This is a genomic window from Streptomyces sp. NPDC012825, assembly GCF_042900925.1.
GTDB lineage: Bacteria > Actinomycetota > Actinomycetes > Streptomycetales > Streptomycetaceae > Streptomyces.
The window spans coordinates 1-56,224 of sequence record NZ_JBIBBZ010000014.1 but is presented as its reverse complement, the minus strand read 5'-3'; the positions used below and the strand labels follow the sequence as shown (position 1 = coordinate 56,224).

Annotated in this window: 48 protein-coding genes; 20 read left to right on the top strand and 28 right to left on the bottom strand. The window is 73.8% G+C overall.

All coding sequences use genetic code 11. From position 1 onward, the window contains the following. Positions 1-153: 153 nt before the first annotated feature. From ACFY7E_RS24920 to ACFY7E_RS24900, 5 genes are all read right to left on the bottom strand, one after another. A complete protein-coding gene (locus ACFY7E_RS24920; protein WP_389488322.1) occupies positions 154-777 on the bottom strand; it encodes an isochorismatase family protein in 624 nt (207 codons plus the stop codon). A 134-nt stretch (positions 778-911) separates the two neighbouring features. Then, positions 912-1,304, bottom strand: coding sequence for an STAS domain-containing protein (locus tag ACFY7E_RS24915; RefSeq protein ID WP_389488320.1), 393 nt, complete (start codon positions 1,302-1,304; stop codon positions 912-914). Positions 1,305-1,519: 215 nt separating this feature from the next. Beyond that, positions 1,520-1,930: a nuclear transport factor 2 family protein gene (locus tag ACFY7E_RS24910; RefSeq protein ID WP_389488318.1), complete on the bottom strand. Its 411-nt coding sequence runs from the start codon at positions 1,928-1,930 to the stop codon at positions 1,520-1,522. 43 nt (positions 1,931-1,973) lie between these two features. Further along, positions 1,974-3,212, bottom strand: coding sequence for an exo-alpha-sialidase (locus ACFY7E_RS24905; RefSeq protein ID WP_389488316.1), 1,239 nt, complete (start codon positions 3,210-3,212; stop codon positions 1,974-1,976). 175 nt (positions 3,213-3,387) lie between these two features. Continuing rightward, positions 3,388-4,800 carry an aminopeptidase P family protein gene (locus tag ACFY7E_RS24900; protein WP_389488314.1) on the bottom strand — a complete coding sequence of 471 codons (1,413 nt, stop codon included), beginning with the start codon at positions 4,798-4,800 and terminating at the stop codon, positions 3,388-3,390. 148 nt (positions 4,801-4,948) lie between these two features. Between ACFY7E_RS24900 and ACFY7E_RS24895 the strand changes: the two genes are divergently transcribed. After that, positions 4,949-5,935, top strand: coding sequence for a LuxR family transcriptional regulator (locus ACFY7E_RS24895; protein ID WP_389488312.1), 987 nt, complete (start codon positions 4,949-4,951; stop codon positions 5,933-5,935). On the opposite strand, the gene ACFY7E_RS24890 is transcribed toward ACFY7E_RS24895, so the two are convergent. Next, complete coding sequence (locus tag ACFY7E_RS24890) at positions 5,883-7,967, bottom strand: prolyl oligopeptidase family protein (protein WP_389488310.1); 2,085 nt, start codon at positions 7,965-7,967, stop codon at positions 5,883-5,885. The genes ACFY7E_RS24895 and ACFY7E_RS24890 overlap by 53 nt on opposite strands. 178 nt (positions 7,968-8,145) lie before the next feature. Next, the gene (locus ACFY7E_RS24885; RefSeq protein ID WP_389488308.1) at positions 8,146-9,303 is read right to left on the bottom strand and encodes a helix-turn-helix domain-containing protein; all 1,158 of its coding nucleotides are present in this window, start codon (positions 9,301-9,303) and stop codon (positions 8,146-8,148) included. Between the two features lie 528 nt (positions 9,304-9,831). Here ACFY7E_RS24885 and ACFY7E_RS24880 point away from each other — a divergent pair. The 5 genes from ACFY7E_RS24880 to ACFY7E_RS24860 all read left to right on the top strand — a co-directional run bounded on the left by ACFY7E_RS24880 (position 9,832) and on the right by ACFY7E_RS24860 (position 15,030). Next, entirely contained in the window at positions 9,832-10,707 is an 876-nt protein-coding gene (locus ACFY7E_RS24880) for an ABC transporter permease (RefSeq protein WP_389488306.1), read from the top strand. Next, positions 10,680-11,411: an ABC transporter ATP-binding protein gene (locus ACFY7E_RS24875; RefSeq protein ID WP_389488304.1), complete on the top strand. Its 732-nt coding sequence runs from the start codon at positions 10,680-10,682 to the stop codon at positions 11,409-11,411. The genes ACFY7E_RS24880 and ACFY7E_RS24875 overlap by 28 nt, the downstream gene beginning before the upstream one ends. A 115-nt stretch (positions 11,412-11,526) precedes the next feature. Continuing rightward, positions 11,527-12,558 (top strand): ABC transporter substrate-binding protein, encoded by a 1,032-nt coding sequence (locus ACFY7E_RS24870; protein ID WP_389488302.1) that lies wholly within the window; start codon positions 11,527-11,529, stop codon positions 12,556-12,558. Then, complete coding sequence (locus tag ACFY7E_RS24865) at positions 12,558-13,769, top strand: LLM class flavin-dependent oxidoreductase (protein ID WP_383439729.1); 1,212 nt, start codon at positions 12,558-12,560, stop codon at positions 13,767-13,769. The genes ACFY7E_RS24870 and ACFY7E_RS24865 overlap by 1 nt, the downstream gene beginning before the upstream one ends. Positions 13,770-13,899: 130 nt before the next feature. Continuing rightward, complete coding sequence (locus tag ACFY7E_RS24860) at positions 13,900-15,030, top strand: NAD(P)-binding domain-containing protein (protein WP_389488300.1); 1,131 nt, start codon at positions 13,900-13,902, stop codon at positions 15,028-15,030. Between the two features lie 34 nt (positions 15,031-15,064). Here ACFY7E_RS24860 and mltG read toward each other — a convergent pair whose 3' ends face one another. Both mltG and ACFY7E_RS24850 read right to left on the bottom strand, forming a co-directional pair. Continuing rightward, positions 15,065-15,946, bottom strand: coding sequence for an endolytic transglycosylase MltG (gene mltG, locus ACFY7E_RS24855; protein ID WP_389488298.1), 882 nt, complete (start codon positions 15,944-15,946; stop codon positions 15,065-15,067). Between the two features lie 91 nt (positions 15,947-16,037). Beyond that, a complete protein-coding gene (locus ACFY7E_RS24850; RefSeq protein WP_389488296.1) occupies positions 16,038-17,888 on the bottom strand; it encodes an ABC transporter ATP-binding protein in 1,851 nt (616 codons plus the stop codon). Between the two features lie 89 nt (positions 17,889-17,977). Here ACFY7E_RS24850 and ACFY7E_RS24845 point away from each other — a divergent pair, with 89 nt between their 5' ends. The 3 genes from ACFY7E_RS24845 (at position 17,978) to ACFY7E_RS24835 (ending at position 23,003) form a co-directional block, all read left to right on the top strand. Further along, positions 17,978-18,511 carry a MarR family winged helix-turn-helix transcriptional regulator gene (locus ACFY7E_RS24845; RefSeq protein ID WP_389488294.1) on the top strand — a complete coding sequence of 178 codons (534 nt, stop codon included), beginning with the start codon at positions 17,978-17,980 and terminating at the stop codon, positions 18,509-18,511. A gap of 39 nt (positions 18,512-18,550) precedes the next feature. Next, positions 18,551-21,475 carry an FAD-binding and (Fe-S)-binding domain-containing protein gene (locus ACFY7E_RS24840; RefSeq protein WP_389488292.1) on the top strand — a complete coding sequence of 975 codons (2,925 nt, stop codon included), beginning with the start codon at positions 18,551-18,553 and terminating at the stop codon, positions 21,473-21,475. A gap of 136 nt (positions 21,476-21,611) precedes the next feature. Beyond that, complete coding sequence (locus tag ACFY7E_RS24835) at positions 21,612-23,003, top strand: Gfo/Idh/MocA family protein (RefSeq protein WP_389488291.1); 1,392 nt, start codon at positions 21,612-21,614, stop codon at positions 23,001-23,003. Positions 23,004-23,054: 51 nt separating this feature from the next. Here ACFY7E_RS24835 and ACFY7E_RS24830 read toward each other — a convergent pair whose 3' ends face one another. Then, complete coding sequence (locus ACFY7E_RS24830) at positions 23,055-24,671, bottom strand: peptide-N4-asparagine amidase (RefSeq protein WP_389488288.1); 1,617 nt, start codon at positions 24,669-24,671, stop codon at positions 23,055-23,057. A 188-nt stretch (positions 24,672-24,859) separates the two neighbouring features. On the opposite strand from ACFY7E_RS24830, the gene ACFY7E_RS24825 reads away from it, so the two are divergent. Together ACFY7E_RS24825 and ACFY7E_RS24820 are read left to right on the top strand one after the other, a co-directional pair. Then, the gene (locus ACFY7E_RS24825) at positions 24,860-26,674 is read left to right on the top strand and encodes an ABC transporter transmembrane domain-containing protein (RefSeq protein ID WP_389488286.1); all 1,815 of its coding nucleotides are present in this window, start codon (positions 24,860-24,862) and stop codon (positions 26,672-26,674) included. Beyond that, positions 26,671-28,452 carry an ABC transporter ATP-binding protein gene (locus ACFY7E_RS24820; protein ID WP_389488284.1) on the top strand — a complete coding sequence of 594 codons (1,782 nt, stop codon included), beginning with the start codon at positions 26,671-26,673 and terminating at the stop codon, positions 28,450-28,452. Before ACFY7E_RS24825 ends, ACFY7E_RS24820 begins: the two co-directional genes overlap by 4 nt. A gap of 210 nt (positions 28,453-28,662) precedes the next feature. Here the strand turns inward: ACFY7E_RS24820 and ACFY7E_RS24815 are convergent, their stop codons facing one another. Continuing rightward, entirely contained in the window at positions 28,663-29,016 is a 354-nt protein-coding gene (locus tag ACFY7E_RS24815; protein ID WP_389488282.1) for an STAS domain-containing protein, read from the bottom strand. Continuing rightward, entirely contained in the window at positions 29,013-30,284 is a 1,272-nt protein-coding gene (locus tag ACFY7E_RS24810) for a PP2C family protein-serine/threonine phosphatase (RefSeq protein ID WP_389488515.1), read from the bottom strand. The genes ACFY7E_RS24815 and ACFY7E_RS24810 overlap by 4 nt, the downstream gene beginning before the upstream one ends. A gap of 266 nt (positions 30,285-30,550) precedes the next feature. Here ACFY7E_RS24810 and ACFY7E_RS24805 point away from each other — a divergent pair, with 266 nt between their 5' ends. Then, positions 30,551-31,873, top strand: a complete 1,323-nt coding sequence (locus ACFY7E_RS24805) for a PP2C family protein-serine/threonine phosphatase (RefSeq protein WP_389488512.1) — start codon at positions 30,551-30,553, stop codon at positions 31,871-31,873. A gap of 37 nt (positions 31,874-31,910) precedes the next feature. On the opposite strand, the gene ACFY7E_RS24800 is transcribed toward ACFY7E_RS24805, so the two are convergent. Further along, a complete protein-coding gene (locus tag ACFY7E_RS24800; RefSeq protein WP_389488280.1) occupies positions 31,911-32,702 on the bottom strand; it encodes a metal-dependent hydrolase in 792 nt (263 codons plus the stop codon). A gap of 131 nt (positions 32,703-32,833) precedes the next feature. On the opposite strand from ACFY7E_RS24800, the gene ACFY7E_RS24795 reads away from it, so the two are divergent. Continuing rightward, positions 32,834-35,347 (top strand): DEAD/DEAH box helicase, encoded by a 2,514-nt coding sequence (locus tag ACFY7E_RS24795; RefSeq protein WP_389488278.1) that lies wholly within the window; start codon positions 32,834-32,836, stop codon positions 35,345-35,347. A gap of 13 nt (positions 35,348-35,360) precedes the next feature. After that, positions 35,361-36,224, top strand: a complete 864-nt coding sequence (locus ACFY7E_RS24790; protein ID WP_389488277.1) for an acyl-CoA thioesterase — start codon at positions 35,361-35,363, stop codon at positions 36,222-36,224. A 13-nt stretch (positions 36,225-36,237) separates the two neighbouring features. On the opposite strand, the gene ACFY7E_RS24785 is transcribed toward ACFY7E_RS24790, so the two are convergent. Beyond that, positions 36,238-37,308 carry an RNA ligase (ATP) gene (locus ACFY7E_RS24785; protein WP_389488275.1) on the bottom strand — a complete coding sequence of 357 codons (1,071 nt, stop codon included), beginning with the start codon at positions 37,306-37,308 and terminating at the stop codon, positions 36,238-36,240. 110 nt (positions 37,309-37,418) lie between these two features. Next, complete coding sequence (locus tag ACFY7E_RS24780) at positions 37,419-37,646, bottom strand: DUF6011 domain-containing protein (RefSeq protein ID WP_389488273.1); 228 nt, start codon at positions 37,644-37,646, stop codon at positions 37,419-37,421. 43 nt (positions 37,647-37,689) lie between these two features. On the opposite strand from ACFY7E_RS24780, the gene ACFY7E_RS24775 reads away from it, so the two are divergent. Both ACFY7E_RS24775 and ACFY7E_RS24770 read left to right on the top strand, forming a co-directional pair. Continuing rightward, complete coding sequence (locus tag ACFY7E_RS24775) at positions 37,690-38,172, top strand: glutathione peroxidase (protein ID WP_389488271.1); 483 nt, start codon at positions 37,690-37,692, stop codon at positions 38,170-38,172. Further along, positions 38,165-38,947, top strand: a complete 783-nt coding sequence (locus ACFY7E_RS24770; RefSeq protein WP_389488269.1) for a putative protein N(5)-glutamine methyltransferase — start codon at positions 38,165-38,167, stop codon at positions 38,945-38,947. Before ACFY7E_RS24775 ends, ACFY7E_RS24770 begins: the two co-directional genes overlap by 8 nt. A 165-nt stretch (positions 38,948-39,112) precedes the next feature. Here ACFY7E_RS24770 and ACFY7E_RS24765 read toward each other — a convergent pair whose 3' ends face one another. The 13 genes from ACFY7E_RS24765 to ACFY7E_RS24705 are packed head-to-tail and all read right to left on the bottom strand — an operon-like array spanning position 39,113 to position 51,159. Further along, complete coding sequence (locus ACFY7E_RS24765) at positions 39,113-39,856, bottom strand: hypothetical protein (RefSeq protein ID WP_389488267.1); 744 nt, start codon at positions 39,854-39,856, stop codon at positions 39,113-39,115. 47 nt (positions 39,857-39,903) lie between these two features. After that, on the bottom strand, positions 39,904-40,443 hold the full coding sequence (locus ACFY7E_RS24760; RefSeq protein WP_383440146.1) for a nuclear transport factor 2 family protein: 540 nt from the start codon (positions 40,441-40,443) through the stop codon (positions 39,904-39,906). 56 nt (positions 40,444-40,499) lie between these two features. Further along, on the bottom strand, positions 40,500-41,120 hold the full coding sequence (locus ACFY7E_RS24755; protein WP_389488265.1) for a hypothetical protein: 621 nt from the start codon (positions 41,118-41,120) through the stop codon (positions 40,500-40,502). After that, entirely contained in the window at positions 41,117-41,647 is a 531-nt protein-coding gene (locus tag ACFY7E_RS24750; protein ID WP_389488263.1) for a hypothetical protein, read from the bottom strand. The genes ACFY7E_RS24755 and ACFY7E_RS24750 overlap by 4 nt, the downstream gene beginning before the upstream one ends. Then, complete coding sequence (locus ACFY7E_RS24745; RefSeq protein WP_389488261.1) at positions 41,644-42,930, bottom strand: MCE family protein; 1,287 nt, start codon at positions 42,928-42,930, stop codon at positions 41,644-41,646. Before ACFY7E_RS24745 ends, ACFY7E_RS24750 begins: the two co-directional genes overlap by 4 nt. Continuing rightward, positions 42,927-44,201, bottom strand: coding sequence for an MCE family protein (locus ACFY7E_RS24740; RefSeq protein WP_389488259.1), 1,275 nt, complete (start codon positions 44,199-44,201; stop codon positions 42,927-42,929). Before ACFY7E_RS24740 ends, ACFY7E_RS24745 begins: the two co-directional genes overlap by 4 nt. Beyond that, positions 44,198-45,223, bottom strand: a complete 1,026-nt coding sequence (locus ACFY7E_RS24735) for an MCE family protein (protein ID WP_389488257.1) — start codon at positions 45,221-45,223, stop codon at positions 44,198-44,200. The genes ACFY7E_RS24740 and ACFY7E_RS24735 overlap by 4 nt, the downstream gene beginning before the upstream one ends. After that, positions 45,220-46,269, bottom strand: coding sequence for an MCE family protein (locus tag ACFY7E_RS24730; protein WP_389488255.1), 1,050 nt, complete (start codon positions 46,267-46,269; stop codon positions 45,220-45,222). The genes ACFY7E_RS24735 and ACFY7E_RS24730 overlap by 4 nt, the downstream gene beginning before the upstream one ends. Then, complete coding sequence (locus tag ACFY7E_RS24725; RefSeq protein WP_389488253.1) at positions 46,266-47,321, bottom strand: MCE family protein; 1,056 nt, start codon at positions 47,319-47,321, stop codon at positions 46,266-46,268. The genes ACFY7E_RS24730 and ACFY7E_RS24725 overlap by 4 nt, the downstream gene beginning before the upstream one ends. After that, the gene (locus tag ACFY7E_RS24720) at positions 47,318-48,571 is read right to left on the bottom strand and encodes an MCE family protein (protein WP_389488251.1); all 1,254 of its coding nucleotides are present in this window, start codon (positions 48,569-48,571) and stop codon (positions 47,318-47,320) included. Before ACFY7E_RS24720 ends, ACFY7E_RS24725 begins: the two co-directional genes overlap by 4 nt. A gap of 1 nt (position 48,572) precedes the next feature. Then, a complete protein-coding gene (locus ACFY7E_RS24715; RefSeq protein WP_389488249.1) occupies positions 48,573-49,379 on the bottom strand; it encodes an MlaE family ABC transporter permease in 807 nt (268 codons plus the stop codon). A 5-nt stretch (positions 49,380-49,384) separates the two neighbouring features. After that, positions 49,385-50,149 (bottom strand): MlaE family ABC transporter permease, encoded by a 765-nt coding sequence (locus ACFY7E_RS24710; RefSeq protein ID WP_383440127.1) that lies wholly within the window; start codon positions 50,147-50,149, stop codon positions 49,385-49,387. After that, positions 50,146-51,159 carry an ABC transporter ATP-binding protein gene (locus tag ACFY7E_RS24705; protein ID WP_389488247.1) on the bottom strand — a complete coding sequence of 338 codons (1,014 nt, stop codon included), beginning with the start codon at positions 51,157-51,159 and terminating at the stop codon, positions 50,146-50,148. The genes ACFY7E_RS24710 and ACFY7E_RS24705 overlap by 4 nt, the downstream gene beginning before the upstream one ends. 709 nt (positions 51,160-51,868) lie before the next feature. Between ACFY7E_RS24705 and ACFY7E_RS24700 the strand changes: the two genes are divergently transcribed. The 4 genes from ACFY7E_RS24700 (at position 51,869) to ACFY7E_RS24685 (ending at position 55,947) form a co-directional block, all read left to right on the top strand. Beyond that, positions 51,869-52,498, top strand: a complete 630-nt coding sequence (locus ACFY7E_RS24700; RefSeq protein WP_389488245.1) for a hypothetical protein — start codon at positions 51,869-51,871, stop codon at positions 52,496-52,498. A gap of 104 nt (positions 52,499-52,602) precedes the next feature. After that, positions 52,603-53,238 carry a hypothetical protein gene (locus ACFY7E_RS24695; protein WP_389488243.1) on the top strand — a complete coding sequence of 212 codons (636 nt, stop codon included), beginning with the start codon at positions 52,603-52,605 and terminating at the stop codon, positions 53,236-53,238. Positions 53,239-53,396: 158 nt separating this feature from the next. After that, positions 53,397-54,959: a DUF6801 domain-containing protein gene (locus tag ACFY7E_RS24690; RefSeq protein ID WP_389488241.1), complete on the top strand. Its 1,563-nt coding sequence runs from the start codon at positions 53,397-53,399 to the stop codon at positions 54,957-54,959. A 43-nt stretch (positions 54,960-55,002) separates the two neighbouring features. Then, entirely contained in the window at positions 55,003-55,947 is a 945-nt protein-coding gene (locus ACFY7E_RS24685) for a hypothetical protein (RefSeq protein ID WP_389488239.1), read from the top strand. The last annotated feature ends 277 nt before the right edge of the window (positions 55,948-56,224 follow it).

The following is a 56,224-nucleotide window of genomic DNA, read 5'->3' as shown; positions in this document are numbered from 1 at the left end:
TGACGACGGTGTCCCCGGCGACATCGTGTCGTGCGGAACGCCGACGAGGCGCTCCGGCTCCACCGTAGAGAGAGCGACAAGCCTTTGAACAGTCCGCTCGCCGTCGTTCCGGGACGAGTTCGTGGCGCGTTCCGCTCGCCCGGGGCCGGGCGTTCAGGCCCGCACGGGGGCCGTGAAGGTGACGGCGGCGGCCGGTGCGGTGACCTCCGCGTCGCTTCCGAGGGCGTACGCCGCCACCCGTGAGACCGTCGCGGCCGGAACCGCCCCGGCGATCCCCGGCACCGCCGGGATGTCCTGGGTGGCGTGCGCGTCGTACGGCACGACGACCCGGTGGCCGCGCGCCAGGGCCGTACGGGCCGTCGCCTGGACGCACATCTCCGACATCACCCCGCAGACGGCGACCGCCCGCACCCCCGCGCCGGTGAGGACTCCGCCCAGGGGCGTCCGCCGGAAGCCGTCGTCCTCGGGCTTGCGGATCACCAGCTCCCGGGGGCCCGGCTCCACGTGGTGGTGCAACTCCCAGCCGGGGGTGTGGGGTTCGTCCTCCGCCCCGGGCGGGCCGTCGTTCTGGAGGTGGACGACGAGCGCCCCGGCCCGCCGGGCCCGGGCGATCAGGTCCGTCGTCCGGTCGACGAGCCGGTCCGCCCCGGGCACGGCCCCGTCACCGGTGACGAACGCCGTCTGCACGTCCACGACGATCAGGGCGTCGACGGGCGGGAGGTCCGTGGTCGGGGCGTTCGCGGTCGGGGCGTTCGCGGGCTGCGTGCTGTGGGTCATCGCGCCATCCTCGCCCCCCGCCCGACCGCGCCGCCACGGGATTCCGGCCGCAGGGACGAGGGACGGCGGTACGAGGAGCGGCGGGGCGGGGGACGGCGGTACGAGGAGCGGCGGGGCGGGGGGCGGCGGGTCGGCTACGGCGTGGGGCGCTCCGAGGACGGGCAGCCGCAAGGGCCGGCCCTTCCGGTGGGTACCGCCGGTACCGGCCGTGGCGCGGGCCCGCCGGGCGGTGCGGGCTCCGGGCGGAGGACGTCGCAGAGCGAGGTCAGGCGGATGAGCCGGAGGATCCGCGGCTGGTCGCAGAGGAGCTGCCAGTGCGCGCCCCGTTCGCGCGTGCGCTGGGCGCAGCGGACGAGGAGGCCGAGTCCGGAGGCGTCGCAGAAGGTGAGACCCCGGATGTCGAGGGTCAGCGCGTCGGCCTCCCGGGTCAGGGCGTCGAGTCCGGGTCGCAGACGCCGCACCAAGACGAGGTCGAGCTCGCCCCGGAGGGCGACGACGGTGCGACCGTCGGACGAACTCGCTTCCATGTGGCGACCTTGACGGGGGATCAACTGCATCGGCCTCTCCAGGGGGTGGCTCCGCGTGTCACGTCGAGCGTGACCGTCTTCTACCCGGAGGGGAGGTTTAACCTTTCCCACAATCACCCGAATCAGCGAATATCAGGCTCGTTTCCCCAGGTCGGACACCTGCGGCCCGTCAACCCGGTTCCCCTTCCGTCCGGCTCCGCTCCCCTCCGGACCGCTCACCGCCCGTCCGCCGCGAGGGCCTCGGCGGCCTCCTCCCTGATGCGGTCGAACTGGGCGCCCATGGCGGTGGCGAGCGCCTGGGCGGCGGAGAGGGGGCGGACCATGACGGTGAACTCGTCGATCCTCCCCTCCTCGTCGAAGTGGAGGAAGTCGCAGCCGTCGATCTCCCTGTCCCCGATCTTCGCGGTGAAGACGAGGGCGTGGTCGCGGCCGTCCGTGCTCCCGATCTCGCGGACGTACCGGAAGTCGGAGAAGACGCGGAGGACCCCGCGCAGGATCGCGGCGGTGAGGGCCTTGCCGGGGTACGGCTCGAAGGCGACGGGGCTGGTGAAGACGACGTTCTCGGCGAGCAGGGCCTCGACGGCGTCGAGGTCGCGGTTCTCCACGGCGGTACGGAACGGGTGCACGGCACGACTCCATAGACAACTAGTTGAATAGGTGCAGGAGCAGCTAACCGTACGGTCCGCGTCCCGTCCAGGGGTCGCCGGGGAGGCGGGCCGGCCGGCCCGTCAGCTCCGCCAGGGGGATGCGGCGGAACTCCAGGGTCTCGTACGGGCTCGCGGTCCCGGCCTCGTGGAGCAGGCCGACCGTCCCGGCGTCCAGGGGCACCAGGTCCGAGTAGCCGGCCTTCCTCCGGGAGACGGTCAGCACCCGCACGGCGGTCCCGCCGTCGTCCGCGAGGCGCCAGACGGCGGGTTCGGCGCGGGCGTCCGGCACCGAGGGGGCCGAGAACAGCAGGACCCCGCCCGCGTGCAGGAGGCCGCCCTGCACGACGGGCACGCGGTCCAGGGCGGGCTGGGGCGCGAAGGGCCGTTCGAGGGTCGCGCCGCCGTCGCCCGAGACGGCGTCCGCGCGGTTCCCCGGACTCGTACCGAGCTGGTCGCGGGCGTTGAAGTAGATCCTGCCGTCCGGGAGTTCGGCGGCGGCCGTCTCGTTGGCGTTGACGTGGCCGTCGTGAGCGGCGTCCACGAAGCCGAGGCGCCAGGAGTGCCCGCCGTCGTCGCTGAGGAGCGCGTGCGCCCCGTAGTACCGGGGTTCCCGTCCGGTGTCGGAGGAACCGGCGGGCGGCGCCGCCGAGTGGTCGGCGGGGACGACGAGGCGCCCCGCGTGCGGTCCACGGGTCAGGGCGAGGGCGTGGCCCGGCCCGGTGGCGTACCAGCGCCAGCCGGGACGCTTCACGCTCGCGGTGATCTCCCGCGGCGGGGAGAACGTCCGTCCGTCGTCGGTGCCGCGCTGGACGAACACCCGGCGCCCCCGGTCCGCCGGCACCTCGCCGCTCAGGATCCGCTCCTCCGTCGCCTCCCCGCCGTTGTACGAGCTGAGCAGGACCACGTCGCCGGAGCGCGGGTCGACGACCGGCGCGGGGTTGCCGCGCGTGTCGCCGTCCCCGTCGGCGACGACCCGGAGCGGCCCCCAGGTGCACCCGCCGTCCTCCGAGCGCCGCACCACGATGTCGATGTGCCCGCTGTCCCCGCCGCCGGCGACCCGCCCCTCGGCGAAGGCGAGGACGGCGCCCTCACGGGTCCGCACGGCGGCCGGGACGCGGTAGCTCGCGTAGCCGCCGGTCCCGGCGGTGTACGGGACGGACGCCACGCACGGGGCCGGGACCGGGGCCGGGGTCGCGGCGAGGGCCGGAGTCGCTCCCGCGACGGTCAGCAGGAGCGCTCCCCAGGTCCGGACGATCGCCATTCGGGCTCTCCTGCCGCCGTGCCGCTCCCGGTCCGCCGCCGGGCGGTCTTCCAGGACAGTCTCCGGCCGGGGAGCCCGGCCGGGCGTGACGGCGCGCCGGAGGGGACGGCGTGCCGAGCACGCCCGGAGAGGCGGACCCGTCCGGAGGAACGGACCCGTCCGGCCCTCCGGGCCGTCAGCCCGCCACCCTCGCCATCCACGCCTCGACCTCGTCCGCCGAGCGGGGCAGGCCCGCGGACAGGTTCTCGTGGCCGTCGTCGGTGACGAGCAGGTCGTCCTCGATGCGGACGCCGATGCCGCGCCACTCCTCGGGCACCGTCAGGTCGTCGGGCTGGAAGTACAGGCCCGGCTCGACGGTCAGGACCATGCCCGGCGCGAGGACGCCGTCGACGTACTCCTCCGTGCGCGCCCGCGCGCAGTCGTGGACGTCCAGGCCCAGCATGTGGCCGGTGCCGGCCATGGTGAAGCGGCGCTGGAGGCCGAGGGCGTACGCGCGGTCCGCCGGGCCCTCGACGAAGCCCCACTCGACGAGACGGGCCGTCAGGCTGCGCTGCGCCGCCTCGTGGAAGGCGCGGTAGGGGGCGCCCGGCCGCACAGCCGCCATCCCGGCCTCCTGCGCCTCGTGCACGGCGTCGTACACCCGGCGCTGGACGGGGGTGAAGGTGCCGCTGACCGGGAGGGTGCGGGTGACGTCGGCGGTGTAGAGAGTGCGGGTCTCCACGCCGGCGTCGAGGAGCAGCAGGTCGCCGGGGCGCACCGGTCCGTCGTTGTCCGTCCAGTGCATGATCGTGGCGTGCTCGCCGGCGGCGCAGATCGAGCCGTAGCCGACGGAGTTGCCCTCCAGGCGGGCCCGGCGGAAGAAGGTGCCCTCGATCCAGCGCTCGGAGGAGGCGACCGCGCGGGACAGCTCCCCGACGCAGTCGGTGAAGCCGCGCACGGTCGAGTCGACCGCCTTGCGCAGCTCGCCGATCTCCCAGGCGTCCTTGACGAGCCGGAGGCCGCTCAGCGCCTCCTCCAGTTCCTCGTCGCGCTTCTCGTCGGTGGTGACGGCCGCTTCGAGGGCCGGGTCGATCCCCCGGACGATCCGGGTGGGGACGCCGGGGCCGGCGGCCAGGTCCCCGGCGGCGGCGCGGACGTCGCGGCAGGGCAGTCCGAGGACGGCGCCGGACTCCGCGAGGGAGCGGCGGCGCCCGGTCCACAGCTCGGCCGTGTAGCCGATCCAGAACTCGTCGTCCTCCCGGCTGTCCCGGGGCAGCTGGTAGCAGTACGCGTCGTGGCCGCCGTCGGCGCGGGGTTCGAGGACGAGGGCGCCGTCGCGCGCCCGGTCGCCGGTCAGGTGCACGTAGCCCGAGTACGGGCGGAACGGGTAGGCGTCGTCGTTGGAGCGGTACTTGAGGTTGCCCGAGGGGACGACCAGGCGCTCGCCGGGGAAGAGCGCGGAGAGCGCGGCGCGGCGGCGGGCCGCGTACGGGGCCTGCTCGTCGGGTTCGAGCCCGTGCCGCTCGGTGTCCGCCCACCCCGTCCCCATGAGCGCGGAGAGTTCCTCGGAGACGCCTTCGTAGAGGCCGTTCTTGCGACCCTTCGCCACGTCCTGCTCCTTCTTCCGGATGGGTGCCCGCTGCCGCCGGGCGTCGGCGGCCTCCGGACGGTACTGCGATCGGCGGGCGCCGGTGGCCGGGTTCCGCCAGTGGCACGGATCGGACACGCCGGGGTGGGGCGGCGCCGATAATGCGGTCATGGCGAACGACGCGAGGCTCGGTGAGGCGCTCCGGCTCCTGGGGATCGGGGAGGGGGCCCGGCGGCTCTATCCGCGCCTCCTCGAACTCGGGCCCGCGCCGCTGGACGTGATCGGCGCGGCGGCCGGTCTGGCGGGCGGCGGCATCGCGGCGGCGTACGGCGAGCTGGTCGACGCGGGTCTGGCGACCGCCGTCGCGGACGGCGGGGACCCGGTGGCGCCCGTGCCCCCGGCGGCGGGTCTGGAGATCCTCGGCCGGCACCGGGCGGCCGAGCTGGACGAGTCCCGGATCACGGTCGGCGGGGCGTTCGAGGCGTTCCGGCGGCAGCGGCTCGCGGCGTACCACGACGACCTGGTCGAGGTGGTGACCGGGGAGGCGGTCGGCCCCCGGATGCGGCAGGCCTGGGCGAGCGCGCGGGAGCAGATCCGGCAGCTGGACTCGCCGCCGTACTTCCCGCTGCCGGGCGCCACCGACGACGCGCTGGCGACCCTGGCGCGCGGGGTGACGCAGCGGGTCGTCTACTCGCAGGCGTCCCTGGAGCACCCGGGGCAGCTGGAGGAGGTGATCGAGCCGTGCGTGGAGGCGGGCGAGCAGGCGCGGGTGCTGCCGTCGGTGCCGGTGAAGCTGCTGGTCATCGACGAGGCGTACGCGCTGGTCTCGCTCTCCATCAGGGAGGCCGACGTCCACAACAGCATGCTCGTGGTGCAGCCGTGCGGCCTGCTCTCGGCGCTCGTGGCGCTCTTCGAGCAGACCTGGCGCGGCGCCCTGCCGCTGCACGGCCGCTCGGTGCGGCCGGCGGGGCTGCTGCCCGCCGACCGCCGGCTCCTCCGGCTGCTCGCGGCCGGGGCGGGCGACGACGTCGTCGCCCGGGAGCTCGGGGTCAGCCGCCGTACGCTCTTCCGCCGGATCCAGGTCCTGATGGCCCGGCTCGGTGCTACGAGCCGGTTCCAGATGGCGCTGCAGGCGCAGCGCTCGGGGTGGCTGTGACGTCACCCGCCCCCGGCCCGGTCCTCGTGAGGTTCTGCCACAGGAAGGTGTGCAGGAGGGCGCTGTTGTGGGCGGCCTGTTCGTTGTCCCCCGCGCCCGCGTGTCCGCCGCCGGTGTTCTCGTGGAACAGGACGCGGTGGCCGAGCTCCCGGAGCCGTGCCGCCGTCTTGCGGGCGTGGCCGGGGTGGACGCGGTCGTCGCGGGTCGAGGTCGTCAGGAGGACGGGCGGGTAGGTGCGGTCCGCCTCCAGGCGGTGGTACGGGGAGAGGTCCCGCAGGTGCGGCAGGTCGGCCTCGTCGTCCGGGTCGCCGTACTCGGCGATCCAGGACGCGCCCGCGAGGAGCCGGTGGAAGCGGGTCATGTCGAGGAGCGGCACCTGCGCGACGATCGCGCCGAACAGCTCGGGGTACCGGGTGAGCATCGCGCCCATGAGCAGGCCGCCGTTGCTGCCGCCCACCGCGCCGAGCCGGTCCGGGGTGGTGATGCCCCGGGCGACGAGGTCCTCGGCGACGGCCGCGAAGTCCTCGAAGGCGCGCGGCCGAGCGGCGCCGAGCGCGGCCTGGTGCCAGTCGGGGCCGTACTCGCCGCCGCCCCGGATGTTGGCGACGACGTGGGTGCCGCCGCGCTCCAGCCAGGCCCGGCCCCGCACGGCGCCGTAGGAGGGGGTGAGGGAGACCTCGAAGCCGCCGTAGCCGTAGAGCAGGGTGGGTCCGGGGCCGGTGGCGGAGTGGTCGGGGCCGATGACGAAGTACGGCACGCGCGTGCCGTCCCGGGAGGTCGCGAAGTGCTGGGCGACGGTCAGGCCGGTCGTGTCGAAGCGGGCCGGGGCCCGCTTGAGGACCTCGGTGTCGCCGCCGATCTCGCCCCGGTGGAGGGTGGAGGGCTGGAGGAACCCGGACACGTCGAGGAGGTACTCGTCGGAGCGGTCCGGGTCCGTGCCGGTGACGCCGACCTCGGAGAGGGGCGGGACCCCGACGAGGGGCGAGCGGTCCCAAGGGCCCTCGTCGGTGGGGGTGAGGACCTCGACGCGGGTGCTGACGTCGCGCATGGTCTGCAGGATCAGGTGGTGGCGGGTCCAGGTGTGCCCGGCGAGGGCGGTCCGCTCGTCGGGAGTGAACAGCGTCTCGAAGGTGCGGTCGCCCGCGAGGAAGGCGTCGAAGTCGAACGCGAGGAGCGAGCCGCTCGGCCGCCCCAGCCACGCGGACTTGAGGGTGACGATCAGGTGCCGGCGGTGGGCGTAGACCTCGGCGTCCTCGGGCACGTCGATCCGCACGAGCGTCCCGCCGGGCTCCAGGAGGTGGGTCTCGCCGCGGAAGAAGTCCAGCGAGCGGCCGACGAAGTCCCGCTCGAAGCCGGGCGTGGTGTCGTGGTACCCCCAGGCCGACACGTCCGCCGCCCCGGCCTCGAAGACGGTCTCGGCCGCCTCCGGCGGGGTGCCGCGCCGCCAGCGGCGGACCGTGCGGGGGTAGCCGGAGTCGGTCAGTGAGTCCGGGCCCGTGTCCGTGCAGACGAAGACGGTGTCGGCGTCGATCCAGCCGATCCGGGTCTTCGCCTCCGGCACCCGGAAGCCGTCCTCGACGAACTCCTTGGTCTCCAGGTCGAACTCGCGGACCACCACGGCGTCGGCGCCGTCCCGGGACAGGCGCACCAGGGCCCGGTCGTAGGCGGGCCGGCGCGCGACCGCCCCGTCCCACACCCATTTCTCGTCCTCCTCGGCGGCGAGCGCGTCGACGTCGAGGACGGTCTCCCACTCGGGCTCGTCCTTGCGGTACTGCTCCAGGGTCGTGCGCCGCCACACCCCGCGCACGTGCTCGGCGTCCTGCCAGAAGTTGTAGAGGTGCGCGCCGCGCCGGACGGTGTACGGGATGCGGTCCGAGGCGTCGAGCACCTCCCGCAGGCGCTCCTTCAGCGGGAGGAACCCGGGGTCGGCGGCCAGGGCCTCCGCCGTCTCGGCGTTCCGCTCGGCCACCCACGCGAGGGCGGCGTCGCCGGAGACTTCTTCCAGCCACAGGTACGGGTCGTCATCGCTCACCCCCGTATTGTGCGGGACCGGCGCGGCCGGGCGAAGGGGGGCGCCGGAGCCGTACGCCCGGGCGGTGCCGGAGCGGCCGGCCGGCGGCCGCGGGGTCGGGGACGGGGCCGGGGACGGGGGCGTCCGTGCCGACGAGGGCTCCGCGCCCGGCCGGAGGACGCCGGGGCGGGGCGGCCGGTCATTCCGCGGTGTGTCCGTCCTCGTCGTGCGCGCGGAGCGCGGCGACGGGCTGTCCGGTCCAGCGCTGGACGGCGCGGCGCAGGCCGCCGGTGTCGGCGTAGCCGGTGCGCCTGGCGACGGCGTCGAGGGTCATGCCGGTGGTCGTGAGCAGGTGGAGGGCGTGCTCGCGGCGTACCGTCTGGAGCTCCTCCGACCAGCTGCTCCCGTGCTCTTCGAGGCGGCGCTGGAGCGTGCGCGTGCCGAGCGCCATGCGCCGGGCCGTGCTCCGCAGGGTGGGGGTCTCCGTGTCCAGGGCGGCCCGGAGAGCGGCGCGGAAGGCGTCGAGCCAGTCGAGCAGGGGGACGGCTTCCTCGAGCGACTGCCGGGCGTGCCTGCGCAGGTGGGCGGAGAGGCCGGGGGCGTGGGGCTGGGGCGCCGTGAGGTCGGCGGCCTCGAAGGTGATGGCGTTGACGGGACTGGCGAACTCGACGGCCCGGGTGCCGTACATCCGCGTGAGGGAGCGGTGCGTCCGGGGGGCGCGTGCCGCGAGGGCGACCTTGACGGGCGTGATGTCGCGGCGGGTGCTCTCGCTGAACCGCTGCCGGAAGAGGGCCAGGGAGTAGGCCCGTATCGCGGAGGCGACCTCGTCGGTGAGGTCGGCCGCGTTGACGTGGCTGATGGTGACGTGCCGCTCGTCCGCCTCGATCCGCAGGGCCTCGGTGCCGGCGTCCGCCACCGTGGCGATGAAGTCGGCGGCGTCGCGAAGGCTTTCGAGCGGAGTCGCCGCCTGGGTGAGGAGGTAGTCCCAGAGGCCGAGGGTTCCCAGGGTGCTCGCGTGGGCCATGTTCAGGGAGACCTCGTGCCACGGGGCTTCCAGGGTCATGAGTTCCCAGATGCGGATGTTGGTGGAGGCCGGCGTGCGGTAACGGTCCTCCCGCAGGTGTTCGGGGGCCATGCCGAGCAGATGGGCATACTTGTCCGGGCCGACGCCGATCCGTGCGGCGGCCACCGCGTTCAGGCGGGTGAAGGCCGCCGGAGTCGTTCCGGGGAACTTCGGGCCCCCCGCGGAGCCCGGCTCCGTCGGCTCGCGGGGGCGTGCCGGGTCGTCGTGGCACGTCAGGCCCTGCCGGTGGCGTGCGGGGCCCTTGGTCGGGGGTGGGAGTCGGTCTAGCGTCATGCCTGTCCTTACGCGGGGTGGTCGGGGGATCCTCCACAGCTCACCGTGTGGGGAGCCGTTTATGCCGGGGGCCGGCGGCCGTTCGAGGGGGCGGCCGCGGGCTCCCGGTTCCCTTTTCCGCCGTCGGCGCCGGGCGGCGACGACGTACCGGGGCCCCGTTCCATCCGTTTTCGGGCTTTCATTCGTGCGGAGACACGGTAAACGAGTTCGCGCACCGGAGATGAGCGGCGTCGATCACTCTCCGCCGCGTTCCGGACCCCGGGACGGCGCGTCCACGTGCCGAGACACCGTTGACCCGTCCCGTGACGGCCGCTACGTTCGCGCCATGTTGCGTACAGCCCTGCTCACCACGCGCGGTCACATCGACCTGCTGCGGGTGGCCTCCGCCGCGTGTCGCCGCGGCCGCTGACGCCCTTTCACCGCTCCTCGCCTTCCTTCTGACGCTCTGACCGCCGTGTGCGCGCGCCCGTTCCGCGCCCACGGGCACTGACGCGTACCCTCGCCGCTCCCTCCCTCCCGGAGTCCGCCATGACGGTCGACCATGCCCCACCCCTCCCACCCCCTTCCGCGCCCGACATATCGGTCGTGCCCAGTTCGGGCGTCGAGTCCCTCACCCCCGCACGGGGACCCGGACGCGGCTTCTCCGTCCCCCGCTGGCTGCGCCGGGCCGTCGGACCTCTGCTGCTGCTCCTGCTCTGGCAGTCGTCGAGCTCGGCGGGGCTGCTGCCGGCGGACGTGCTGGCCTCACCGGGGACCATCGCCCGGGCGGGCGGCGAGCTGATCGGGGACGGCACGCTGCCGCACGCGATGGGCGTCTCGCTGCGGCGCGTCGCCGTGGGGCTGCTGCTCGGCGGGGCGGTGGGCGTCGCCCTCGCCCTGGTGTCCGGGCTCTCGCGGCTCGGGGAGGACCTCGTCGACGCCCCCGTGCAGATGCTGCGGACGGTGCCCTGGGTCGGCCTCATCCCGCTGTTCATCATCTGGCTGGGGATCGGGGAGGCGCCGAAGGTGGCCCTCATCGCCCTGGGCGTCGCCTTCCACCTCTATCTGAACGTGTACGCCGGGATCCGGGGCGTCGACGCCCAGCTCGTCGAGGCCGGCGAGTCCCTGGGGCTCGGCCGGTGGGGGCTGGTCCGGCACGTCGTCCTGCCGGGCGCGCTGCCCGGCGCCATGACCGGTCTGCGGTACTCCCTCGCCACGGCCTGGCTCGCCCTCGTCTTCGGCGAGTCGATCAACGCCGACGCCGGGATCGGCTTCCTCATGAACCAGGCCCGGGAGTTCTTCCGCACGGACGTGATCGTCGTCTGCCTGGTCGTCTACGCCTTCCTCGGCCTGCTCGCCGACGCCCTCGTCCGCACTCTCGAAAGGCTGCTGCTGCAATGGCGACCGACCTTCACCGGGCAGTGACCGTCCGGGGTCTCACCCGCTCCTTCGACGGACGCCCCGTGGTCGACGGGCTCGATCTGACCCTCCACGCCGGACAGTTCACCGCGCTGCTCGGGCACAGCGGCTGCGGCAAGTCCACGCTGCTGCGGGTCCTGGCCGGGCTCGACCGGGAGATATCCGGTACCGTCCTCGTCCCGCGCCGCCGCGCCGTCGCCTTCCAGGCGCCGCGCCTCATGCCCTGGAAGAGGGTCTGGCGCAACGTGCTGCTCGGCCTGCCGGGCAAGCCGGGCCGGGAGGTCGCGGAGAAGGCCCTGGCCGAGGTGGGTCTCGGCGCCCGCTCGGGTGCCTGGCCGAAGACCCTCTCCGGCGGTGAGGCCCAACGCGCCTCCCTCGCGAGGGCGTTGGTACGGGATCCGGACCTGCTGCTGCTCGACGAGCCGTTCGGCGCGCTCGACGCGCTCACCCGGATCAAGGCGCAGCGCCTGGTGGCCGAGCTGTGGCAGCGGCGCGGCTGCACGGTCCTGCTCGTCACGCACGACGTGGACGAGGCGCTGCTGCTCGCGGACCGCGCCCTGGTGATGCGGGACGGGGTCATCGCGTACGACACCGCCGTCGACCTCGACCGGCCCCGCTCCCCCGGCGACCCCGCACTCGCCGCGCTCCGCACCCGACTGCTCGCCGAACTCGGCGTCGAAGAGGGGGCGTTCGCCGAGAAGGCGGCCTGAGCCCCGGGCCCGGCCCCGATCCTCGTGCGCGCTCCCCCTTCTCATGGGCCCCCGCACGCACCCCCGAGCCCCGTGCGCGCTCCCACCCCCTGCGCATCCCCAAGGAGAGAGAACAGTGAAGCCCTTCCGCCCGTCCCTCGCCGCCCTGCTCGTGCCGCTGGCGCTCCTCGCCTCCGCCTGCTCCGGCGCCTCCGCGGCCGGTGAGTCCTCGAACACCGACGGCAAGGGCTCCCTCGTCCTGAACGTCGGCGACCAGAAGGGCGGCGCCGAGGCCCTGCTGCGCGCCGCCGGGGAACTCGACGACCTGCCGTACCGCGTCACCTGGTCGACGTTCACCTCCGGCCCACCCCTCCTGGAGGCGGTGAACGCGAAAGCCGTCGACATCGGCTCCGTCGGCAACACCCCGCCCGTCTTCGCCGCCGGCGCCGACTCGAAGATCACCGTGGTCGCCGCGACCCACGGCGACTCGGCGGGCGAGGCGATCCTCGTCCCGAAGGACTCGCCGCTGCGCACCCCGCGCGACCTGAAGGGGAAGAAGGTCGCCGTCGCCCAGGGCAGCTCCGCCCACTTCCAGCTCGTCGCCTCCCTCGCGAAGGTCGGCCTGAAGCCGTCCGACGTCCAGGTCACCCTGCTCCAGCCGGCCGACGCCCTGGCCGCGTTCACCACCGGCAAGGTGGACGCGTGGGCCGTCTGGGACCCGTACACCTCGCAGGTCCTGCTCGGCGGGAAGGGCCGGGTCCTCACCGACGGGCGCGGGGTCGTCAACGGCCTCGGCTTCCAGGTCGCCTCCCCCTCGGCGCTCGCCGACGAGGAGAAGGCGAAGGCCATCGGTGACTTCGTCGAGCGGCTGCGCCGCGCCCAGGACTGGGTGTTCGAGCACCCGGAGGAGTGGGCGAAGGTCTGGGCGAAGGAGACCGGCCTGCCGTACGAGGTGGCGCTCGCCGCCGTGAAGCGCAGCAACGGCACCCGCATCCCGGTCGCCCTCGACGGGGCGGCCATCGCCTCCGAGCAGAAGATCGCCGACACCTTCGCCGAACTCAAGCTGATCCCCCGCGAGTTCCGCTTCGCGGACTACGTGGACACCCGTTTCAACAAGGACCTGCCGCCGTCGACCACCGCGGCGCGCAGCTACGGAAAGGCCTCCTGATGAGCGTCCATCTGCACTGGTTCCTGCCGACCGGCGGCGACGGCCGGACCCTCGTCGACCGGCACGCCTACACGGACGGCGGGATCACCCGGAACCGGACCGTGTCCGGGGTGCGCGCGCCCGACATCGACTATCTGGTCCAGATCGCCAAGGCGGCCGAGCAGTTGGGCTTCGAGGCGGTGCTGACCCCGACCGGCACGTGGTGCGAGGACGCCTGGCTGACCACGGTCGCGCTCGCCCAGCACACCGAGCGCCTCAAGTTCCTGGTGGCGTTCCGGCCGGGGGTGATCTCGCCGGTGCTCGCGGCCCAGATGGCGTCCACGTACCAGCGGATCACCCGGGGCCGGCTCCTCCTCAACGTGGTGACCGGCGGCGACTCCGCCGAGCAGCGCCGCTTCGGCGACCACCTGGACCACGACCGGCGGTACGCGCGCACGGCCGAGTTCCTGTCGGTGGTGCGGGGCGTGTGGAGCGGGCGGCCGTACGACTTCGAGGGCGAGCACTTCCACATCGAGGGCGGGCTCACGGCCCTTCCGCCGGACCCGCTGCCCGAGATCTTCTTCGGCGGCTCGTCCGGGGCCGCCGGACCGGTGGCGGCCGAGCACGCCGACGTGTACCTGACGTGGGGCGAGCCGCCGTGGCAGGTCAAGGAGAAGATCGACTGGATCCGGCGGCTCGCGGAGGAGCGCGGCCGGACGGTCCGGTTCGGCATCCGGCTGCACACCATCTCCCGCGACTCGGCCCGTGAGGCGTGGGCGACCGCCGACCGGCTGCTCTCCGACCTCGACGCCGAGACGGTCGCCGCCGCGCAGGAACTCCTCGGCCGCAGCGAGTCGGTCGGCCAGCAGCGGATGCTGGCGCTGCACCGGGGCGGTTCGCTGGACCGCGAGCGCCTGGAGATCTCGCCGAACCTGTGGGCGGGCGTGGGTCTGGTGCGCGGCGGGGCCGGGACCGCGCTCGTCGGCAGCCACGCCGACGTCGCGGACCGGATCGAGGAGTACCACGACCTCGGGGTGGAGCACTTCGTGCTGTCGGGCTACCCGCACCTGGAGGAGGCGTACTGGTTCGGCGAGGGCGTGACGCCGGAGCTGGCGGCGCGCGGGCTGCTGCCCGCTCCCCCGCCCTCCCCGCTCCTCGGCGTCCCGGCGGCGAACGGGCGTCCGGCCTCGGCCCCGGGCGGCGCCCCGCTGCTCGTGCCGGGCGGCCGGTAGGAACCGGTCCGGCGGGTCGGTACGCGGGACCGACCGGGGCGGGGGCGCCGGGCCGAACGGGGCGAGGACGCGGAGCCGACCGGGGCGGGGGCGCGGGAAGATGCGCACCCCCGCCCCGGTTGGTAGAAGCGTGAACGATGTAGTGAGGGAAGAGACGGCCGGGGAAGCGCGCGCGGTGGACGTCGTCGTGATCGGCGCCGGGCAGGCGGGCCTCTCCGCCGCCTTCCACCTGCGGCGCGCCGGCCTGGAGCCGGACCGGGACTTCGTCGTCCTCGACCACGCCCCGCACCCGGGCGGCGCCTGGCAGTTCCGGTGGCCCTCCCTCACGTACGGCAAGGTCCACGGGATGCACGCGCTGCCCGGGATGGAGCTGACCGGCGCGGACCCCGCGCGCCCCTCCTCCGAGGTGATCGGCGGCTACTTCGACGCGTACGAGCGGACCTTCGGCCTGCGGGTCCACCGGCCCGTGGACGTCACCGCCGTCCGGGAGGGCGAGGAGGGCCGGCTCCGGGTCGAGACCTCGGAGGGCGTCTGCGCGACCCGGGCGCTGATCAACGCCACCGGCACCTGGGACCGCCCCTTCCGGCCGCGCTACCCGGGCCAGGAGTCCTTCCGGGGCCGTCAGCTGCACACCGCCGGATACCCGGGCCCGGAGGAGTTCGCCGGGCGGCGGGTGCTCGTGGTGGGCGGCGGGGCCTCCGGCACCCAGCACCTGATGGAGATCGCCGAGGTCGCCGCCGACACGTTCTGGGTGACCCGGCGCGAGCCCGTCTTCCGCGAGGGTCCCTTCGGCGAGGCGGAGGGCCGCGCGGCCGTCGCGCTCGTCGAGGAGCGGGTGCGGCGGGGGCTGCCCCCGCAGAGCGTCGTCTCGGTCACCGGCCTGCCCCTCAACGACGCGATCCGGGAGGCACGCGCGACCGGGGTCCTGGACCGGCTCCCGATGTTCGACCGGATCACCCCGACCGGGGTGGCCTGGGACGACGGCCGGAGCGTCGACGTGGACGTGATCCTGTGGGCGACCGGCTTCCGGGCGGCGATCGACCACCTGTCCCCGCTGCGGCTGCGGGAGCCGGGCGGCGGGATCCGGATGGAGGGCACGCGCGCCGTACGGGACGAACGCGTCCACCTCGTGGGCTACGGCCCCTCGGCCTCGACGATCGGCGCCAACCGCGCCGGACGCGCGGCGGTCTCGGGCGTCCGCCGGCTCCTGCGCCGCGGGGAGGACCGGGACGGTGAACGGGCCGCCGTTCCCACCGGCTGACCCGTGTCCTACGCACCGGCCCGTTCCCGCCGTCTCAGGGCGTCTCCGCCCTCCGGTGGGCGTTGAACTCGGCCACGTTCGCCCGGTGGGAGGCGTAGTCGGCGGTGAAGCGGGTGTCGCCCGGGGTCACCGTGACGAAGTAGAGCCAGTCCCCGTCCGCCGGGCGGATCACCGCGTCCAGGGCCTGGTCCCCCGGGTTGCCGATGGGGGCCGGCGGCAGGCCCTTGCGCGCGTAGGTGTTGTACGGGCTGGTGGAGCGGATGTCCTCGTGGGTGGTGTCCACGGTGCTGCGGCCCAGGGCGTAGTTGAGGGTCGAGTCCATCTGGAGGGCCATGCCCCGGGCGAGCCGGTTGTGGACGACCCGGGCGACCCTGGCCATGTCGTCCGGGTTGTCGGCCTCGGCCTGGACGATGCTGGCCGCGATCACCGTCTCGTACACGCTCATTCCGTGGGCCTTGGCGCCCTCGGCGATCCGCGGGGTGCCGAACCGCTTTCCGGCCGTGTCCACCATGAAGCGCAGCAGGCCCTCCGGTTCGGTGGTGGAGAGGACCGGATAGGTGGCGGGGAAGAGGTAGCCCTCGGGGTTGCCGCGGGCCTCGGCGGGCAGCGGCAGGGCGGCGCCGGGCGCGGTCGCGGCCTTCCGGGCGGCTCCCGCCGGGAGTCGGAGCGCCCGGTCGACGGCCGTGTAGACCTGGGCCGAGCGCCAGCCCTCCGGGACGAGCAGGGGGCGGGGCCGCTCGGCGGCCGGTCGCTCGTCGCGGGCGAGCAGCAGGGGGACGGCGGTCGCGGCGGCCACGGCGAGGACGCCTCCGAGGAGGAGCACCAGCCATCCGCGACGGGTGAGGCGGGGGCGGCGGGGCTGCCGGGGAGGGCGGGAGGCGTGCGGGGGTGCGTACGGGGTCGGCCGGTACGTCATGGGCGCACGCTAACCCGGCCCGTACGGGAATCCGGGGAACCCCGCGCGCGACGGCCCCCGTACGGGGGCCGGACGACGGGTCCCGGAACGCTCACGCGGTCCGGGAGACGGCCGCCCCCACCCGCCCGTCCTCCGGGTCCGCGGCGCCGTCTCTGCGGACCAGGGCGGCGTACCGCCCGTCCCGGGCGAGCAGCTCCTCGTGCGTCCCGCGCTCCGCGATCCGCCCCTCCTCCAGGACGACGATCTGGTCGGCGTCGCGGACGGTGGAGAGCCGGTGGGCGATGGTGATCGTGGTGCGGCCGGCCGACAGGGCGTCGATGGCCTGCTGCACGGCGTGCTCGGTGCGGGTGTCCAGGGCGCTGGTCGCCTCGTCGAGGATCAGCACGGGCGGGTCGCGCAGGATGGTGCGCGCGATGGCGAGGCGCTGCTTCTCGCCGCCCGAGAAGCGGTAGCCGCGCTCGCCGACCAGGGTGTCGTAGCCGTCGGGGAGGGAGGCGACGTGGTCGTGGATCTGGGCGGCGCGGGCGGCGGCCTCGATCTCCTCGTCGGTGGCGTCCGGCTTGGCGAAGCGGAGGTTGTCGGCGACGGAGGCGTGGAAGAGGTACGTCTCCTGCGAGACGACGCCGACCGCGCGGGCGAGGGTGTCGAAGTCCAGGTCGCGCACGTCGACCCCGTCGAGGGTGACGCGCCCCTCGGTGACGTCGTACAGCCGGGGCACCAGGTAGCTGAGGGTGGACTTGCCGGAGCCGGTCGGGCCGACGACGGCCAGGCTGCCGCCGGCGGGGACGGTCAGGTCGACGGCGTCCAGGGTCGCGCGGCCGGGGGCCCCCGGGTCGTACCGGAAGCCGACCTTCTCGAAGGCGACCTCGCCGCGGACCTCCGGCAGCCGGACCGGCTCGGCGGGTTCGGTGATGTCGACGGGCAGGTCGAGGTACTCGAAGATGCGCTGGAAGAGGGCGAGGGAGGTCTGCATCTGCACGCCGGTGGAGAGCAGGCTGACGGCGGGCCGGAAGAGACCCTGCTGGAGCGAGACGAAGGCGACGAGCGTGCCGAGGGAGATGGCGGTGCCGCCGGATCCGACGGCCAGGCCGGCGGCCCAGTAGATCAGGGCGGGCATGGCGGCCATCACGATGCCGATGGTGGACATCCGCCACCGTCCGGCCATGGAGGAGCGCACCTCCAGGTCGACCAGGCGCTCGGACTCCTCGGCGAAGGACCTGGTGAGCGAGTCCGCGCGGCCCATGGTGCGGCCGAGCAGGATGCCGCTGACCGAGAGGGACTCGGTGACGGTCGCGGCCATGGCGGCCATCTGCTTCTGGCGCCGGGTGGTGATCCGCTTGCGCTCGCGGCCGACGCGGCGGCTGATCCAGACGAAGACCGGCAGCAGGAGCAGCGAGACGAGGGTGAGCCGCCAGTCGAGGGCGAGCATGGCGACGACGGTCGCGACGACGGCGGTGAGGTTGGAGACGAGGGAGGTGGCCGTGGAGGTGACGGTCGCCTGCATGCCGCCGATGTCGTTGGCGATGCGGGACTGGACCTCACCGGTGCGCGTGCGCGTGAAGAAGGCGAGCGGCATCCGCTGGAGCTGCTCGTAGACCGCGGTGCGCAGGTCGTGCATGACGCGCTGGCCGACGGTGGTCGAGATGAGGGTCTGGAGCACGCCGAAGACGCCGGTCAGGACGGCGGTGACGATCATGCCGAGGGCGAGCAGGCTGAGCAGCCCGGTGCGGCCCTGGGGGATCGCGACGTCCAGGATCTCCCTGAGCAGGAACGGCGAGGCGACCGAGACGAGCGAGGCGGCGGCGACCAGGAGGCCGACGAGCGCCAGGCGCGCGCGGTAGGGACGGAAGAGCCGCAGGATGCGCCGCACCTGGGCGGGCTCCTTCGGTTCTCCGGGGTCACGGGGCGGGGGCGTCCATGCGGACCGGTCGTGGGGGCTCATGGGCTCCTTCGGAGGATTCGGTGTCGACGAGAGCATAGGTCACTGTTACCTATACTCACAATGAACGGGGTCCTGATATTGTTCCCGTCATGAGCACTACCGACCGTACGAGCGATCCGGACGCCCTCGGCCGCACGGACGGGGTGGACGCCCCGGGTCGGACGGGCCGCGCGGGCGGGCCGGGCGCCTCCGACGCCGACGGGCTCCTCGCCGAGCAGCTGCTCCGGCTCACCCGCCGGCTGCACCGCATCCAGAAGCACCATCTGGAGCCGGTCGGCATCACCCCCGCGCAGTCCCGGCTCCTGCGCACGGTCGCGGCCTTCGGGGAGCCGCCCCGGATGGCCGACCTCGCGGCCCGCCTGGAGGTCGTCCCCAGGGCGGTGACCAGCCTCGTCGACGGCCTGGAGGCGGTCGGCCGGGTGCGCAGGGCACCCGATCCGGACAACCGCCGCGTGATCCGGATCGAGCTCACCGACGCGGGCCGCGCCACGCTGCGGGAGCTGCGCAGCGCGCGCCGGGCGGCCGCAGAGGACATCCTTGCCCCATTGACCGCCGAACAGCGCGAGGTGCTCGGAGGCCTGCTGACCGCCCTGGTCGACCCCGGCCCGGAGGGCGGCTGCTGACCCCCGGGGAACGGGATCGCGCCGAAGGGGAGCCGTGACATGCCGCTGCTGGAACCGGACCCGCAGGCCCTCCGTCCCCGCCGGGAGCGGACCCCGGCCCCGGACCGGGTCCCGGACCTGCACGCCAAGGGGACGTCGCGCCGGCTGCGCGAGGAGCTGACCGGCATCCTCGGTCCCGGGAAGGTGCTCGGGAGGATCTCCGACCTGGTTCGCTACGCCTCGGACGCGAGCCCCTACCGCTTCGTCCCGCAGGTCGTCGTGGTCGCCGAGGACCTCGACGACGTCTCCGCCGTCCTGTCGTACGCGCACGGCAAGGGCCGCGAGGTGGTCTTCCGGGCCGCCGGGACCAGTCTCAACGGACAGGCGCAGGGCGAGGACGTCCTGGTGGACGTGCGCCGCCACTGGGCCGGCGTCGAGGTCCTGGACGGCGGCGCCCGCGCCCGGATCCGCCCCGGCACCACCGTCGTGCGGGCCAACGCGGCGCTCGCCCCCTACGGGCGGGTCCTCGGCCCCGACCCCGCCAGCGCGATCGCCTGCACGATCGGCGGGGTCGTCGCCAACAACGCCTCGGGCATGACGGCCGGGACGACCCGCAACTCGTACCGGACCGTCGCCTCGCTCACCGCCGTCCTGCCGAGCGGCACCGTGGTGGACACCGCCGGCCCGGACGCCGACGAGGAGCTGGCGCGCGCCGAGCCGGCGCTCTGCGCGGAGCTGCTCGCCCTGAAGGCCGAGATCGGGGCGGACGCCGAGCTGACCGCCCGCATCCGGGCCAAGTACACCCTCAAGAACACCAACGGCTACCGGCTCGACGCCTTCCTCGACGGGGACACGCCCGTCGAGATCCTGCGGGGTCTCATGGTGGGCTCCCAGGGCACCCTCGGCTTCCTCTCCGAGGTCGTGTTCGACACCCTGCCGCTGGACCGCGAGGTCTCCACCGCGCTGCTCTTCTTCCCCTCGCTCCCGGCCGCCGCCGCGGCCGTGCCCCTGTTCAACGACGCCGGGGCCATCGCCGTCGAGCTGATGGACGGCAACACGCTGCGGGCCTCGGTCAGCGTGGCGGGCGTGCCCGCCGACTGGGCGGAGCTGCCGAGGGACACCACGGCGCTCCTGGTCGAGTTCCGGGCCCCGGACGCGGCGGCCCTGGAGGCGTACGAGCGGGCGGCGGACGAGGTCCTCGCCGGGCTCGACCTGACCGCCCCGGTGGCGTCCGTGGAGAACGCCTTCACCCGCGACCCGAAGCGGATCGGCGGCTACTGGAAGGCCCGCAGGGCGTTCGTGACGGCGGTCGGCGGCTCGCGCCCCTCCGGCACCACCCTGATCACCGAGGACTTCGCGGTGCCGCCGGCCCGGCTCGCGGAGGCCTGCGCGGCGCTGCTCGCCCTCCAGGACCGGCACGGCTTCGACGCGGCCGTGGCCGGCCACGCGGCCCACGGCAACCTGCACTTCCTGCTCGCGTTCGACGCGGCCGACCCGTCCGACGTCGAGCGGTACGCGACCTTCATGGACGAGTTCTGCAAGCTGACCGTGGAGCGCTTCGACGGCTCCCTGAAGGCCGAGCACGCCACCGGCCGGAACATCGCGCCCTTCCTGGAGCTGGAGTGGGGGACGCGGGCGACCGATCTGATGTGGCGGATCAAGGAGGCCTTCGACCCCGCCGGGGTGCTGGCCCCGAGGGTCGTCCTGGACCGCGATCCGCAGGCCCATCTGCGCGGTCTGAAGACGATCCCGGCCGTGGAGCGGATCGCCGACCCCTGCATCGAGTGCGGCTTCTGCGAACCGACCTGCCCCAGCCACGACCTGACGACCACACCGCGCCAGCGGATCGTGCTGCGCCGGGAGATGCTGCGGCAGAACGACGGCTCGCCGGTCGAGACCCGCCTCCTGGAGGAGTACGGCTACGACGCCGTCGACACCTGCGCCGGCGACTCCACGTGCGCGCTCGCCTGCCCGGTCGGCATCGACACGGGCGCGCTGATGAAGGAGTTCCGGCACGCGCGGCACGCGCCGGGCGAGGAGCGGATCGCCGCCCTGACCGCGCGGAACTTCCGGGCCGTGGAGGCCTCCGCGCGGCTCGCGGTCGCCGCCGCCGACCGGATCGGCGACCGGATCGTGGAGTCGGTGACCGGTCTCGCCCGCCGGGCGGTCCGCCCCGACCTCGTACCGGAGTGGCTGCCGGAGATCCCCGGCGCGGCGCCGCGCCGGCTGCCCCGCACCCACCGTCCGGCGGCGGTCGCCGTCTACTACCCGGCCTGTGTGAACCGGATCTTCGGCAACCCGGATGGCGGGGCCGGACCCTCGCTCCCCGAGGCCGTCGTCGCGGTGTCGGCGCGGGCCGGGCGGCCGGTGTGGATCCCGGACGACGTGGCCGGCACCTGCTGCGCGACGATCTGGCACTCCAAGGGGTACGAGCGGGGCAACGAGGTGATGGCGAACCGGATCGTCGAGGCGGCCTGGGGATGGACGGCGGGCGGGACGCTGCCGCTCGTGGTGGACGCCTCCTCGTGCACGCTCGGCATCGCGCGCGAGGTGGTGCCGTACCTGACGGAGGAGAACCGGGAGCTGCACGCCGGGCTCACGGTGGTGGACTCGCTGGTGTGGGCGGCGGACGAGCTGCTCCCCCGGCTCGACGTGCGCCGCCGGGTCGGCTCCGCCGTGGTCCATCCGACGTGCTCGATGCGGCACCTGGGCGACGAGGACCGGCTGACCGGGCTGGCAGGGGCCTGCGCGGAGGAGGTCGTCGTCCCCGCCGACGCGGGCTGCTGCGCCTTCGCGGGCGACCGGGGCATGCTGCACCCGGAGCTGACGGCGTCGGCGACGGCCCGGGAGGCGGCCGAGGTCACGGCCCGGCCGTTCGACGCGCACCTCTCGGCCAACCGGACGTGCGAGATCGGGATGGACCGGGCGACGGGCCGGACCTACGAGTCGGTACTGATCGCGCTGGAGCGCGCCACGCGCTCCTGACAGGTCGTCAGCACCCCCGGAGATCCCGGACGGTGGAGACCTTCGTACGTTCGGGTGAGGCGCGGCGGCCGGTACGGCACCGCGCCGGGGCGGGAACGTACAGTCCGACTGTCCGACCCCGGCTCCGGGAGGTTCCGTGAACGAGCAGACGCCACCCGACCCGAGCCGCCGCGAGGTTCTCAGGACCACCGCCGGAGCGGCCGGAGCGGGGCTCGGTCTCGCCGCCGTCGGCACCGGGGCGGCCCACGCGGCCCCCGTCCCCTCCGCCGTGCCGGCGCGCCGGGGCGCCACCATGGCCGGGGTGCCCTTCGAGGCCCGCTCCACGGTCCGGGTGGGGATCGTCGGCTTCGGCAACCGGGGCGCCGCCATGATCGGCCACTTCCTCGCCCACTCCTGGGTGCGGGTCGTCGCCGTCTGCGACCCGGTGCGCGCGAAGGCCGAGCGGGCCGCCGCGCAGGTCACCGCCGCCGGGCAACCGGCCCCCGCCCTGTACGCCAACGGCGAGGGGGACTACGAGAACCTCTGCGCCCGCACCGACCTCGACCTCGTGTACGTGGCCACCCCCTGGGAGAGCCACTTCGCGATCGCCAGGGCCGCGATGCTGAACGGCAAGCACGTCGGCGTGGAGTGTCCGGCCGCCATGACGATCGACGAGCTGTGGGAGCTGGTCGACCTCTCGGAGCGGACCCGCCGGCACTGCATGCAGCTGGAGAACTGCTGCTACGGCCGGAACGAGATGCGGGTGCTGAGGATGGCGCACGCGGGGAAGTTCGGCGAGCTCCTGCACGGAGCGGGGGCGTACCACCACGACCTGCGCGCCCTGCTGTTCTCGCCGACGTACTACGAGGGGCCCTGGCGCCGGCTGTGGCACACCCGGCTGCGCGGCGACCTCTACCCCAACCACGGCTTCGGCCCGGTCGCGAACTACATGGACGTCAACCGGGGCGACCGGGCGGTGAGCATCAGCAGCCTCGGCACCCCGGCGCTCGGGCTCGCCGAGTACCGGAAGGAGCACGTGCCGTCCGGCGACCCGAGCTGGAAGGAGACGTACGTCGGGAGCGACCGTACGGTCAGCCTGGTCCGGACGGCGAGGGGGCGGGTGATCCGTCTGGAACACGACGTGTCCACCCCGCACCCGTACAGCAGGGTCAACAGCCTGGGCGGCACCCGGGGCGTCTTCGAGGACTACCCGCCCCGGATCTATCTGGAGCCGGACCACGGGAACGAGGAGTGGGGCGACTTCTCCGCCTACGCCGCCGCGTTCGACCACTGGCTGTGGAAGGAGCACGCCGATCCGCCGGGCGCGCACGGCGGCATGGACTACCTCATGGTCTACCGCCTGGCGCAGTGCCTCCAGAAGGGGCTCGTGCCGGACTTCGACGTGTACGACGCCGCCGTCTGGACGGCTCCGCTGCCGCTGAGCCACGCCTCGATCAGGGCCGGCGGGGCGCCGCAGGAGATCCCCGACTTCACGCGCGGGGAGTGGGAGCGGGCCCGCCCGGGCGTGGACTCGGCGAAACCGGCCTGAGGGCGTCCCGTGCCCGGCCCCTCCGTGCGCGGGGGCCGGGCACGGCCCCGCTCAGCAGCGGCGCAGGTCCCGGGTCACGGTGCCCTGGACGGCCGTCAGGGTCCGGTCGTGGCAACCCCCGGAGCCGTACAGGCGGTAGCGCTCGGTCGTGGTGCCGACGGCGTGCCGCTCCTCGCGCGGCACGCCGGTGGTGTACGTGGCGTCGCCGGTGTACGTGTCGTCGAGGCGCGACCGGGACGGCGGCCGTCCGTCACGCAGGACGGTGGTGTCGGCGCGGTCCCCGAGCGTGAGGACGGTCCGCAGCCGGTCGCCCGCGCCGACCGCGGTCTCGCCGTCCATGGTGTACGTGCGGTCGGTGCGGGTGACGGCGCGACCGGCGGCCACGGTCTCCCGGTCGGTCCAGCGGGCGGTGAGCGCGTCCGGGTTCTCCCCCTCGCCCCAGCGGTGGACGGAGGTGTGGCCGACGCTCCGGGTGACGGTGGTGGCGACCCGGCCGTGCGAGGTGTTCAGGTGGCCGGCGACGGTGAGCCGGTGGCCGGCGTCGGTGTCGAGCCGGTGGAGGACGCCCGCCGGACCGGGCGTGTACACCGAGGAGTTCCGGGGCCCGGTCTCCTCGTGCCGGTCGAGGCCTCCGGTGACGACCCGGCTGCCCTCGTCCTGCCAGAGGAGGATGTTGGTGGGCACGGACCAGCCCGCCCGGCCGGCCGGGACCCCGGCGACGGCGACCTCCACGCGGTGGGGACGCCCGTCGTTGAGGATCCCGGCGAAGGGGGTCAGGTCGTAAACGACCGGTCGCACGTCGAAGGCGCGGGGGCCGGGGGTGACGTACCAGAGGAAGGGGTTGGACCAGCCGCCGGTCCAGACCGTGGGGAAGGGGGCGGCGATGCCGGCGAGGCGCCCGTCGACGGAGACGCGGACCTCGCGGTGCGGTCCGCCGGACGCCCGGCAGGAGTAGGGCGCGGCGTCGGGGACGGAGAGGTACCAGTACTCCTCGCAGCCGCCGCCCGAGCCGGTGGCGTACACCTCGGCGAGGACGCGTTCGGTGTTGCGCGGGGTGGTGAGGGTGGCGCCGGTGAGCGGGAGCACCCGGTCGGGGGTGCCGGCGGCGGGTCTCACGCGACCCCGGGCGGTGTGGAAGGTGAGGGTGACGCGGACGTCGAGGACGCCGGTGTACGTCTCGTTCACGACGTTGCCGATGAGCATCTCGACCGGCTGCGGCCGGGTGAGGACGTCGCGGTAGCGGGTGACGTCCTTCTCGACGGACCAGGTGATGCCGTCGGGCGAGGGCTGGGGCGTGGAGGTGCGGAGGATCTCGACGCCGCCGACGGAGACGTGTCCGAGCCGGTCGTACTGGCGGCCCTTCACCTCGCCCTCCAGGCGCAGGACGACCTTGTTCCAGTCGGTGCCGCACTTCTTCGGCGGGGTGTAACTCCCCCGGTACGGGGTGAAGTCGCGGAACCGGGCGGCGGCGAGGACGACTTCGCAGCTGGGGGTTCCGGGGGTGTCGACGGGCGGGGCGGCGGTGACCGGGTCGTGCCAGTCGGTGGTGAACTCGGCCGGGGGCGTCGGACCGTTCGGGTCTCCCGCGGCGGCCGGCTGGGCGGTGAGGAGCGCGCCGGCGGCCAGCAGCAGCGCACCGAGCGCACTCGTGATCCTGGGTGATCTCATGGGGCGGAAGTGAAGCGCGGTGGCCGCGACCGGTCCAGAGGACGATGATCGGACATGGCGCGATCTGTTCCCCTGGGGGGAAAATCGATTGCCGCCTCCCCGGGAAAAGGCGAACCTTGCACGGTTTCCGACGCCGCCGCACATCACCGGCGCGTCTCCCCCGCAAGACCCGGAGACCCTGGGACGCCATGCAGATTCGAGATCTTCCCTACGCCGATCCCGGGGTCCCCGATGTCCGTTCGGGCACGCGGTTCCTCGTCTGGCTCGGCCGACGTCAGCTCGGCGGGCAGGTGAGGTCCCTGCTCTGGGGGCTGCTGCACTACGCGGGCATCGCCGGACTGCCGTTCGGCATCGGGCTCGCCGTCCAGGCGGTCGTGGACCGCGACGGCGGGCGGTTCGGGCTCGCCGGGGCGCTGGTCCTCGCCTTCGGGGTCGCGATCGCGGCGGGCGACATGATGCTGCACCGCGCCGCCGTCACCAACTGGATCACCGCCGCCGCCCGGGTGCAGCAGCTGCTCTCCCGCAAGACCGCCGAGCTGGGCTCCGTGCTGACCCGGCGGGTCGCGGCCGGCGAGGTCGTCGCCGTCTCCACCGGGGACGTCGAGAAGATCGGCTGGTTCGTCGAGGCCCTGTCGCGGTTCGCGGCGAGCGCCGTCGTCCTGCTGGGCGTCTGCGTCGGCCTCCTCCTCTACCAGCCCGCCCTGGGGGCGGTGGTGGCCGTGGGCGTGCCCGTCCTCGCCCTCGCCGTGCTGCCGCTGCTCCCCCGCGCGACCCGCCGGGCCGACGAGCAGCGCGAGAAGGCGGGCCGGGCCACGGAGCTGGCCTCCGACACCGTCGCCGGGCTGCGCGTGCTGCGCGGCATCGGCGGCGAGGACCTGTTCCTGAGCCGCTACCGCGCCGCCTCCCAGGAGGTGCGCAGGGCGGCCGTGCACAGCGCCCGCATGTGGGCGCTGATCGCCGGGGTCCAGGTCGTGCTGCCCGGCCTGCTGCTCATCGCGGTCGTGGTGCACGGCGCCCGGCTCGCGCTCGACGGGCGGATCGCGGTCGGCGAACTGGTCACCGTCTACGGCGCCGTGGCCCTCGCCCACCATCCGCTGCGCACCTTCGAGGAGATCGCGATGGCCTTCTCCTTCTCCCGGCCGTCCGCGAAGCGGGCCGCCCGGGTCCTCGCGCTGGCCCGCACCACGACGACCGTGACCACGGCCGCCGGGGACGGGGAGCGCCGGGCGTCCGGCGACCTGTACGACCCGCTGACCGGGCTGCGCGCCCCGGCCGGTCTGTTCACCGCCGTCGTCTGCGGCGACCCGGACGCGGCCGGGCGGCTCGCGGACCGGCTGGGCGGCCACCCGGCCGAGCCGGGCGCGGGGCACGCCTCGGTGCTCCTGGGCGGGGTCCCGCTCGACGAACTGCCCCTGGAGGCCGCCCGTACCGCCGTCCTCGTCCAGGACAAGGACCCGGTGCTGCTCTCCGGCACCCTGCGCGACCTGCTCGACGTGCCCGCCTCGGGCGCGGTCCGGGCCGGGGACGCGCTGGCCGCCGCCCACTGCGAGGACGTCCTCGACGCGCTGGCCCAGGCCTCCGTGGACACCGGGGGCGACCCGATGCGCACCCGGATCACCGAGCGGGGCCGGTCGCTCTCCGGCGGCCAGCGCCAGCGCCTCGCGCTCGCCCGGTCCCTGGTGGCCGACCCCGAGGTGCTCGTCCTGGACGAGCCCACCTCGGCGGTGGACGCGCACACCGAGACCCGGGTGGCCGCCGGGATCGCCGGGCTGCGCGCGGGCGCGACCACCGTCGTCCTGGCCTCCTCGCCGCTGCTCCTGGACCGCGCCGACCGGGTGGTCCTGGTCCACGGGGGCGAGGCGGTCGCCGTCGGCACCCACCGCGAACTGCTCGCCCGGGAGCCCCGCTACCGCGCGGTCGTCACCCGTGAGACGGACGGGGAACTCGCCGCCGTGCCCGCTCCCGGGGACGCGCTCGAAGCACTGGAAGGGGAATCGGCATGATCGGCCCGGCTCCGCCGGAGTACGATCCGGCGGCCCCGACGACGGCGACGACGCTGCCCGTCGCCGGGACCGCGACCGTCCGCGCCTACGTGCGCGACCTGCTCCGCCGCCACCGCCGGGCCTTCGCCCTGCTCGTGGGGGTGAACACGGTCGCCGTGATCGCCTCGATGGCCGGCCCGTACCTGCTCGGCTCGGTGGTGGACGACCTGGCGGCCGGGGTCCGGGACCTGCGCCTGGAGCGCACGGCCGCGCTGTTCGCGGTCGCGCTCCTCGTCCAGACCGTCTTCGTGCGGCTGGTGCGGCTGCGCGGGGCGGTGCTCGGCGAGGAGATGCTCGCGGACCTGCGCGAGGACTTCCTGGTGCGCGCGGTGGGCCTGCCGCCGGGCGTGCTCGAACGGGCCGGGACCGGCGACCTCCTCTCCCGGATCACCACGGACGTCGACCGGCTCGCCAACGCGATGCGCGAAGCCGTGCCCCAGCTCGTCATCGGCGTCGTGTGGGCGGGGCTGCTGCTCGGCGGCCTCGTGGTGAGCGCCCCGCAGCTCGCGCTCGCCCCGCTCCTCGCGGCGCCGCTGCTCGTCGTGGGCTGCCGGTGGTACTTCCGGCGGGCGCCCTCGGCGTACCGCTCGGAGTCCGCCGGGTACGCGGCGGTGGCCGCCGCGCTCGCCGAGACCGTCGACGCGGGCCGCACGGTCGAGGCGCACCGCCTCGGCGCGCGCCGCGTCGCCCTGTCGGACCGGCGGGTCGGACAGTGGGTCGCGTGGGAGAGGTACACGCTCTTCCTGCGTTCGGTGCTCTTCCCCGTCGTCGACTTCACGCACGTGGTGGTGCTGTGCGTCGTGCTGCTGCTCGGCGGGGCGTTCGTGCTGCGGGGCTGGATGGACGTGGGGCAGCTGACCACGGGCGCGCTGCTCGCGCAGATGCTGGTGGAGCCGGTCGGGATCGTGCTGCGCTGGTACGACGAGCTCCAGGTGGCGCAGGTGTCCCTGGCACGGCTCGTGGGGGTCCGGGAGATCGAGCCGGAGGCGGGCGACGGCAAGGTGCGGCCCGAGGGCCGGACGGTGCGGGCGGACGAGGTCCGGTTCGGCTACCGGGAGGGCGTCGACGTGCTGCACGAGGTGTCCCTGAAGGTGGCGCCGGGCACCCGGATCGCCCTGGTCGGCCCGTCCGGGGCGGGCAAGTCCACCCTCGGGCGGCTGCTCGCGGGCGTCTACGCCCCGCGGACCGGCTCGGTCACCCTCGGCTCGGCCGAGCTGGCGCGGATGCCCGCCGAGCGGATCCGCGAGCACGTGGCCCTGGTCAACCAGGAGCACCACGTCTTCGTGGGCTCCCTCCGGGACAATCTGCGGCTCGCCAGGGCCGGGGCCGACGACGCCGAGCTGTGGGCGGCGCTCGCGGCCGTGGACGCGGAGGGCTGGGCCCGGGGCCTCGACGGGGGCCTGGACACGGAGGTCGGCTCGGGCGGCCGGGCGCTGACCCCGGCGCAGGCCCAGCAGATCGCCCTGGCCCGGCTCGTCCTGGCGGACCCGCACACCCTGGTCCTGGACGAGGCGACCTCCCTGCTCGACCCCCGGGCGGCCCGCCGTCTGGAGCGGTCCCTGGGCCGGGTCCTCGACGGGCGCACGGTCGTGGCGATCGCGCACCGGCTGCACACCGCGCACGACGCCGACCTGATCGCGGTGGTCGAGTCCGGCCGGATCAGCGAGCTGGGCAGCCACGAGGACCTGGTCGCGGCGGACGGGGCGTACGCGGCGCTGTGGCGGTCCTGGCACGGGTGACCGGGCCGTGCCGGCCGCCTTCAGGGGGTGGGGGGGGGGGGGGGGGGGGGGGGGGGGGGGGGGGCGCCCCGGGCGGGGGGGGGGGGGGGCGGGGGGGGGGGGGGGGGGGGGGGGGGGGGGGGGGGGGGGGCCCGGGGGGGGGGCCCCGCGGCCGCGCCGCGGGGGGGGGGGGGCGCCGCCGCCCGCGCCCCCCCCCCCCCCCCCCACCCCCTACGTCCCGGTGCGGGCGGCCCCGGCTTCGGCGAGGTTGTCGCGGAGGGTGAGGACGGTGTCCGTGCCGGTGATCCTCAGCAGTCGCCGGAGCTGCGCGGGGACGGCGACCAGGGTGAGGGCGGCGCCGTCGGCCCGGCCGTGGCGGTGCAGGCGCAGGAGGGTGTTGAGGCCGGAGGAGTCGCAGAAGGTGACCCTGGACAGGTCGAGGACCAGGTGACGGCCGGCCCCGACGGCGGCGGTGGCCTGCTCGAACAGGGTGCCGGAGGTGTCGTGGTCCAGGACGCCGACGACGGTGAGCACGACGAGGCGGTCGCCCTGTTCCTGGACGGTGACCGTGAGATCGGCGCTCATCGGGGGGCGCTCCCGGTGTGGTGGTGCGGCACGACGGGCTCTTCGGACGGCAGGCCGGCCAGGGCCGCGGCCCGGTCGCCGGGGACGGCTTCGGGGCCGAGCCACTCGCAGAACAGGACGGTGGCGTCGTCCTGCAGGTGGCCGTCGTGGTGGTCGAGGACGGCGTGCATGAGGCGGCGCAGGGTCTCGGGCACGGGCAGGCCCTCGGCGTGCTGCCGGTCGAGGAAGCCGGTGAAGCCCTCCAGACCGAACTCCCGGTCGTCGGCGCCGCGGGCCTCGACGATGCCGTCGGTGTAGAGGACGATCCGGTCGCCGGGCTCGAGCTGTTCGCGGCACACGGTGGTGGGCAGGCCGAGACCGGTGCCCATCGGATGCGTCGGACGGCAGACCAGGTGGCTGCGCCAGCGGCCCCCGCGCATGAGGACCGGCGGATGATGGCCGCGGTTGACCCAGGTCAGCACGCCGGTGCGGGTGTCGAGCTCGGCGAGGACGCCGGTGGCGTAGCGCTTGTGGCCGTACTGCTCGATCAGCACCTCCTCGATCCTCTCGCCGATCTCGACGAGCCCCATGCCCTGGCGCCGGGAGTTGCGGCAGGTGCCCATGGCGAGGGCGGCGGTCAGGCCGGCGGCGGTGTCGTGACCCATGGCGTCGAAGAGCGACAGGTGCACGACGGGGCCGGCGGTGGCGTAGTCGTACGCGTCGCCGCTGATCGCGTAGGCGGGCTCCATGGACGCGGCGACGACCACCCGGCCGTCGGCGTAGCTGCGCGGCGGCATCAGGTTCCACTGCATCTCGGCCGCGATGTTCATCGGCCTGACCCGGGTCAGCCGGGCGAGCGCGTCGCTGTTGGGCTCCTTGCTGTGCAGGACCAGGGCGGTCAGGGCGGCGAGCAGGGTCATGTCCTCGCGCGCCCGCGCGTCGTCGTGGGCGGTGGTGATCCGCAGGACGCCCAGGCGTTCGGTGCCGTCCAGCAGGGGCACCCACCAGTGCCTCTCCTCCGCGCCTTCCGGCCCTTCGGGGAGGATCCGCCCGTACTGGTAGGCGCGCCCCGCCAGGGTGCCCTCCACCTTCAGCTCGGCCTCCTCACCGCCCGTGTCCCGTCCGGCGTCCGGGCCCCGGCCGGTCAGCAGCCGCAGCACGTCGCGCTGGAGGTCTCCCAGGTAGATCAGCACCTGGGTGAAGCCCGCGGCCCCGGCGTGCTCGGCCACGGTGGACGGCAGCAGCTCCAGCGGCATCAGGTGGCTCGCGGCCAGCAGCCCCGCCAGCATCCGCCGCCCGCCCGCGTCCCGGTCGTGATCACCCACGGCGGCGCCCCGTCCTCGTCGAAGTCCACACGCTGCTTCGCACAGAGTGCTCCGGATCCCAGTGTCCACCCTCGCCCCCCCCTTACCCCGGAAGGCGGCTCCTCCCCGGGGCCACGGGGTCACCACCTTCCCGGGGAACGCCGGGCCGATCCGGAGTATTCGGTGTGGTTCGCTTGTTGGTACTGGTGTTCCCGTACGCAAAGGTAAGGACGGCCTGACACGTGGCACGGATGGATTTCGCGGGCGGCCTGCGGGCGGACGGCCTGCCCGCCGCGCTGTCGGACCCCGCGCGCCTGGCCGCGGTGGAGGCCACCGCCCTGCTGGACACCGGGCCCGAGGAGGTCTTCGAGGACCTCGCCGCGCTGGCCGCCAGGATCACCGGGTCGGGACGGGCGTTCGTGACGCTGGTCGACGCGGAGCGCTCGTTCTGGAAGGCGTGCGTCGGCGTGGACGCCGAGGCGATCGCCGACCGGCAGAACCCGGTGGGGCAGAGCTTCTGCTACTTCCTGGTCGGGCTGGACGGGCAGCCGTTCGTCGTCGACGACGCCGCCGCCGACCCGCGCACCGCCGACCACCCCTCGGTGGGGCCGATGAGCATCGGCGCCTGGGCCGGCTACCCGCTGCTCGACCCCGAAGGACACGTGCTGGGCAGCTTCTGCGTCATCGACGACTCCCCCCGCGTCTGGTCACCCGCCGACCTGACCACCCTGGAGACCCTGGCCAGGTCGGTGGCGGCGGAGATCCACCTGCGCCAGAGCCTGACCGCCGCCAAGGCCGCCCACCAGCGCTCCGCGGATCTCGCCCACAGCCTCCAGGCCGGACTGCTCCCCCCGCGGCTGCGCACGATCCCCGGCGTGGAGAGCGCCGCCTCCTACTCACCGGCCTCGAACCGGTACCACAGCGACGTCGAGGTCGGCGGCGACTTCTACGACCTCTTCCACACCCACGGCCAGAACTACGCCGCCGTCCTCGGTGACGTGTGCGGCAAGGGCATCCAGGCCGCCCAGGTCAGCTCGATGGCCCGTTACACCGTCCGCGCCGACACCGACGAGTCCGGCTCCCCGGCCGACCGGCTCACCCGTCTCAACACCGCCCTGCTCGCCCAGGAGGCCCCCCGCTTCCTCACCGCCGTCTACGCCGCCTTCCACCCCACCGCCGAGGGCCTGTCCGGCGTCCTCGCCCTGGCCGGACACCCCCCGGCGCTCATCCGCCGCGCCGACGGCCGCGTCGAGCGCCTCGGCGTCCCGGGCACCCTGCTGGGCGTCATGGGCACCCTGAACCTGACCGACGTGTCCTTCCGCCTCGACCCCGGCGACCTGCTCCTGCTCTTCACCGACGGCGCCATCGAGGCACGGCCACGGCCCGGCACCGCCCCCGAGGAGGCCGGGGCCCTCTTCGACGAGGAGGACCTCGCCGCCGCCCTGGCCGCCAGTCACGGCATGGACGCCGCCGCGACCGTCGGCCACCTCACCGGCGTCCTCGACGCCCACCACCGCGGCTGGGCCAGCGACGACACCGCCCTGCTCGCCCTGCGCGCCACTCCGCCGGCGTGACCGCGCGTCCCCCGGCGGACGGGCCGTGCGCGACGGGCTATACGTAGCCGAGCGCGAAGGCTCCGCCGAGCCCGCCCAGGAGCATGAAGGCGGGGGTGAGGACCTTCAGCTCGACCCAGCTGCCGGCCCGGAACCGCATGAACCTGGGCGGGCCGACCGGGTACCAGAACTTGCGGCCGACGGGTATGGGCCAGAGGACCGGGCAGCCGGAGACCGTCAGGGCGTCGCCGATGTCGTGGACGAGGGCGCCGAGGACGATCGGCAGGCCGAGCCACAGGTACTCCTGGCCGGGGCCGGTGAAGAACCAGTTCGCGCCGTTGCCGGGGTCCTCCAGGATGTCCGCCATGATCCAGGCGCCGGCCGCGCCGAGCAGCCAGACCAGGACGTCGCTGGAAGCGCGGGCGGCCTTCCACAGGAGACCTTCCACGGCCAGGACGAGGTGGACGAAGAGGAGGGCGAGGACCGCCCACCGGCCGCCGCTGACCGCCGCCGCGGAGGCCCCGACGCCCATCAGGGCCGCCCAGAGCCAGGTGTGGGTGAGCGTCCGGTGCCCCCCGGTCCGCCGGGGATCGGCCTTGGAGCGGGTGGCCCTGTAGACGGCGTACGACAGCTTGTCGATGATCCCGCAGAGGATCTTGGAGAGGGGCCCGAAGGAGCGCGATATGGTCGCGGACTTGTGGTCGAGGTCGGGGGCGAGGGCGGCGCCCGCGCAGATGAGCGCGCCGACGACGAGCACCGGCCAGGGCATCGGGCGGCCGTAGGCCTCCGCGAGGGCCCCGGCCCCCAGCCAGGCCGCCGCTCCGGACAGTGAGTGCGCCGGTCCCATCATGGTTGGCCCGCCCCGTCTCTCCCCCGCCGGCGCTCGGTTGACGGCCGGTCGACGGACGAGCCTACCGCCCGTGATCAACACCGCCGGCGGCCGGTTCCCTCCTCCGGGCGGAATCCAGGCAAGATGGGGGCGTGACCCTTATCGACCAGCTGCCGCCGACCGCCGACCCCGACGCCCTCTTCGAAGCCTTCTCCTCCTGGGCCGAGGAGCGGGGCATCACGCTCTACCCGGCCCAGGAAGAGGCGCTGATCGAGGTCGTCTCCGGGGCGAACGTCATTCTGTCCACCCCCACCGGATCCGGAAAGTCGCTGGTCGCGGCGGGGGCGCACTTCACCGCGCTCGCGAACGACCAGGTGACCTTCTACACCGCGCCGATCAAGGCGCTGGTGTCGGAGAAGTTCTTCGACCTGTGCAAGCTCTTCGGCACCGAGAACGTCGGCATGCTGACCGGCGACGCCTCCGTGAACGCGGACGCGCCGGTGATCTGCTGCACGGCGGAGGTCCTCGCCTCGATCGCGCTGCGGGACGGCAAGTACGCCGACATCGGCCAGGTCGTCATGGACGAGTTCCACTTCTACGCCGAGCAGGACCGCGGCTGGGCCTGGCAGATCCCGCTGCTCGAACTCCCCCAGGCGCAGTTCGTCCTGATGTCGGCGACGCTCGGCGACGTGTCGATGTTCGAGAAGGACCTGACCCGGCGCACGGGCCGGCCGACCTCGGTGGTCCGTTCCGCGACCCGGCCGGTGCCGCTCTCGTACGAGTACCGGCTCACCCCCATCACGGACACCCTGACGGAACTCCTGGAGACCAGGCAGGCGCCCGTCTACATCGTGCACTTCACGCAGGCGCAGGCCGTCGAGCGCGCGCAGTCGCTGATGAGCATCAACATGTGCACGCGCGAGGAGAAGGACAAGATCGCGGAGTTGATCGGCAGCTTCCGCTTCACCACCAAGTTCGGCCAGAACCTCTCGCGGTTCGTGCGCCACGGCATCGGCGTGCACCACGCCGGCATGCTGCCCAAGTACCGGCGCCTGGTGGAGAAGCTGGCGCAGGCCGGTCTGCTGAAGGTGATCTGCGGGACGGACACGCTCGGCGTGGGCGTGAACGTGCCGATCCGCACGGTGCTCTTCACCGCCCTCACCAAGTACGACGGCAACCGGGTGCGGACGCTGCGCGCCCGGGAGTTCCACCAGATCGCGGGCCGGGCGGGCCGGGCCGGCTTCGACACGGCCGGTCTGGTCGTCGCGCAGGCCCCCGAGCACGTCATCGAGAACGAGAAGGCGCTCGCGAAGGCCGGCGACGACCCGAAGAAGCGCCGCAAGGTGGTCCGCAAGAAGGCCCCCGAGGGCTTCGTCGCCTGGAGCGACACGACCTTCGAGAAGCTGATCGCGGCCGAACCGGAGCCGCTGACCTCCCGCTTCAAGGTCACCAACATCATGCTGCTCTCGGTGATCGCCCGGCCGGGCAACGCCTTCGAGGCCATGCGCAGGCTCCTGGAGGACAACCACGAGCCGCGCAAGGCGCAGTTGCGGCACATCCGCCGGGCCATCGCGATCTACCGTTCGCTGCTCGACGGCGGCGTGGTGGAGCAGTTGGACGAGCCGGACGCCGAGGGGCGCACGATCCGGCTGACGGTCGACCTCCAGCAGGACTTCGCGCTCAACCAGCCGCTGTCGACGTTCGCGCTGGCCGCGTTCGACCTGCTCGACCCCGAATCCCCCTCGTACGCCCTGGACATGGTGTCCGTCGTGGAGTCGACGCTCGACGACCCGCGCCAGATCCTCGCCGCCATGCAGAACAAGGCGCGCGGCGAGGCCGTGGGGAGGATGAAGGCGGACGGCGTCGAGTACGAGGAGCGGATGGAGCGGCTCCAGGAGATCTCGTACCCGAAGCCGCTGGAGGAGCTGCTCTGGCACGCGTACAACGTCTACCGGACGTCGCACCCGTGGGTGGGCGACCATCCGGTGTCGCCGAAGTCGGTCGTCCGTGACATGTACGAACGGGCCCTGTCCTTCACCGAGTTCACCTCCTGGTACGAGCTGGCGCGGACCGAGGGCATCGTCCTGCGGTACCTGGCGAGCGCGTACAAGGCGCTGGACCACACCATCCCGGACGACCTGAAGACCGAGGACCTGGAGGACCTGATCGCCTGGCTGGGCGAGATGGTGCGCCAGGTGGACTCCTCGCTGCTCGACGAGTGGGAGCAGCTGGCGAACCCGGAGGTCCAGACGGCCGAGGAGGCGCAGGAGAAGGCCGACCAGGTCAAGCCGGTCACGGCCAACGCCCGCGCCTTCCGGGTCCTGGTGCGCAACGCCCTGTTCCGCCGGGTGGAGCTGGCCGCCCTGGACAACGTGGAGGCGCTCGGCGAGCTGGACGCGGAGTCCGGCTGGGACGCGGACGCGTGGGGCGAGGCGATGGACGCGTACTGGGACGAGTACGACGACCTCGGCACGGGCCCGGACGCGCGCGGCCCGAAGCTGCTGGCCATCGAGGAGGACGCGGCGCACGGCCTGTGGCGCGTCCGGCAGACCTTCGCCGACCCGAACGGCGACCATGACTGGGGCATCGGCGCGGAGGTGGATCTCGCGGCCTCCGACGAGGAGGGCCGCGCGGTCGTCCGCGTGACGTCCGTCGGACAGCTGTAGGAGGAGTTCCGTGGTGACCAATCCCGCCGAGAGACTGGTGGACCTGCTCGACCTGGAGCGGATCGAGGTCGACATCTTCCGGGGCCGCAGCCCGCAGGAGTCGTTGCAGCGGGTCTTCGGCGGGCAGGTCGCCGGGCAGGCCCTGGTGGCGGCCGGCCGGACCGTGGAGGAGGACCGGCCGGTGCACTCGCTGCACGCCTACTTCCTGCGGCCGGGCCGTCCCGGGGTGCCGATCGTGTACCAGGTGGAGCGGGTGCGCGACGGGCGCTCGTTCACGACCCGCCGGGTGACGGCGGTGCAGGAGGGGCGGACGATCTTCAATCTGACGGCCTCCTTCCACCGGCCGGAGGAGGCGGGCTTCGAGCACCAGCTCCCGCCCCGGCACCTGACGGACCCGGAGGGCCTGCCGATGCTGGTGGACGAGATCCGCGACCACCTCGGGGCGCTGCCGGAGGCCCTGGAGCGGATGGCCCGCCGGCAGCCCTTCGACATCCGGTACGTGGACCGGCTGCGCTGGACGAAGGAGGAGGTCGAGGGCGCGGACCCGCGCAGCGCGGTGTGGATGCGGGCCGTGGGGCCGCTGGGCGACGACCCGCTGGTCCACACCTGCGCCCTGACGTACGCCTCGGACATGACCCTGCTCGACGCGGTGCGGATCCCGGTCGAGCCCCTCTGGGGGCCGCGCGGCTTCGACATGGCGTCGCTCGACCACGCGATGTGGTTCCACCGGCCGTTCCGGGCGGACGAGTGGTTCCTGTACGACCAGGAGTCCCCGATCGCCACGGGCGGCCGGGGACTCGCGCGGGGCCGGATCTACGACCGCGAGGGCAGGCTCCTGGTGTCGGTGGTCCAGGAGGGCCTGTTCCGCAAGCTGTGAGGGCCCCGGGGGCTCACTCGAACTCGGTGCCGCCCTTGCGGGTGAGGTAGGCCGGGCTGACCGCCTTGGCGATGGCCCGGCCGCCCAGGACCGGGCTGTACCGCTCGGTCGCGGACCGGACGACGACGCCCTCCCGCAGGTGCGCCTCCCGGCCGGAGACCGTCTCCCGGCCGCTCGCGTGGGCGAGGACGGTGTCCAGGTCGTACGGGCCGGAGTACAGGCGCGGGACGAGCGGGACCTCGCCGGGCTCCAGGACCTCGGCCGGGTCCAGCCAGCGGACCTGTCCGTCGATCTCGGCGGACACGTCGAACAGCGCGTACCCGACGGTCCCGCTCCGGGCGTCGGCGCCGTACGCCAGGTCCTGGACCCCGGAGCCGTACACCTCGCCGAAGAGGCCGACGCGGCGGGCGCCGAGGCGCCGCGCCAGGCGTTCGGCGACGGCGGCCAGGCCGTGGCCGTGGACGGCGCGCCAGTACAGGTTGCGCGGGTCCTCCCTGAGGGCGAGGCCCTTCGCCCCGAAGCCCTTGGAGGAGACCTGGACGCGCCCGTCCCCGGCCCCGTACGTCAGCAGGCAGGCCGTGCCGTGGAGCTTCTCCGTGAGGACGACGGGCTCGCCGGGCTCGAAGACGTCGGGGTAGCGCCGGAGGTTCTCGACGTCGACCCAGGGCAGCAGGTCGGGCGCGGCCTCCACGTCCCCGCTCATGTGCGTCGGTATCGGGGGCGCCCACTTGACGATGCCGAGCCGCTCCGCGAAGTCGGTGCCCTCGGCCGCGGCCCGTACCAGGTCGGTGCCCGCGAGGGCGGCGGGCCGGCAGACCAGGCCCTGGGACAGCTCCCCGCGCAGCCGCACCGCCTTGACCCGGTCCGCGTTCCCCCCGGCGAGACGCCCGGTCAGGCCCAGCTCCTCGATGAGCGCGGCGGGCAGCACCGCCTGCTCGGGGATGTAGACGGCGGCGTCGCCCGTCCGGTAGGCGCCCTTGGCGACGACGGCCCGGTAGAGGCCGACCTGGGCCAGCTCCAGGGCGTCGGCGTCGGGATGGGGGTGGACGGTGAGGACTTCGGCGGTGACGCGCAGGGTCGACACGGTTCAGGACTCCGGTTCCGGTGGCTCGGGTGGCGTTCTCATCGCGGCCAGCCTGCCGGGTCCGGAAACCGCTGGCCCACCCGTTTTCCCGGCTGGTAGCGTCGCGCGGCTCAGGCTCCCGGCGGGTCCAGGCCCGGCAGGGTGTCCTGCTCCACCTCGTGGCGGCGGGTGCGGATGTCCGGGCCCGGCGGGTGGAGCTTGGCGTCGCAGGTCGGGCCGAGGCCGGTGCGGCGCGAGTCCGCGCCCGTCAGGGGGCGGCCGCAGAGCCGGCACCGGATCCGGTGCGGCGCCCCGTCCGTCGTGGAATCGATCGCGATTGCCAGTGGTTCGTCACCCATGGTCAGATCAAACCCCATCCCCCCGCGCGCACGAGGAGCGGCCATGAGCCTGTACGACATCCCCCTGAGGACCCTGACCGGCGAGCCGGTCTCCCTGGCCGACTACCGGGACCGCGCGGTCCTGGTCGTGAACGTCGCCTCCAAGTGCGGCCTGACCCCGCAGTACGCGGGTCTGGAGCGGCTGCAGAAGGAGTACGGGGAGCGCGGTTTCACCGTGCTCGGCGTGCCCTGCAACCAGTTCGCGGGCCAGGAGCCGGGCAGCGCGGAGGAGATCCGGACGTTCTGCTCGACCACGTACGGCGTGTCCTTCCCGCTCCTGGAGAAGACGGACGTCAACGGCGCGGACCGCCACCCGCTCTACGCGGAGCTGGTGAAGGTCGCGGACGCCGGGGGCGAGGCCGGTGACGTGCAGTGGAACTTCGAGAAGTTCCTGATCGGCCGGGACGGGCGGGTCACCCGCTTCCGTCCGCGCACCGAGCCGGACGCCCCCGAGGTCGTGGCGGCCATCGAGGCCCAGCTTGTCTGACGTGCTGCCCGGCGCGGCGGTGGTCGAGCGGCTGCGGGCCGCCGGCTGCGTCTTCGCCGAGGAGGAGGCCGCGATGCTGCTCGCGGCGGCCCCCGGGCCCGCCGAGCTCGACCTGATGGTCGAGCGGCGGGCCGCCGGCCTGCCCCTGGAGCACGTCGTGGGGTGGGCGGAGTTCGCCGGGCTGCGGATCGCCGTCGGCCCGGGGGTGTTCGTGCCCCGGCGGCGGACCGAGTTCCTGGTGGAGCGGGCCGTGGCCCTCGCCGGACCCGGCGCGCTCTGCGTCGACCTGTGCTGCGGCTCGGGCGCGGCGGGCGCGGTGCTGCTCGACCGGGTCGAGGGCGCGGAGGTGCACGCCTCGGACGTCGAGCCGGCGGCGGTGGACTGCGCCCGGCGGAACGTCGAGCCGCGCGGCGGCCGGGTGTACGAGGGGGACCTGTTCGCGCCGCTGCCGCCGGAGCTGCGGGGCCGGGTCGAGGTCCTGGTCGCCAACGTGCCGTACGTGCCCACCGGGGACATCGGCCTGCTGCCGCCCGAGGCCCGCGACCACGAGCCGCTCGTCACGCTCGACGGCGGCCCGGACGGCCTCGACGTGCTGCGGCGGGTCGCCGCCGGGGCGCCGGAGTGGCTGGCGCCGGGCGGACACCTGCTGGTGGAGACGAGCGAACGGCAGGCCGGCCGGGCGGTGGAGGCGGTCTCCGCGCACGGCCTGGCGGCGCGGATCGTCACGTGCGAGGAGCTGTACGCGACGGTGCTGGTCGCCACGCGGACGGGGTGACCGGGCCTGCCCGGACGGCCCGTGGCGGTTCGGCGGTCGACGGTTCGGCGGTCGGTGGCTCGGCGGTCGGTGGCTCGGCGGTCGGTGGCTCGGCGGTCGGTGGCTCGGCGGTCGGTGGCTCGGCGGTCGGCGCTCAGCGGCTCGGTGGCTCGGCGGCTCAGCGGCTCAGCGGCCGAAGGTGTCGATGTTCTCGACGAGCCAGCGGCCGTCCCGGTGGACGACGTCCACGGCGAACATGGCGCCCGCGTAGACCCCCTGGTCCTGAGTCTTCCGCTGCTTGCCGCCCTTGGCGGTCCCGGCCGTGCTCACGCTGCTCTGGTCGGCGTAGACCAGGACCCGGGCGCGGTCGCCGTCGATCCGCTCGACCGCGCTGTCCGTGACCGTCGTGGTGATCACCGTCTTCTGTTCGGCCGCCCGGGCGAGCACCCCGCCGAGCAGTGTCCGGTGCTGCGCGACGGCCTTTCCGGTGAGCAGGGTCTTCCCGGCCCGCTCGAAGGGGGCCGTGTCGGCGTGGTCGTAGGAGAAGAGCGCGGCGACGGCCTCGGCGGTCCGTCCCTTGATCTCGCTGGTACGGGCGAGGTCGGTGAGGGCCGTGTTGCCGCGCGCGGGGTCGTCGCGGAGTCCTTCCGCCCTGCTGTGCGCCCATCCGGCGAAGCCGCCGAGGAGGAGGGTGAGGACGCAGAGGACCACGAGGGGGACGGGCCCGCGTGACCGGGTCCTCTTCCCGGTGGCCTCCCGCTCCCCCGCCTCCTCCCGTACGGGCTTCGCCGTCGTCCGCCGCCGGGACTCGGTGGCGGGCCCGGTCAGGAGACCCACGGACGCGCGGGGACGGGGGGTCGTGCCCTCGGGCGCGGCGGCGGCGAGGACCTGGCGGCGCCGGCGGTTGAGGTGGTGGCGGGGCGTGGGCATCGTGCGTCGTCCTTTCGGGTGCGGGCGGCTCTCGCGGTACGGGCCGGTCAGCCGGCCGTGCCGCCCACGGGGGCCTGCCCCAGGGCACTGAGCTTCCACCGGCCGTCGGTCCGGGTGAGTTCGCCCAGCATGCGGCTGTCCTTGTCGGTGCTCTTGCTGTCGGGCGTCGTGACGGTGACGCGCAGGGCGACGAGCAGCCGGGCCCGCCCCGCGCGGTCGTCCAGCTCCGTGACGGCGCCGGACAGCACCCGGGCCGAGGTCACCGTCTTCGCGGCCTTCACCTGACCGGCGAACTCCTTCCGTCCGTCGACGAGTTGCCGGTGCAGTTCGCCGGTCGTGGAGGACTCCCAGAGGTCGAGGCCCTGGTCCACGCGCCGGTGGTCGAGCGTGTTGAGGTTCTGCACGGCCTGCTCCCCCGCCGCCAGCGCCCGGTCGCGCTGCACGGCGTACGCGGCGGAGTCGTCGTGGGCCGCGGCGTACCAGTCCCGGCCCGCCCAGGCCGCGAAGGCGCCCGCGACGAGGGTGAGCACGAGGGCCACCGCCAGGACCGGCCGGATGGCCGCCGGGGTGCGGACCGCGCGTGTCATGGAGTGCTCCCGTCTCCCGCTCGTAAGCGTGCGTGTGCGTGTACGTGTGCTCATGCTCAGCGGGCCTTGATGTCGACGATCAGCCACCGGTCGTCCCGGAACTCCGCGGTGACGGTGAGCTGGGCGGCGGCGGACGTGGCGGGTGCCCCGTCCCGCCGCGAGGTCTGGTCGAGGAACACGAGCAGGCGCGCGGTGTTCCCGTGGAGGTCGATCACCCCGGTGCGGACGGCCTGGGTGGTGAGGGTGAGGCGCTGTGCGGCCAGGCTCTCGCGGACCTGGGCGAACAGGTCGGCGTACTGGCGGGCCGCGCGTCCGGAGAGGACGGTCGCGGCGGAGCGTTCGGCGGCGTCGGCCCGGCCGGGCGCGTACGAGAAGACCCGGGCGAGGCCTTCGCCGACGTCACCGCCGACGCGGGTGGTGGCCGCGGTGTCGGTGAGCGCGTGGTTGCGGGCGGACGGGGTGGACCGGAGCTGGTGGGCGGCGAGGAAGAAGGCGCCTCCGCCGAGGAGGAGGGCGACGACGGCCGCGACGAGGGCGACCGTACGCCACCGGGAGGTGGGCCGGCTGCCGTCGTTGTCGCCCTCGTCCGTGGCGTCCGGGGTGTCCGGGGTGTCGGCCTCGGGGTCCGGAGTCTCTTCGTCCGTCTCCCCGGCCGTTCCGCGCAGCAGTCGTGTCACTCGTCCCCGCCCTCCTTCTTCTCGCTTCCCTCCGCGCCGGTGACGGGGACCGCGCTCAGTGCCGCGACCTTCCACGTGCCCTCGCCGGTGCGCGTCAGGACGGCTTCCAGACGCTTGCGGTCGCCGGTCGCGGCGGCGCCCCCGCGCGGGGTGACGTCGACGCGTACGGTCGCGATGAGCTTCGCCGTACCGGCGCGCGCGTCGAGCGCGGTGAGGGCGGCCTCGGTGACCGTGGCGCGCGCCGAGGCGCCCACCGCGGGTTCGGTGCGGCCCAGTTCGGTGCGGAGCGGCCCGGTGGAGGCGTCGCGCCAGGCCCGTACGCCCGCTTCGGCGCGCTCGCGGGTCGAGGCGTCGAGCGTGTTCAGGACGGTGAGGCGCTGCCGGCCCTCGGCGAGCGCGGTGTCCCGTTCGCGGCTGAAGGAGAGGCCCTCGTCGGAGCGGGCCTGCGCGTAGGTCCACGCGCCGGTGCCGCAGAAGCCGAGGGCGACGACGAGGGCGGCGGCGCCGAGGATCCTCGCCCGCCTCACCGCGTGCCCCCGGTGCCCAGGCCGAGGAGCCCGGCCATGTCCGTCGGCCCGCCGCCCTGGCCGGGCAGCGCGAGCGCGCCGGGCAGGGACCGCTGCGGGGAGTCCGACGCGCCGCTCGTACCGCTCGTACCGCCCGAGGGCAGGGAGCCGGGCCTGGCGGGGGCGGGCACGGGGCCGCCCTTCGGGGCGTGCGCCGAGCCGCGCACGTTGATCCCGGCCGCCGCGGAACCCGTACAGGCCGCACCGGTGTTGAGGGCGGGCGCGGTGCCCAGGTCGAGGCCGTTGCGGTAGCGCGTACCGCCGTATCCGGAGGTGCAGGGCAGGGGCTTGAAGAAGGTGACCGCCATGCCGAAGTTCACCTTTCCGCCGTCGACGGCGGTGGCGCCGGCCGAGACGGCCGCCGGGTACTTCACGAGCAGTTCCTCGATGCCGCGCTGCCGGGTGACGGCGACCTCCGAGGTGGTCAGGAGGTTGGCGAGGACGACGCCCAGGCTCGGGTCGAGGTCGCGCAGGAGGCCGCTGACCTGGCCGGCCGCGTCGGGGGTGACGGTCAGGACGCGCCGCAGGTCGGCGTCGGAGCCCTTGAGGGCGGCGGCGAGGTCGCGTGCTCCGGTGGCGAAGCCCCGGATGGCGCGGCTCTCGTCGGCCTGGGTGCGCAGGACGACCTCGCCGTCGGTGATGAGCCGGGTGGTGGACGGCAGCGCCCGGTCGGCGGCCTGGACGAACGCGCTGCCGTTGTCGAGGAGGGCCTGGAGGTCGTCGCCGTGGCCCTCGAAGGCCTTGCCGAACTCGTCGACGACCGTGCGCAGGGACTCCAGCGGTACGGAGGCGGTGAGGTCGTTCATGCTCGTGAGCACGTCGGTGACCGGGGCCGGCACCTGGGTGTCGGTCTGTTCGATGCGGGCGCCGTCGGCGAGGTAGGGGCCGCCGTCGCTCTCGGGGCGCAGGTCGATGTACTGCTCGCCGACGGCGGAGAGGCCGGCGACCACGGCCTTCGCGTCGGCGGGGATCCGGGGGGCGGACTTCTTGATGCGCAGTTCGGCGACGACCCCTTCGGCGGTGAGGCCGATGTCGCCGACGCGTCCCACGGAGACGCCCCGGTAGGTGACGTCGGAGTGGGTGAACAGGCCTCCCGTACGGGCGAGGTGGACCTTGACGCCGTAGTGGTCGGCGACGCCGACGTGGCGGCCGAGGTCGGCGTAGCGGATGCCGACGAAGCCGAGGACGAGGACGGCGATGACGAGGAACGCGAGGTTCTTCAGCCGTACGGTGCGGGTGATCACCGGTTCTCGCCTCCGGTCGTCGGGGTGTCGCCCGTGCGGACCGGGGGCAGCGGCAGGGTCGGTCCGGTGCTCTGTCCCTGGCGGGCGCCCGGTTCGGGCTCGGGTTCGGGCTCGGGCTCGGGTTCCGGGTCCGTCGTCTCCGGGGCCGACGGGGTGGGGGCGGGGGTGGGCTCGGTCCTGGGGATCAGGGGCGGGATCACCTCGGTGCCGGGGACGGCGGCGAGGTGCAGATAGGTGTTGAGGTAGTCGCCCTTGACGCCCCGCAGCACCTCGTCGGTGAAGGGGTACGTCAGCAGGACCTGGAGCGACGCGGGCAGGTCGGCACCGGCGTCCGCGAGGGCCTTCAGGGTCGGCGCGAGGGCCTTCAGATCGGCCACCATGTCCTTCTTGCTCGCGTTGACGGTGGTCACGGCGACGCCGGACAGGGTGTCCAGGGCGCGCAGCATGGTCAGCAGGGAGCCCCGCTGGTTCTCCAGCGTCCTCAGGCCGGGCGAGAGGCCGGTGAGGACCGTGCCGATGTCCTTCTTGCGTCCGGCGAGGGTGGCGGAGAGCCGGTTGACCCCGTCGAGGGCGCGGGTGATGTCGTCGCGGTGCGCGTCCAGGTCGGTGACCAGGGTGTTCACCCGCCTCAGCATCGAGCGGACCTCGGGTTCGCGTCCGCCGAGCACCGCGTCCAGCTCCCGGGTGATGGTCTTGAGCTGGTTGACGCCGCCGCCGTTGAGCAGCAGGGACAGGGCGCCGAAGACCTCCTCGACCTCCGTGTTCCGGCCGGTGCGCGCCAGCGGGATGACGCTGCCGTCGACGAGTTCGCCACCGCCCCGCCGTACGGCGGCGCGCTGGACGCCGGCCCGCGCCGTGCCGTTCCGGGCCGGGGCGACGAGCTGGACGTACTTCTCGCCCAGGAGGCTGGACTGCTCCAGGCGGGCGCCCGCGTCGGCGGGCAGCCGGACGGCGCCGTTGATCTTCAGGGTGACGCGGGCGGTCCAGCTCCCGGGCACCAGATCGATGGCGGTGACGCGGCCGACGGCGACGTCGTTGACCTTGACCGCGGACTGCGGCACGAGGCTCAGTACGTCGTCGAGTTCGGCGGTGACCGTGTAGGGGTGGGGGCCGAGGTCGGCGCCGCCGGGCAGCGGCAGGTCCTCGATGCCGTCGAACCGGAGCGAAGGGGTGGGGACCAGGCCGAGGACGACGGCGATGCCCAGGCCGAGGGCGACCGTGCCGACGGCTCCGGCGCCGAGGAGCCTCCCGGAGGGGGTGCCGCGGCTCATCGCTCCTCCTTCCCGGTGCCCGCCGCGGAGCCGCCTGCCACCGGCAGTGGCAGCAGCGGTCCGCCCATGCTGATCTCGTTGAGGTTGGCCCGGCCGTCGAGGGTGCGGGTCTCCGGGTTGTACGCGTTGATGAGGTTCCCGGCGGCGAGCGGGGCGACGTCGAGGGCCTCGGCGAGGGAGGCGCGCTGGTCGACGAGGGTCTGGGTGAGGGGCACGAGCCGGTCGACGTTCTTCTTCAGTTCGCCGCGGTTGTCCTTGACGAAGGTCTTGACCCGGGCGAGGGCCCTGCCGAGTTCCTCGAGGGCGCCGGTGAGGTCGTCCTTGTTCTCGGCGAAGTAGCCGACGACCTCGTCCAGGCGCTCCTGCGCGGTGCGGACGTCGCCGTCCTTCTTCCTGAGCATGGTGGTGAAGGTCTGGAGCTGTCCGAGGCTGGTGAAGAGCTGTTCGCTGCTGCCGTCGAGGGTCTTGGCGGCCTTGCCGAACTCCTCGATGGAGGTGCCGATGGAGGCGCCGTTGCCCTTGAGGTTCTTCGCCCCGGTGTCGAGGAGTGCGGAGAGGGCTCCGGCGGAGTTGGCGCCGTCCGGGCCGAGGGCCTCGCTCAGGTCGGTGATGGACGCGTAGAGCTGGTCGATCTCGACGGGGACGCGGTTGCGGGAGGCGGGCAGTTCGGCGCCTTCGGCGAGGGCGGGGCCTTCGCCGTAGGCGGGGGCGAGCTGGACGTAGCGGTCGGCGACGATGCTCGGGGCGACGACGACGGCCCGGGCGTCGGCGGGGACGCGGACGCCCTCGTCGAGGTGGAGCCGGACGCGGACGCGGGTGCCCTGCGGTTCGACGGACTCGACCTCCCCGACCCGTACGCCGAGGACGCGCAGGTCGGATCCGGCGTAGACGCCGACCGTCCGGTCGAAGTAGGCGGTGACGCGGGTGCCGTCGGGTTCGAGGACGCGTACGGCGACGAATCCGCAGGCGGCGAGCACCACGAGGGCGAGTCCGGCGGCGAGGGGGGTCCTGGGCTTGGTCATCGTTCACCGCTCCCCTGGCCCGTCGCCGGCTGTTTCGGCGGCAGGCATCCGGTGGTGGGCTGCGAGGCTTCGGGCAGGTAGGTCCGCGGCACCACGCCGCACAGGTAGCTGTCGAACCAGCGGCCGCTGCCGAGGGTGTTGCCGACGAGCCGGTAGTACGGGCCGACGAGCGCGAGGGTCTTGTCGAGCTTGCCGCTGTTCTTCTCCAGGACCTCGGTGACGCGGCCGAGGGACTTGAGGGTCGGGCCGAGCTGCCGGTCGTTGTCGTCGACGAGGCCGCCGAGCTGGACGCCCAGTTCCCTGCTGCCCCTGAGGAGGGCGCGGATGGCGTCGCGGCGCTTCCTGAGCTCCCCGAGCAGCGAGCCGCCGTCCTCGATGAGCGTCTCGAAGCTGGACTTCCTGTCGGCCAGGGTCTTGGTGAACTTCTCGCTGTTCGCCAGGAGCCGGGCGAGTTCGGCGTCGCGCTCGGAGACGGTCCTCGACAGTTCGGAGAGGCCGGTGGCGGCGTTGCGGACGTGCGGCGGGGAGTTCTTGAAGGTGTCGGAGATCGTCTCGAAGCTCTTCGCGAGCTTCTTCGTGTCGATGGCGTCGACGGTGCCGCTGAGGTCCTGGAAGGCCTGCGTCACGTCGTACGGGGAGGTGGTGCGGGACTGCGGGATGCGGGCTCCGGGGTCCTGGGGGGCGGAGCCGAGGGGGTCGAGCGCCAGGTACTTCTCGCCCAGGAGGGTCTTGATGGCGATGGCGGCGGTCGACCGGTCGCCGATCCAGGCGTCGCCGACCTCGAACGTCACCTTGACCTTGGGTCCGTCGAGGGCGACGCCGGTGACCTTGCCGACCTTGACGCCGGCGATGCGCACCTCGTCGCCCTCGTCGAGTCCGGCGGCCTCGGTGAAGTCGGCGCTGTAGGCGGTGTCGCCGCCGACGAGGGGGAGCCGTTCCACGTTGTACGCGAGGGCGGCGAGGAGGGCGAGGAGGAGGAGTCCGACGACGGCGACGGCGACGGGGCTGCGCTCCTCGACCGGCTTGAGCCGGGGGGCGGGGCTCATCCGCGGCACCTCGATTCGGTCACGGCGACGCCGGTGGGGGGCTCGGAGCCGTCGGAGGTTCCCACGCCGCTCACACGCGCCTCGCAGAGGTAGAGGTTGAACCAGGACCCGTACGAGGAGAGGCGGGCCAGGGCGGTCAGCTTGGCGGGGGTGTTGTCGAGGAAGGACTCGATGCGGGGCGTGTTCTCGGCGAGGTTCCCGGAGAGCCGGCCCAGTTCGCGGATGTCCCGCTTGAGGGGGGCGCGTGCTTCCTGGAAGAGGCCGGCGGTCGTGGTGGTGAGGTCGCCGATGGCCTGGACGGCCTGGCCGAGGGGTTTGCGGTCGGCGTTGAATCCGGTGACGAGCTTGCGGAGGGTGACGACGAGGTCGTCGAAGCCGGCCTCGCGGTCGTTGAGGGTGGTCAGGACGGTGTTGAGGTGGGTGATGACCTGGCCTATGACCTCGTCCTTGGCGGCGACGGTCTTCGTGAGGGAGCCGATGTGCCGCAGGAGGCTGTCGACCGTGCCGCTCTCGCCCTGGAGGACCTGGACGAGGGAGCCGGCGAGGTCGTTGACGTCGGCGGGCGAGAGGCCCTCGAAGAGCGGTTTGAAGCCGTTGAACAGCAGGGTGAGGTCGAGTGCGGGCGTGGTGCGCTCCAGCGGGATGGTCTCCCCGGACCGGAGGGCGTCGGACAGGTCCCCGCTGCCCCGGTCGAGGGAGACGTACCGCTGGCCGACCATGTCGAGGTACTTCACGGCGGCGGTCGCGGAGCGGGGCAGGGTGCGGTCCTCGCGGACCGTGAAGGTGACCTGGGCGGTGCGCCGTTCGACGACGCGCACGTCGGTCACCTCGCCGACCTCGACCCCGGCGATGCGGACGGAGTCGCCTTCCACGAGTCCGGTGACGTCGGTGAAGAGCGCCTTGTACGAGAGGGTGGCGGAGCCGGTGCCCGTGTTGGCGATGCTGAGGCCGAGGACGGTGGTGGCGAGCGCCGTGACCAGGACGAACACGAGGGACTTCAGGACCGTGCCGGTCAGGCCGCGCCGTCGTGTGTGGGCGGGTGGCGTCGTCATCGGAGGGTCACCTCCGCTCCGCGGAAGGCGGGTCCGGCCAGGAGGCTGCTCCAGTCCGGCAGGTCGCCGGGCCGTTTCTTCGCGGCGGGGGCGAGGAGTTCGTTGACGAGGTCGTTCTCCTGCGGGGAGTTGGCGGGCCCGAGGTCCTGGCCGGTGGCGGCGGAGGCCCGGGCGGCGGGTGCGGCGGGGGCGCCGAGGTAGGGCACGGGGTGGCAGCGCGGGCCGCCGCCTGAGCCGTACGAGGGGGTGTCGCGGCCGGGGACGTAGGCGCCGCGCGGGGGCACGGCGGTGACGTTCACGTGGAGTCCCGGCCGGTTCGTGCCCTTGCCGAGCGCCTTGTCCATGGCGGGGACGAACTGGGCGAGGGTGCGCAGGGTGCAGGGGAAGGACGGGGAGTGCTCGGCGAGCAGTTCCAGGGTGGGCCTGCTCGTGGCGCCGAGCCGGATGATGTTGTCCTTGTTCTGGCGCAGGAAGGCGGTCAGGTCCTGGGCCGTGCGGGTGGTGGCGCCGAGGGTGCCGGCCAGTTCGGCCTCCTTCTCGGCGAGGGTGCCGCTGGTGGTGGTGAAGTCGGTGAGCGCGGTGACGATGTCCGGGGCGGCGTCCGCGTAGAGGTGGCTGACCTTCACGAGTTCTTTCAGGTCCCTGTTGAGGGCGGGCAGCTGGGGGTTGAACTCGCGCAGGTGGGCGTCGAGTCGCGTGAGGGTGTCGCCCAGCTGGTCGCCGCGGCCCTCCAGCGCCCTGGAGACGGCCGAGAGGGTCGCCGAGAGCTTCTGCGGCTGGACGGCGGTCAGCAGGGGCAGGACGTTGTCGAGGACCTGCTGGAGTTCGACGGCGTTGCCGGAGCGGTCCTCGGGGATGACGGCCCCGGGGCCCAGCGGCTTCGCCGAGGGGTTGCCGGGCGGTACGAGGGCCACGAACCGTTCGCCGAAGAGCGTGGTGGGCAGCATCTGGGCGCGTACGTCGGAGGGGACGTGGTCCAGGGTGCCGGGCCGCATGGCGAGGGTGAGCCGGGCGCCGGTGCCGGTGGAGTCGATGGCGCGGACCTCGCCGACGACGACGCCGCGCAGCTTCACCTCGGCGCCGAGGTGCATCTCGTTGCCGACGCTGCCGGTCTCGACGACGACCGGGTCCGAGTCGGTGAAGCGCTTCTCGTAGACGGCGACCGCCAGCCAGGCGAGCAGGGCGGGCACCAGCAGGAAGACGACGCCGGCGGACCGGCGGCGCAGGGTCTGGCCTCGTGGATCGCTCATCTCACCCCGCCACCTTCACGGTCGTGGTCGCGCCCCAGAGGGCCAGCGACAGGAAGAAGTCGGTGACGCTGATCAGCACGATGGCGTTGCGCACGGAGCGGCCGACGGCGATGCCGACGCCGGCGGGGCCGCCGGAGGCGCGGAAGCCGTAGTAGCAGTGGGCGATGATCACCATCACGCTGAAGATCAGCACTTTGAGCACCGACAGGAGGACGTCCGTCGGGGACAGGAAGAGGTTGAAGTAGTGGTCGTAGGTCCCGGCCGACTGTCCGTTGAAGAGGACCGTGACGTAGCGGGAGGCCAGGTAGGAGGAGAGCAGGCCGATCGCGTAGAGCGGGACGATGGCGACGACGCCGGCGATGATGCGGGTGGTGACCAGGTACGGCATGGAGCGGATGCCCATGCCTTCGAGGGCGTCGACCTCCTCGTTGATGCGCATGGCGCCGAGCTGGGCGGTGAAGCCGGCGCCGACGGTCGCGGAGAGGGCGAGTCCGGCGACGAGCGGGGCGATCTCCCGGGTGTTGAAGTAGGCGGAGACGAAGCCGGTGAAGGCGGCGGTGCCGATCTGTTCGAGGGCCGCGTGGCCCTGGAGGCCGACGACGGTGCCGGTGAACAGGGTCATCGCGATCATGACGCCGATGGTGCCGCCGATGACGCCGAGGCCGCCGGAGCCGAAGGCGACCTCGGCGAGCAGCCGCTGCACCTCCTTGAGGTAGCGGCGCAGGGTCCGCGGGATCCAGAGCAGGGCCCGGACGTAGAACAGGAGTTGGTCGCCGGAGCGGTCGAGCCAGACGAACGGGGAGGCCATCGGCCTCAGCCTCCCTTCGGCGGGACGATCTGCAGGTAGATGCCCGTCAGCACCATGTTCACGAAGAACAGCAGCAGGAAGGTGATGACGACGGACTGGTTGACGGCGTCGCCGACGCCCTTGGGGCCGCCGCGGGGGTTGAGTCCCCGGTAGGCGGCGACGATGCCCGCGATGAACCCGAAGATGAGGGCCTTGAGTTCGCTGATGTAGAGGTCGGGCAGCTGGGCTAGGGCGGAGAAGCTGGCGAGGTAGGCGCCGGGGGTGCCGTCCTGGAGGACGATGTTGAAGAAGTAGCCGCCCAGGGTGCCGACGACGGAGACCATGCCGTTGAGGAGCACGGCGACCGCCATGGTGGCGAGGACGCGCGGGACGACCAGGCGCTGGACGGGCGAGACGCCCATGACCTCCATGGCGTCGAGCTCCTCCCGGATCTTGCGGGAGCCGAGGTCGGCGCAGATGGCGGAGCCGCCGGCGCCGGCGATCAGGAGGGCGACGATGAGGGGGCTCGCCTGCTGGATGACGGCGAGGACGCTGGCGCCGCCGGTGAAGGACTGGGCGCCGAGCTGCTGGGTGAGCGAGCCGACCTGGAGGGCGATCACGGCGCCGAACGGGATCGAGACGAGCGCGGCCGGCAGGATGGTGACGCTCGCGACGAACCAGAACTGCTCGATGAACTCCCGGAACTGGAAGGGGCGTCGGAAGACGGCCCTGCTCACCTCGGCGGTGAGGGCGAAGAGACGGCCGGTCTGCCGCAGCGCGCCGGTGATCACGAGCCGCTCCCGGCGGCCGGCATGCGCAGGGTGGGTTCTCCGGTGCTCCGCGCGTAGGTGTCCTGGATGGCGGTGCGGGCGGCGGGCGGCAGCCGGTCGAGCATGCCGAGGACCCGTTCCCTGCGCCGTGCGACGGCCGCGCGGGGCGGCAGGCCGGGCGAGGGCTCCAGCTGCGGGACGATGACGCGGGGCGCGTGGCTCCGTACGCCCCCGGCACCGCTGGCCTCGGCGGCGAGGGTGGCGGCGTCCTTCTCCTCGGACATGCCGATGGGGCCTTCGCGGCGGCCGGCGAGGAACTGGGTGACGACCGGTTCGTCGCTGGTGAGGAGGACTTCGCGGGGGCCGAAGGTGACCAGGTTGCGCCGGAAGAACATCCCCATGTTGTCGGGGACGGTGGCGGCGATGTCCAGGTTGTGGGTGACGATGAGCATCGTCGCGTCGATCCGCGCGTTGAGGTCGATGAGCAGTTGGGAGAGGTAGGCGGTGCGGACGGGGTCGAGCCCGGAGTCCGGTTCGTCGCACAGGACGATCTGCGGGTCGAGCACGAGGGCGCGGGCGAGGCCGGCGCGCTTGCGCATGCCGCCGCTGATCTCGCCCGGCAGCTTCCCCTCGGCGCCGAGGAGACCGACGAGGTCGATGCGCTCCATGACGATGCGCCGGATCTCCGACTCCCGCTTGCGGGTGTGCTCGCGCAGCGGGAAGGCGATGTTGTCGAAGAGGGTCATGGAGCCGAAGAGGGCCCCGTCCTGGAACATGAGGCCGAAGAGCTTGCGGGTCTCGTAGATGTCGCGTTCGGGGCTGCTGACCATGTCGACCCCGTTGATGAGGACACGGCCCCGCTGGGGTTTCAGCAGTCCGATGAGCGATTTCAGGAAGACCGTCTTTCCGGTACCGGAAGGGCCGAGCATCACGCTCACCTCTCCGGCCGGCAATGTCAGCGTCACGTCCTGCCAGATGTTCTGCTTGCCGAAGGACATGGTCAGACCCTCAACGGCTACTTCGATTCCCATACCACCTCCAGCAGGCGCGAGTCGGGCGTGCGCTGCGGGCGCACGTTAAGTCGGCGCGGATCACCGGGACAATAGGCGGGTCGCCGCAATCCTTGATCCACTTCCGTTTTTGTCACCGCGGAGACAAACCCGGGAGCCGTTCTTGTCTCCGCCGAGACACAGCGGGCATCGCTTCTCCTCAGGGCCCGGCGAAGGGGTCCCCGTCGCCGGGGTCCCGCCCCGGCGCGGCGGCCGGACCGACCTGTGAGTGCGCGCCGACCTGCGACTGAGCGCCGCCCGGGGAACGTTACGGCCGAGTAACCTCCCGGGGCAATACCGGGATCCGAGTTTTCGGAAGCCGGGGGAGAACGGCCGGATATTTGTCATCGGGGAAACAGTTCCGTCGTCCGCCTTGTCATCCGCAAGAGCGAATACGCGCCTTTTCGGGGCCGTCCGGACCGCTGCGGTGCGGCTTGTTCCCGACCCTCGGACGATCGATCATAATTGTCGACATTGCGCACTCCGGAACCAAGGCGATTCACGCCGACGCTCACCCGCCTGACAGGCAAGGGGACGACTTCAAAGAATCATGGACTTCGCCATTGTTCAGCTAAGTTTCCCGCAAGTAACGTCAGGTTTCGCGGCCAGGGAACAGCAGGCCGCCGGCCGCGCGTCCCCCTCCATGCGGCCACCCTTCTGCTGGTCAATCCCCAAGGAGAGTCCCAGAGCCATGAAGAAGCCCATCAGAAAGCTCGCCGTCGTCGCCGGTGGCGCCTCCGCCGCGCTCGCCCTCGCGGTGTCCCCGGCCACGGCCGTACCGTCGACGGTCTGGACCGTCACCCCGTCGCCGGCCAGCATCACCGCGGTCAACAGCGGGAACATCGTCCTCAGCGTCAACGGCATCGCCATGACGTGTACGAAGTCGAACGGCGCGGGCACGGGTCAGAGCACCACCGGCAACCCGGCGACCGTCGGCGCCATCAACTCCATCGCCTTCGGTGCCACCGGCGCGCCCTGCACCAGCCTCCTGGGCAACGTCACCACCGTGGCGACCACCCCCTGGACGATCGTGGCGCAGGACTACACCGCCGCGACCGGCGTCACCAAGGGGTACGTCGGCAACGTCGACGCCAAGGTGACCGTCGGCGCCTGTGTCTTCCGCGTGACGGGCAAGGCCTCCGCGACGTACACCAACTCGACGGGCGCGCTCGCGGTGAACAGCCTCGCCGGTGAGCTCACCGTCGTCTCGGCGACCAACTGCGGCAGCGCCGTGCCGGTCGGCGCCAAGCCGACCTTCAAGGGGACGTACCTCTTCAAGGCGGGGACCGTCATCCCGAAGATCGTCGGCTCCAACCCGTAGGGCGCAAGGACCCGCGTCCGTCCGGCCGGTGACCCCGGCCGGGCGGGCGCGGGCCTGTCCACGGTCCCCGCCACCCGTCACGTCCCGAGGAGACCCCGCACGTCATGAAGAAGCCGATCGGAAGACGTACCGTCGCCGCCGGAGCGGCCGTGGCCGCGCTCGTCCTCACGGCGGCCCCGGCCTCGGCCGTGCCCTCGACGGTCTGGACCGTCACCCCGTCGCCGGTCGCCTTCTCCGCGAAGAACGGCGCGAACCTCGCGAACTCCATCAACGGCATCGCCATCACGTGCACCAAGTCCTCCGCTTCGGGCACGCTCCGGAGCGCCGCGGGCGACCCGGCGACCGTCGGCACCATCGACTCCATCGCCTTCGGCGCCGCCGGCGCGCCCTGCACCAGCGTCCTGGGCAACATCACCATGGTCCCGACCACCCCCTGGACGATCGTGGCACGTGACCACACCGCCGCGACGGGCGTCACCAAGGGCCACGTGGGTGACATCGACCTCAAACTCACCTGGGGCGCCTGCGTCTTCCGCGTACGGGGCACCTCCTCCAGCACGTACACCAACTCGACGGGCAGGCTGTCCGTCGCCGGCGTCCCCGGAGAGCTGCCCGTCGTCGCGTCCACCAACTGCGGCGTGGCCATGCCGGTCGGCGCCAGCCTGCTCCTCAAGGCCGACTACCTGCTCAAGAAGACAGGCACCACCACCGTCCCGACGATCGTCGGGTCCAACCCGTAGGAGCCCGTCTCCCCCCTTCGCGAACTGTCTGCACCCCTCGCCGACCTCCTCGTCCCACCGGCACACGAACGATCCGAGCGGAGCAACAGATGAGAGGCCCACGGCCCACCACCCGCACTTCCCGTGTCCGAGCGCGCAGTGCGACGATCGCCGCGTTCGTGGCGCTCGCCCCTCTCCTCCCCGCCGCGGCCGTCGCCGTGGAGAGCCTGAAGGTCGACGCCGCGCTGCCCTACGTCTGCGCCCTGCCCTCGGGGCCGCAGCCCGCGACGGTACGGATCACGGCGGCCTTCCCCGAACGGGCCTCGGTGGGAGAGGAGATACGGCCCGCCGACGTCACCACCACCGTGGAACTCCCCGCGGCGGCCGTCGCCGACCTCACGGCCCTCAAGGCCGCCGAAGTCCGGGCGGAGACGGCACTCGGCGTCGTCGCGGGTCAGAACGGCCAGGAGACGCAGGCCGTCTGGCGCGGCACCGCGCAGCCGGCCGGCGTACCGGCCGAAGGGCCGTTGGCGCTGACCACGACCGGCGACGTCCCGGTCGTGACGGCGGGCGCCCCCGGCGACCTCGCCTTCACGGCGGGGAGCCTCGACATCGGCCTCGCCCCGAGCACGGCCGACGGCACGCCCACCGGACCCGCCTCCCTCTCCGTCACCTGTACTCCGGACAAGGACGCGGAGGAGGGCGGACCGCTCGCCACCGTCCCGGTCGCCCCGGGTCCGTCCACCGGGGAACCGGGCGGATCCCCCTCGCCGTCGGACTCCGCCCCGCCCTCCTCCCTCCCGGCCCCCGTCCCGGCCCCCTCGGGGAGCCGGGACGGCGGAACCCCGGCGAACGGGCTTCCGCGGAACGGGGCGACCGGCCCCGGAGCGGAGGAGACCCCCGGAGGGAAGCCGGCCGGGGCCCCCGAGGCGGCGGACACGCCACCCGGGACGCCGACCGACCGGGGCTCCGTGCCCACCTGCCGCAACGAGCAGGCGACCCCCACCACCCTGACCGCCTACATCACCGGCTACTCCAACGTGCGGAAGCTGAACGGCGCCAACGCCATCCCGGTGTCCTGCGTCTTCATCGAGCAGGGACAGCCCGGGATCGAGTTCCGGCCGGACGGGATGCACGTGGTCCAGAAGTCGGACGCCAGCCTCTTCCACGAGGGGCGCAAGCAGACCCCGCCCTTCGAGGCCACCTTCCTGACGTTCGGCTTCGCCCCGACCACGGCGACCCTGGTCCTGGAACAGGTGGGGCCCATGAGCGTCGAGTCGGACATGCTCGCCAACTACCCCGTCTACACCTCGGACGCCTACGTCCGCGCGCCCCTCGTCCTGCGCGTCCTCGACGCCCGGGTCAACGGCACCCTGCTGGACGTCGGCCCCTCCTGCCGCACGGAGAAGCCCCTCACCTCCCCCGAACCCGACCCCGTCAAGTACCCCGGAGACCACCTGGTGCTGCACGGCGAGGGACGGCAGGTCATTCCCGACCCCGCCACCGGCTACCAGCTCACCAGTGGCGGCGCGCTCACCGGTGAGGTGACCATTCCGGCCTTCAAGGGCTGCGGGGCCGGGGGCGAGAACCTCGACCGGCTCTTCACCGCCTCCATCTCCGGTCCCGGCAACTACATCAAGCAGATCCAGGGCCAGACCTGCTCCGCCGGCCTGGAGGACCCGCCCGCGGACCAGTGCACCGAGGACCGCCAGCCCCTGGTGATCCCCAAGCCCGAGCGCTGACCCGGCGCGCCCCGTCCCCCCTTCCGCCAGAAAGGCCTCCGCCATGCCCCTCGTCCCCACCCGTACGAAGCTGGCCACCGTCTCCGCCCTCACCGCCCTCGGCGCCTTCGCCTCCCTGGGCACGGCGACCGCCGCCGCCCCCGAACTGAACGGCGGCTGGGCGCCGTCCACCCGCTGCCCCGTCGACGCCCCGGCGATGCTCGCCGCCGACGGCCTCGACAGGGCGCCGCAGTGCGTCGCCTCCTTCTCCCTCAGCGGCTCCATCAAGCTGGGCAAGACGACGGTGAACACCGGGAGGACCAACCTCCAGCTCGGCGCCGTCCAGAACGCCGACGGCACCAGCACGGTCGTCGCCCCGCCCGCCGGCGCGATCATCGCCGACTCCGCCACCGTCCCCGGCGGACTGCTCGGCCTGATGTGTCCGAGCGACATCCCGTTCGTCACCGCCATCTGCAAGCAGCTCTCGGACGGCAGCCTCAACAAGATCACCGCCACCCTGGAGTCGGCCGGCACCCCCTCGGACTTCGACCAGATCGCGGGCGTCCTCACCGACCAGCCGATCGTCACCCTCCCGGTCCGGATCCGCCTGGAGAACCCGTTCCTCGGCGGCAACTGCTACATCGGGACGAAGGAGAAGCCGATCCTCCTGCGCCCGCGCAACTTCACCGCGCCCGAGTTCGGCCTGGAGCGCTTCAGCGCCGACGGCACCCCGAACGAGGAGGGCGACGTGAGCCGCATCAACCTCCTCGGCTCCACCCAGGGCGACAACACCTTCGCCGTCCCCGGTGCCAGCGGCTGCGGCCTCGGACTGCTCGGCCTGATCGACGGCGCGGTCAACCTCAAGACGGGCCTGCCCTCCCCCGCCGGGAGGAACAGCCTCGTCCTCAACAACACCCAGACCTATCTGACCGGCCTCTACGCACCGGGCGTCGTCGCCCCCGACGCCGGGAAGGTCTTCTCGCAGAGCTGGCACTCCGCCGTCAAGTAACGGCCATCCAAGGGCGATTCCCGGCCTAGTCGGCGGCACGCGCCCTTCCTCGGACGCCAACTCCTGTGCAAGTTGTGTACAGCACGGAGCGGTTGTCCTAGCTTCAGCAGTCCCCGCAGGTACGCACCTGACGGCGGTGGGGGGGGCCCCGGGGGCCGGGCGCGGGGCCCCCCCCCCCCCCCCCCCCCCCCCCCGCCCAAACAGCACGGGACGCGGCCACGCCCCCAACGCCCAGCCCCCCCCCGGGGGGGCGCCCCCCCCCACCCCCCCCCCCGCC

Excerpts from the sequence above, each read along its gene's own strand:
- ACFY7E_RS24700 (WP_389488245.1), top strand. The coding sequence starts at position 51,869 with ATGAAGAAGCCCATCAGAAAGCTCGCCGTCGTCGCCGGTGGCGCCTCC.
- ACFY7E_RS24845 (WP_389488294.1), top strand. The coding sequence starts at position 17,978 with ATGAGCACTACCGACCGTACGAGCGATCCGGACGCCCTCGGCCGCACG.
- ACFY7E_RS24880 (WP_389488306.1), top strand. The coding sequence starts at position 9,832 with ATGACGGTCGACCATGCCCCACCCCTCCCACCCCCTTCCGCGCCCGAC.
- ACFY7E_RS24895 (WP_389488312.1), top strand. The coding sequence starts at position 4,949 with ATGGCGAACGACGCGAGGCTCGGTGAGGCGCTCCGGCTCCTGGGGATC.
- ACFY7E_RS24885 (WP_389488308.1), bottom strand. The coding sequence starts at position 9,303 with ATGACGCTAGACCGACTCCCACCCCCGACCAAGGGCCCCGCACGCCAC.
- ACFY7E_RS24875 (WP_389488304.1), top strand. The coding sequence starts at position 10,680 with ATGGCGACCGACCTTCACCGGGCAGTGACCGTCCGGGGTCTCACCCGC.
- ACFY7E_RS24850 (WP_389488296.1), bottom strand. The coding sequence starts at position 17,888 with ATGAGCCCCCACGACCGGTCCGCATGGACGCCCCCGCCCCGTGACCCC.
- ACFY7E_RS24840 (WP_389488292.1), top strand. The coding sequence starts at position 18,551 with ATGCCGCTGCTGGAACCGGACCCGCAGGCCCTCCGTCCCCGCCGGGAG.
- ACFY7E_RS24805 (WP_389488512.1), top strand. The coding sequence starts at position 30,551 with ATGGATTTCGCGGGCGGCCTGCGGGCGGACGGCCTGCCCGCCGCGCTG.
- ACFY7E_RS24765 (WP_389488267.1), bottom strand. The coding sequence starts at position 39,856 with ATGCCCACGCCCCGCCACCACCTCAACCGCCGGCGCCGCCAGGTCCTC.
- ACFY7E_RS24720 (WP_389488251.1), bottom strand. The coding sequence starts at position 48,571 with ATGAGCGATCCACGAGGCCAGACCCTGCGCCGCCGGTCCGCCGGCGTC.
- ACFY7E_RS24830 (WP_389488288.1), bottom strand. The coding sequence starts at position 24,671 with ATGAGATCACCCAGGATCACGAGTGCGCTCGGTGCGCTGCTGCTGGCC.
- ACFY7E_RS24760 (WP_383440146.1), bottom strand. The coding sequence starts at position 40,443 with ATGACACGCGCGGTCCGCACCCCGGCGGCCATCCGGCCGGTCCTGGCG.
- ACFY7E_RS24815 (WP_389488282.1), bottom strand. The coding sequence starts at position 29,016 with ATGAGCGCCGATCTCACGGTCACCGTCCAGGAACAGGGCGACCGCCTC.
- ACFY7E_RS24905 (WP_389488316.1), bottom strand. The coding sequence starts at position 3,212 with ATGGCGATCGTCCGGACCTGGGGAGCGCTCCTGCTGACCGTCGCGGGA.
- ACFY7E_RS24735 (WP_389488257.1), bottom strand. The coding sequence starts at position 45,223 with ATGACCAAGCCCAGGACCCCCCTCGCCGCCGGACTCGCCCTCGTGGTG.
- ACFY7E_RS24810 (WP_389488515.1), bottom strand. The coding sequence starts at position 30,284 with ATGCTGGCGGGGCTGCTGGCCGCGAGCCACCTGATGCCGCTGGAGCTG.
- ACFY7E_RS24800 (WP_389488280.1), bottom strand. The coding sequence starts at position 32,702 with ATGATGGGACCGGCGCACTCACTGTCCGGAGCGGCGGCCTGGCTGGGG.
- ACFY7E_RS24740 (WP_389488259.1), bottom strand. The coding sequence starts at position 44,201 with ATGAGCCGCGGCACCCCCTCCGGGAGGCTCCTCGGCGCCGGAGCCGTC.
- ACFY7E_RS24695 (WP_389488243.1), top strand. The coding sequence starts at position 52,603 with ATGAAGAAGCCGATCGGAAGACGTACCGTCGCCGCCGGAGCGGCCGTG.
- mltG (WP_389488298.1), bottom strand. The coding sequence starts at position 15,946 with ATGACGTACCGGCCGACCCCGTACGCACCCCCGCACGCCTCCCGCCCT.
- ACFY7E_RS24775 (WP_389488271.1), top strand. The coding sequence starts at position 37,690 with ATGAGCCTGTACGACATCCCCCTGAGGACCCTGACCGGCGAGCCGGTC.
- ACFY7E_RS24865 (WP_383439729.1), top strand. The coding sequence starts at position 12,558 with ATGAGCGTCCATCTGCACTGGTTCCTGCCGACCGGCGGCGACGGCCGG.
- ACFY7E_RS24920 (WP_389488322.1), bottom strand. The coding sequence starts at position 777 with ATGACCCACAGCACGCAGCCCGCGAACGCCCCGACCGCGAACGCCCCG.
- ACFY7E_RS24685 (WP_389488239.1), top strand. The coding sequence starts at position 55,003 with ATGCCCCTCGTCCCCACCCGTACGAAGCTGGCCACCGTCTCCGCCCTC.
- ACFY7E_RS24715 (WP_389488249.1), bottom strand. The coding sequence starts at position 49,379 with ATGGCCTCCCCGTTCGTCTGGCTCGACCGCTCCGGCGACCAACTCCTG.
- ACFY7E_RS24725 (WP_389488253.1), bottom strand. The coding sequence starts at position 47,321 with ATGACGACGCCACCCGCCCACACACGACGGCGCGGCCTGACCGGCACG.
- ACFY7E_RS24820 (WP_389488284.1), top strand. The coding sequence starts at position 26,671 with ATGATCGGCCCGGCTCCGCCGGAGTACGATCCGGCGGCCCCGACGACG.
- ACFY7E_RS24780 (WP_389488273.1), bottom strand. The coding sequence starts at position 37,646 with ATGGGTGACGAACCACTGGCAATCGCGATCGATTCCACGACGGACGGG.
- ACFY7E_RS24915 (WP_389488320.1), bottom strand. The coding sequence starts at position 1,304 with ATGGAAGCGAGTTCGTCCGACGGTCGCACCGTCGTCGCCCTCCGGGGC.
- ACFY7E_RS24825 (WP_389488286.1), top strand. The coding sequence starts at position 24,860 with ATGCAGATTCGAGATCTTCCCTACGCCGATCCCGGGGTCCCCGATGTC.
- ACFY7E_RS24730 (WP_389488255.1), bottom strand. The coding sequence starts at position 46,269 with ATGAGCCCCGCCCCCCGGCTCAAGCCGGTCGAGGAGCGCAGCCCCGTC.
- ACFY7E_RS24705 (WP_389488247.1), bottom strand. The coding sequence starts at position 51,159 with ATGGGAATCGAAGTAGCCGTTGAGGGTCTGACCATGTCCTTCGGCAAG.